The following is a 57671-nucleotide window of genomic DNA, read 5'->3' as shown; positions in this document are numbered from 1 at the left end:
AATCGTGGATCACTGGCCAGCTTTTCACTGAAGGTTTCCGTGAATGCTTTTTCTTGGACGTAGTCGCATTCGCGCACCAGCATGTCACGAAGCTCGTGAAACACCGGCGTAAGGTCCAATGCCTTGGGCGCCATGCGGGTGGCGGAGATTAGACGAGACAGCGTGCGGATGTCTGTGTCAATTGCATCGGCCACACCGGGATACTGGATTTTAACAACCACGGTTTCGCCGGTTGCCTTGATGGTGGCTTTGTGGGCCTGTCCCAGCGATGCAGCAGCAATCGGCTTGCGTTCAATGTGAAGTTTTTGGATGGCACCATGGCCCAACGCCTGAATCAGTTGAGGCTCCACAAAAGACCAAGACACAGCGGGCGTGTTGTCTTGCAGCGATGCCAACACTTCCACCGCTTCTTCTGGCAAAAAATACTGGCCATACAGGGACAACATTTGCCCTGCTTTCATCACGCTGCCTTTCAAGCGCCCCAATTCGTCAGCCAATTCGCGGGCTTGTTGACGGTAAAAGTCCCGGTTGGCCTGGTCTTTGGATTCGCCGCGGCGAAACAGGTTGCGCACGGTGTGCGATGCAATTTTGGCACCTGCACCCACACCCATTTTCGTCAATGCCACATTGCGCTCAAACGCGCCCGTCTTGATGCGGTCGAGTTCGGAATCTGAAGCGTCGGGTTTGGGGGGCTTGGCCATGGAATGTCGGGTACAGGTTCAATGAAATCCGGGGCTATTGTAGTGCCCTGCCCCGGTTGCGTCGTGAAAATCTCTTCTAAACTGCCAGCCCGGTGCGTTTTAGCGCATCAGTTTTCGCAAGGCTGTGGGGGTAAAGTCGCCTGGTTTCACAGGCACATTGAACTCGGTCGGCGGCTCTTCGTTTTGGAAACCAGAGAAAGCGGACTTCCGCGCGTTGAAATCGTGCTGAACCTCGCCGGCACTGTACATGCCCGGTGCGTCATAGGCTTGCATCAAGTACAACATTTTGACGCGCCACAAGTCCCCCTTGTTGTCGTACTGGTCCATCAGGGCAACATACCAACTGTCTTCATCAATGTACAAAGTCCGCTTGGAGTAGACATGCTCAGCACCTGCTTTCAAGGTACCCTCCACCACCCACACGCGGTGAAGCTCAAAACGGGTCAATTCGGGTTTCAGGAACGCATCACTCAACATGGCCTCGTATTTCAGGGCTTTGTCGGTGAGGCGGTAATTGTTGTATGGAATCAGCAACTCCCGTTTGCCCAGCAGTTTCCAGTCAAAACGCTCAGGGGAGCCATTGAACCCATAGATATCGTCCACCGTGCGCAAACCGTCTGAATTGCCAGCCGGTGCAGCATGCGACAACTCGGGCGCACGAATGATGCGCCGTTGCCCTGAGTTGACAACCCAGGCCGCACGCTGCTCATCTTTGAAATTCAGCGTGTCGAGCACCAACACCGCTTCGCCAGCCTGCGCAGAGGGCCGTGTGGTTTCACCAATCAGGCCAAACAGCGTGTTGCTGCCCGCTTTGTCGATGGCCGGCGCAAATGCAATGGTGGCGCTGCTGGACACCGGGTTGGGCTTTACCCCGGCACCACCGACAAAACTGGCAGTGTGCACCCGCAACGTTTGCACAGGCCGGCGCAGCAGGGTGTTCCAGATGGCCTCCAGACCATTTTTGGGCTGTGGAAATGGCACGCTGCTGCTGAGCAGGCCCTGCAAGGCCAGCCCGTCGGCCGACAAGCGGATTTGTTTGGCTTCCGCAGACACAGCATTCATCATGTCACTGCTGAACACTGCAGTCCGCTGGCTTTTGTAAACCGGAATGGCGTAGTTGGGGTAACGCTTCAACAGGGCTTGTTGACCGGGGCTCAACAGGCTCATGTATTGAGCCTGGTTGGACTGGTTGATGATGTACAGCGGTTTTTCCCCGGCAAAGGGATCCAGATAACCCTTTTTCGGATCGAATCCAGCCGGTGGTTTGGCCAGACCACCCGTCCAATCCGGAATGGTGCCTGCGGCGTTGCCTTTGAGCTCTGCACCCATGGGGGTGGTTTGCGCATGCAGTGGGCCACCAATAACCACCAACACCGAGACCAACACCACCCGGCTCAACGCTGTTTTAACACGGTGATGAATGGGCATGTGGGCTTCCCTTTGTGAACGTTGAATCAATAGGTCATGGCAGTGGCCGACAACACGCGGGTCAGCCCTGCACCAGCAGTGGCGCAGGCGGGTAAATCACCGGCAAAGTCTTCGGGGTTCAACACCTCGCAAGCCAACCCCCGTTGCTGCATCAACTGCTGGACTTCGCCGGAGCTTGAAAAATGCAGGTGAATTTTTCCACGCACAAAAGCACCCAGGGCAGCGGCAAATACACGGCTTAACACATCGTCGTTGTGGGACGAAAAGTGCAAGTCGCTCAAGTAAAAGCCATGCTGAAAGCCTGACAAGGTTTGGCCGATGCGGGACCACAAGTCCAACACGCTGGCGCGGTCGAAGTAATTCAGCAAGCCCTCGGTGATGATGACCAAGCCGCGCTCAGGGTCCAGTTGTTCCACCAACCCGGTCAGGCTGTGTACGCCCTCTTTTGCAAACGCATCAATCACTTCAATGTGGTGGTAAGGGCACACGGCCAGCCGCTGCTCCAGCAACTTTCGCTTTTGGGCGACCATGCCAGGCAGGTCTGCTTCAATGTAGGTGATGTCATCCCCATACTGCTGCACAAAGCGGCTGCCCCTTGGCGACAAACCTGCTGCAATTTCCAGCACCTGGGTGGCTTTGCCACTGGTGATGGCCTCATGCAATTGCCGGTCGATCAAGTCGTGGCGGGCCAACAAAAAGTCTTGCAGCGTGGGGCCACCCAGCTTTCGAGACACTGCCATCGCTGGGCTTAACGCGGTGTACAGGGCCTTGGCTGGCAAAGAGGCCAACTCAGGCACCGACCGACCGTTTTCCTGCCACACCTGTGCGGTGTACAGGGCTGTGGGGCTGATGCGTGCAGCGGACATGAATTGCCGGGCAAGATTGGGAAATAAGCGAGGCAACGTCACAGGGCAAGTTCCTTCAAATAATCCAGAGGGACCAAGCGCAAAGCCGCTTCGTGCGTGGCTTCCAGCAACACGGGCGGTGCAACACCCGCCTTGTAAGCCTCCAGCCAGCGCAAAGCGCACACACACCAGCGGTCACCGGGTTTTAATCCCGGAAAGCGGTACTCGGGCCTGGGGGTGGACAGGTCGTTGCCCACACTCAGCGAAAACGCCAGAAACTCTTCAGTCACCTTGGCACACACCACGTGCCGCCCCGTGTCCAGAGTGCCTGTGGAACAACAACCATCCCGAAAAAAACCGGTCAGCGGCGCATAGGAACACGCCATCAAGGTGCCACCCAGCACATTGCGATCCTCGGCTTCAGGCAATTCACTCATGCATCAACCCCGGGCTGTTTTCGGAATAGGCACCACGGCCATGGTCAAGCGTGAAATGCAGCTCAGCTTGCCCGAGTCATCCCGCAATTCAATGCTCCACACCTGGGATGTGCGGCCCGCATGCAACAAAGTGGCTGTGCCGGTGACTGTGCCCGAACGGACGCCCCGCAGGTGGTTGGCGTTGACCTCTTGGCCAACACAGTAATATTGGCTGTTGTCCACCACCAGGTTGGCACCCACGCTGCCCAATGTTTCGGCCAGCACCACATTGCAGCCACCGTGAACCAGCCCGAAGGGCTGGAATGTGCGCGGCTCGGCTGGCATGGTGCCGCGAATGTAGTCGGGTCCAATCTCGGTGATTTCAATGCCCAAGGCTTCCAAAGCGGTGTTTTTGCCACCGGCATTCATGGCGGCCAGGTCAGGGGTTGCAAACCAGATGGACTGCTTTTCAGGATTTGATTGAGTGGTCATGCTCAGGCTCTTGTGTGTGGATATTGAGGGCTAGGCCGTCAAATTTCACTTTACTGTAACGGAATTTCACAACCTGAGAAGCGATTTGAGCTTGGAAGCGGTGGGTTTCAGGTTCAAACCGGTGGCCAGTTTAATGTTGTCGACCCGTTGGGCAAGCAAATCTGCCGTGGTGTCAAACCCCGCGCCGGCATGGGCCAAGGCCACCACATTGCCGCTGGCGCAGGGCGGCAGTATCAATGCTTGGCCATCAAAGGCTTGAACAAAGCGGGTTTGCCCAGCCAGGGTGTCTTTCTGTTTGCTCAGCACGTTGACCACGCAATAGCCATTGGGGCTGAGGTGGTTTTTACACTGCGCATAGAATGCGCTTGAATTGAGTGGTCCCACCTTCGCTTTGTGATCAAAACCATCCACCAGAATCAGGTCAAACTGTTCAGTAGACCGGGCCAGAACATCCGCACCACATCCAATCTCGATGCGGAAGGTGGGCGACTGCGGGGGCAATTTGAAATGCAGTTGTGCGACCCCCAACACGGCGGGCTCAATTTCCACTGTGGTGACCGTGCATGCTGGCCAGTTGCGGTGCAAAAACTTGGACAAAGCGCCCACACCCAAGCCGATCACCAAGGCGTTTCTAGGCCAATGTGCGTCGGCCTGAAACAGCAATGGCGCCATCATTTCCCGGGTGTATTCCAGTTCCAGGGCATAGGGCCTGGCAATGCGCATGGCACCCTGCACCCACTCGGAGCCAAAGTGCAGGTTGCGCACACCCTTGTCTTCACTAATCAGAATATCCACGTGCCAGTTCGCTGAAAACAGATCAGCGCACAGCATACCGCAGGCTGGTGAACAAACGGGTCAAGCAGTCTTCACCCACAGACACTGGCCCATGCGAACACCACTGCCCTGCGCAATTGAGGGGTGCAACTGCCATGCAGCCGGCACCAACAGAAGGATGGTGGACCCGTGTTCAAACCAACCCAATTCCTCGCCCCGTTGCACGGGCTGGTTCAAAGGCAAACGGGCTTGCCCAGCGTAACTTTGATCAAACAACAAACCCGTGGCGTGTAGCCGAATACCTGCCACCAATATTGCAGCCACAGCCACCATGGCCACAGGCTCACCCTGTGAGCCTTTCAAGTGAAGAACCGCCCTTTCGTTTCGGCAATACAGTTTTTCAAGTCGCCTCACGGTGGGTGGGTTGACATTGAAGGTATCACCGTGAATATAGTCCACCCCGGTCAGTTGCGCCGTCAATGGTGCATGCAAGCGGTGGTACTGGCTGGCCCGAATTCGCAGGGTGATGAATTGGTGGTTGGTGTAGCGCGCCGCTGTGTCGGGGTGAATCAGCAATTCCTGCAAGCTGTAGTCCAGGCCTTTAACCTGAAACAACTGGCCCTGTTGAATCAGCCCATGCGACACCACTTCGCCATCGCATGGCGACACCGCTTGGCCAAAGGGGTCGATGGGTCGTTGTCCAGGCTTTAGGGCTCGGGTAAAGCAGTCGTGAATGGATTGAAATTGCTGTTGCTCAGCTTCATGCAACTGCAAGGGCGTGAAGCGGTTCCAGGCCCACAGGGCAGGCTTCACCAAGAAGGGTTGCCGAACCCGGCTCATGCGGCCCATCCAGTGACTGGCTGCCAGGCGGGGTATTCGGTTGGTCATCCAGAAATTCAGGACGTCCAACCAGGTGTCGGGCTGATTGTGTTGCATGGGTTCAGCAGGCCGCTTTCATCGGCCTGTCATTCACAAAGGGTACAAACATACCGATGCATTTTGACAAGACGGTGTATGGACTTCGACCTTTTGATATGGGTGGCTGGTGCTGGCTCGGCCGGCTATTTGATGAACCTCGGGCATGCACGCCTGCAATTGTCCCGGGCCAAGCACCCGGGCCTGGCTGGGCACGTGCGCATGGCCAAACGCTTAAGCCGCTTAATGCCCTATTACGAACTGAAAGACCAAGCGTTTTTTGATTGTGACGGGGCCAGTGCCGCACTGGTGAACCAACGCAAGGCTGGTTTTTTCAGCCTGTCCGAACGCTTGGCCCAACGCGCCCCCGTGGGCGCCGTGCTGATGCGCGAGGCGGTTCAAACCCTGTCGGACGCACAATTCACCTACAAGTACCGTGTGCCATTTCAGTTTCGACAGATGGTGAACGAGCACCTGCAGCCTGTGCTGTTTTTGTCGAAAAGCGAAGGCGTGCGTGTGTGGGACGTCGACAACCATGACTACATCGACTTAACGGGTGCCTACGGCACCAACCTGCTGGGCTACGACCACTACAAACTGTTCATAGAAGAAGCAGCCAGCGAGATGCACCCACTGGGCCCAGTGCTGGGCCCCTATCATCCGGTGGTGCTGGACAATGCGCGCCGCATATTGAGCATTGCCGGGCAGGATGAAATTTCATTCCACATGTCGGGCACAGAGGCGGTGATGCAAGCCGTTCGGCTGGCGCAATACCACACCGGCAAAGAGCGATTGGTGCGCTTCGCCGGGGCCTACCACGGCTGGTGGGGCGATGTTCAACCCGGCGTGGGCAACCCGGTGAGTGCTGACCGCACGCTAACCCTGCAAGACCTGAGTGAACGCACCCTGAAAGTGCTGGCCACACGGCGCGACATTGCCTGCGTGCTGGTCAACCCCTTGCAGGCGCTTCACCCCAACAGCAATGCGCCGGGCGACAGCGCACTGCTGAACAGTGCACGCAAAGCGGGTTATGACAAGGCCGCTTACACCGCGTGGTTACAAGCCCTTCGACGGGTGTGCACAGAGCGCGGCATTGTGCTGATTTTCGATGAGGTTTTTTTGGGCTTCCGGCTGGCCAAGGGCGGTGCGCAAGACTACTTCGGCGTGCGTGCCGACCTGGTGACCTATGGCAAAACCTTGGGTGGCGGTTTGCCAGTGGGCGTGTTGTGTGGCAAGGCGGAATTGATGCGCCGCTATTCCAACCGCAAACCAGCGGACATCTGCTTTGCAAGGGGCACATTCAATTCGCACCCGTATGTGATGCACACCATGAACGCGTTTTTGCGGCACCTGGACACGCCCGAGGCAGACCGACTGTACGAGAATCTAGACGCTGTGTGGGATGGCCGGTGCGCACAACTCAACCAGCGCCTGAAAGCCGCCCAGTTGCCAGTGGCGGTTCGCAACATGGCCTCGGTGTGGACCATTGTGTATGGCCGTGCATCCCGCTTTAACTGGATGTTTCAGTTTTACTTGCTGGATGCCGGCCTACTGCTGAGTTGGGTCGGTTCGGGCCGCATGATTTTCAGCCATCAATTCAGCGATGTTGAATTCGACGAGGTGTGTCAGCGTTTTGTGGAAGCAGCCCGCGCCATGCAGGCCGATGGTTGGTGGGAGGCTGGTGAAGCCTGCAACACCAACCAGAAAATTCAGCGCCGTGTGCTGCTGGAAAGCTGGCGGGCCTTGACATCGTCCATGGGGTCGATGAGCTGGCCCTTCAGCAGGTAGAACGGGGATTTGTAGTACAGCTTCACATCGTGGAACGGGTCGGTCATGATCTTGAGTGCCCAGACCAGGCCTGTTTCCACATCCCGAATAAAAAACAGGTGCAAGGTGCGGAATACCAACCCTGCAAAACCCAAATACAGCCAGCACTCGCCCACGGTGTGCACAAAGCTTTGAACGTCCGGCTGCGTGGGTGGCAACCCAAACGTGGACGGTGTGAACCAGATCAACGCTGGCAAAGCCACCCAAATGCTCAACAAAATGACTTTGCGCCGCAGGTTGTAACCCACCTTGATGTCTTCTTTGTAGTCGTGGGTGGCCTGGTTTACTTCATCGTAGCTTTTGGGCTCGAAGAAAAAATGGCCAATCTGGCGGCTGGTCATGGCCACCAGCCAGGCCACAAACGCCGCAGCAATGGGGTCGACAAACAGCAGCACATAGCCGAACAAAAACGACAAGGCGCTGAGCAGGTGGAGGCTTTGATTGATGCGGCTGTGGTGGTAATAGCGGTGGTCGTCCCACCGTTGTTCATGCAAGGTATTCAGAATGGATTTCATGCAGGCTAGCCCCAAGGGATCGGGTTGATCGGAGAGTTGAACTCAACTCCCCTTTATGCCAGCCGTATGTTGCGGGAATGTGATCAACGCCCCAGTTCTGAGCGGGCAATCATTTCCTTCATGATTTCAGACGTACCGGCATAAATGGTTTGCACACGCGCGTCTGCAAAAAAACGGGAAATGGGGTATTCCTCGGTGTAGCCGTAGCCACCAAACAACTGCAGACACTCGTGCGTTACTTTCACCTGCAGTTCAGTGGAGGTTAGTTTGAGGATGGAGGCTTCCTCCGTGCTCATCACACCCGCTTTGAAACGTTGCAGGCACTGTTTCCAGTACGCCTTGGTCAGCTCCAGTTGCGCTCGCAACTCCGCCATTTTGAAGCGCGTGTTTTGAAACTGCGACACCGACTGGCCAAAGGCCTTGCGCTGGGTGACATAGTCGGCCGTTGCAGCCATCGCGCCTTCACAGGCACCAATGGCCTGCGAGCCAATGCCCAACCGCTCACGGGGCAATTCCTGCATCAGGTGAATGAAACCCTGGTTCAGGCCGCCCAGCACCGCACTGGCGGGTACACGCAGATTGTCAAAAAACAATTCAGCCGTGTCGTTGCTGTGCTGGCCCATTTTTTTAATGCCCTTGCCCTTCTTGAAACCGGGCAGCGAACTGTCCACCAAAAACAGGGTGATGCCTTTGGCGCCTTTGCTGGGGTCTGTTTTGGCAGCCAACACCAGCAAACCGCAATGCAAGCCGTTGGTGATGAAGGTTTTGGAGCCATTGATGACAAATTCATCGCCATCACGAACCGCCGTGGTGCGCATGCCTGCCAGGTCGCTGCCTGCGCCCGGCTCGGTCATACCAATGGAGCCAACCACTTCACCGGTAATCATTTTGGGCAACCAACGCGCTTTCTGCTCGGGCGTGCCCAGGTTGTTCACATAGGGCGCCACAATGTTGGCGTGCACGTTCAACGCGGTGCTCAAAGCATGCAGGTTCAGGCGGCAGGTTTCTTCCAGAATCATCTGGTTGACTTCAAACGGCGCGCCAGCAGCCCCGTACTCCTCTGGCATGTCAGGCGCCAGCATGCCAGCGGCACCCAGCATCAGCCAGGCCTCCTTGGGCATCCAGCCGTCCTTCTCCCATTGGTCATAATAGGGAATCACCTCTTTCTCCAGACAGCGCAGCAGCATGTCCCGAAACAGGGTGATGTCTTCTCCGGCCGTATTGAATTGGTCCATGCCGCCCATGTGTGTCTCCTGACTTTGTCTTTACTTGGCTGCCATGCGAATGCCACCATCCAGACGAATGGTTTCTGCATTCAGGTAGTTGTTTTCTACCATGGTGACACACAGCTGACCGTATTCGGCTGGGTCGCCAAAACGCTTGGGGTTTTGAACCATGGCAATCAGCGGTTGACGGTATTCTTCGGACACACCCTTCATCATCGGGGTGTCGAAAATGCCGGGCGCAATGGTGTTGACACGGATGCCATAGCGGGACAGGTCCCGGGCCATGGGCAGGGTCATGCCAACCACGCCGCCTTTGCTGGCGGAGTAGGCGCACTGGCCGGTCTGTCCATCGAATGCAGCAACGGAGGCCGTGTTAATCAGCACACCGCGTTGGCCATCGGCATCGGGTGCATTTTTGGCCATTTCCTCGGCAGCCAGTCGGCAAATGTTGAAGGTGCCCACCAGGTTCACCTGAATGGTTTTGTTGAAGGCTTCCAGCGGCAGGGCTTTGCTGTCGCGGTCAAGAATTTTGGAGGCAGTGCCCACACCAGCGCAGTTCACTGCCACATGAATGGCGCCAAAGGCAGCCATGGTGGCTGCAATGCCTGCGGTTGCCGAATCGGCATCGGCCACATTCACTTTCTGGAAAATAACGCGACCGGGGTGGGCTGCGGCCACCGCTTGGCCTGCGGCCTCGTTCATGTCAAAAACAGCCACTTTGGCACCTTTGGCCAAAAACGCTTCAACCGTGGCCAAACCCAGGCCCGATGCACCGCCCGTGACCACCGCCACCGCATTGTCGAGTTTCATGAAATGTCTCCTGCACAGTGTTATGAATGCAGAAAGCGTACCGCAGAATTGGGGGTTGCGGCGTTACAAAAACAAACGAACGTTCGTTTTTTTGCGTTGTTTGAACACTTATGACGGCCGCTCGACACCGGGCAGTGCGCGAAGGCACAAATCCTGCACCAAATGGACAAAGTCGAGCACGTAGGCTTTGTTGGACAGGGCCTTGGGCACCGCGGCATACAGGGTGGACATCAAGCCGTGCTTGCCCAGCCGCACTTGCGCCACATAACCCCGCTCCACATAGCTTTGCACCGCCCAAGCAGGCAATGCAGACACTCCGCGGCGGCTGGCCACCAACTGCAACAAGGCCACCGTCAATTCGCTGGTGCGCCGTGCCGGCTCAACACCGGCGGGTTTCAAGAAATGCCGCACCACATCCAGCATGTCGTCCGGCACCGGGTAAGTGATCAAGGTCTGGTTTTTAAAATCCGATGGGCGCAAGTATGCACGCTCAGCCAATTTGGAATCGGCAGGCACAACGGCCACCATTTCAAACTTGAACAAGGGAAACAGCGTGACGCCCTCTTCCGCACCGTCTTCCGAGACGATGGCCAATTCGGCAGCCGATTGGTGTAGCAAACCCACCGGGTCTGCGTGAAAGCCCGACACAATGTCCAGCTCCACCTCAGGCCAACGGCTTCGGTACTGGTCCATGGCAGGCATCAACCAGTCAAAACAGGTGTGGCATTCCACGGCAACCCGCAATGGCCCACCAGCGCCCTCTTTCAATTGCCGAATGCCCAACTCGCAGCTGTCCACATCCGTCAACACTTTGTGCGCCAGGTTCAGCAGCGTTTGCCCCAGCACTGTGAACCGGGTTTGCCCGCCCTGTTTGTACAACAGCTCCTCGCCGACCCAATCTTCCAAGGCCTTCACTTGGTGCGACACCGCCGACTGCGTGATGCACAGCACATCGGCCGCGCGCGACAAGCTGCCGGTTTCTTCAATGGCTTTCAGTGTTCTGAGGTGGCGCAGTTCAAGCATGGTTTTAATCATGAATATTATTCATGTTTTTAGTGAATATTTATCGTTTGAATAATACAACGATTCAACTCACCATGCGGGTTCTGATTCCAATTCCCTTGAGCACACCATGATCAAATCCCATGTTTTAGGTTTTCCCCGTGTTGGAGAACACCGTGAGTTGAAATTTGCGCTGGAATCCTTCTGGAAAGGCGACAGCGATGAGCAAGCCTTGCAGGCCGTGGCCCGCAGCCTGCGCCAGCGGCACTGGCAAGCGCAAATCGCAGCCGGTTTGGACTTTATTACCGTGGGCGACTTTACCTTGTACGACCATGTGGCTGACCACATTCAACTGTTGGGTTGTGAACCCGCACGCTTTGGTTTTTCAGAACAACAACCCGCACTGGAACGCTATTTCGGCATGGTGCGCGGCAAGACAGGTCATGTGGACACACACGCACTGGAAATGACCAAGTGGTTTGACACCAACTACCACTACATGGTGCCCGAGTTTTCAGCAGCCACTCAATTTGCCTTGCAGCCCACGCGCTTGCTGGAGCAGATTGAAGAGGCCCGTTCACTGGCCCACCCCATCAAAGTCAGCCTGGTGGGACCACTCACCTTTCTGTGGCTGGGCAAATCAAAGTCAGCCGGGTTTGACCGACTGAACCTTCTGGACCAACTGGTGCCGGTGTATGCACAGCTGCTGAGCCAACTGGCCAAGGCCGGTGTGACCTGGGTACAACTGGACGAGCCCGTGCTGGGCCTGGACATCCCGTCCGATTGGTTGTCCCGCTGCGAGTCGGCTTACCAGCCTTTCAAATCCACCGGTGTAAAAGTGCTGTTGTCCACCTACTTCTCAAGCACACAGGGCCACACCAGCCTGTTGTGCAAGCTGCCGGTGGATGGTCTGCATGTGGACTGCTGCCGTGCGCTGGAAGACCTGCCACTGGTGCTGGACTGGTTGCCCAACTACAAGGTGTTGTCTCTTGGCCTGGTGGATGGCCGAAACATTTGGGCAACCGACCTCGACCAGGCTCACAGCTTGATCCTGAATGCATTTGAAAGCGGCAAGGGCGAGGTGTGGATTGCACCCAGCTGCTCGCTGTTGCATGTGCCCTACCGCCTGAGCAGCGACACCAGCATTCGCGCTGAGGTGCGCCCCTGGTTGGCTGGCGTGCATGAAAAACTCGATGAACTGAAATTGCTGAAAACGCGCATTGAAGCCCACCTGGGCAAATCCAGTTGGAGCGGTGCGCAGGCGCAGCTTTGGCAAGCCCACCAAGCACGCATACAGGCACGCAAGCAAAGCCCGCTGACCAGCAACCCCGCCGTGCGTGCGCGCCTGGCGGCGTTGCCAGCCGATGCAGACCAGCGCAAAAGCCCGTTCAATGCCCGGCAGGCCAAACAGCAGGAGAAATTCAACCTGCCCATGTTGCCCACCACCACGATCGGATCGTTTCCACAAACCGCCAACATTCGCCAATTGCGCGCACGTTTTCGCAAAGGCGAACTGGATCGTCACCAATACTGGCAAGGCATTCAGCAGGAAATTCGCCAAGCGGTGGAGTTTCAGGAGCGCATTGGGCTGGATGTGCTGGTGCACGGCGAGGCCGAACGCAACGACATGGTCGAATACTTTGGTGAACAACTGGAGGGCTTCACCTTCAGCGCCAACGGTTGGGTGCAGTCGTATGGTTCACGCTGCGTGAAGCCCCCAATTTTGTTTGGCGATGTGAGCCGGCCGGTGCCCATGACGGTGGACGTGACCCGTTTTGCCCAAAGCCTGACCGACAAACCCATGAAAGGCATGCTGACTGGGCCCGTGACCATTTTGCAATGGAGTTTTGTACGGGATGACCAGCCCCGCAGCGACACAGCCTTGCAAATTGCACTGGCCGTGCGCGACGAAGTGTGCGACCTGGAAGCGGCAGGCATCGGCATGATTCAAATTGACGAGCCCGCCTTCCGGGAAGGTTTGCCATTGAGAACATCCCGCTGGAAAGACTACCTGCAGTGGGCGGCACGGGCCTTCCGCATCAGTGCAAGCGGCGTTGGTGATGAAACCCAAATCCACACCCACATGTGCTATTCGGAATTCAACGACATTCTGCCGGACATTGCAGCACTGGATGCGGATGTCATTACGATTGAAACCAGCCGGTCTGACATGGAACTGTTGCGGGGCTTCGGGGAGTTTGCCTACCCGAATGAAATTGGTCCGGGCGTGTATGACATCCATTCACCCCGGGTGCCCAAAAAGGCCGAGCTGATTCGCCTCATTCAAAAAGCGATTGAGGTGATTCCAGCCCGCAACCTGTGGATCAACCCGGACTGCGGACTGAAAACCCGCGCCTGGGCTGAAACCGAACAAGCCTTGAAAGTGATGGTGGAGGCCACGGCCGACACCCGGGCCATGCTCAACACCTGAAGTGCGTTCGGCGGGTCAGCAAAACAGGCGGGTTTCACGTTCATAGGGCTTTTGATCAGGATTTTGCGTGGACAATAATCCCCAAAAGCATTGAACTTGGAGCCCCACCATGTCTGTTGACCCGATTGTGATCGTTTCTGCCGCCCGTACACCCATGGGCGGTTTTCAGGGCAGCCTGTCCAGCCTGCCAGCCGCCGATTTGGGCGCACATGCCATTGCCGCCGCGCTGAAGCGCACCGGGCACCCCACCCTGTCGGAACGGGTGGATGAAGTCATCATGGGTTGTGTACTGCCCGCTGGGCAAGGCCAAGCCCCCGCACGCCAAGCGGCGTTGGGTGCAGGTTTGCCGCTGGACGCAGCATGCACCACCGTGAACAAAATGTGTGGCTCGGGCATGAAAGCCCTGATGCTGGCCCACGATGGCCTGATGGCTGGCAGCAGCACCGTGGCCGTGGCCGGTGGCATGGAAAGCATGAGCAATGCACCCTACCTGCTGCCCAAAGCCCGGGCTGGCTTGCGCATGGGGCATGGGCAGGTGATGGACCACATGTTTTTGGACGGTCTGGAAGACGCCTATGAGCGTGGCCGCCTGATGGGCACCTTTGCCGAAGAATGTGCAGACCAATATCAATTCACGCGGCAAGCCCAGGACGAGTTTGCGGTTCGCTCGCTGCAACGGGCCAAAGACGCCATTGAACAGGGCCACTTTGCCTGGGAAGTGGCACCGATTGAAGTGCCGGGCCGCAAAGGCACGGAGACGGTCACAGTAGACGAACAACCCCTGAAAGCCGACCCCGCCAAAATCAGCCAGCTCAAACCCGCCTTCCGGCGGGACAGCGGCACCGTGACAGCGGCCAACAGCTCATCCATATCAGACGGTGCAGCCGCCTTGGTCTTGATGCGGCACAGCACAGCCAAGTCCATGGGCCTGCAGCCTTTGGCGGAAATACTGGGCCATGCCAGTCATGCGCAAAAGCCCAGCTTGTTCACCACAGCCCCCGTGGGCGCCATTCAAAAATTGTTTGCAAAAACCGGTTTGCAGGCTCAACAGGTGGACCTGTACGAAATCAATGAAGCCTTTGCCGTGGTCACCATGGCCGCCATGCACGATTTGAACTTGCCGGCTGACAAAGTGAACATTCACGGCGGTGCCTGCGCATTGGGCCATCCAATTGGCGCCAGCGGTGCGCGCATTGTGTGCACCTTGCTGGGCGCATTGAAACGCACTGGCGGTAAAACAGGCGTGGCCAGCCTCTGCATTGGCGGTGGCGAAGCGACAGCCATGGCCATCCGCCTGCTGGATGCCTGATGCAAAGCGTTGTTTATTTCCTGCTGGCCGCGGCACTGGCCGTGCCGCTGTTCAAGCGGCTTGGCCTGGGTGCCATTTTGGGTTATCTCGTGGCCGGTGTGGTCATTGGGCCCCAGGTGCTGGGTTTGATTGTCGACCCTGAGAAAGTGCTGCACCTCTCCGAGATTGGCGTCATCCTGTTGCTGTTCGTGATTGGCCTTGAACTGGAACCCGCCAAGCTGTGGGCCATGCGCAGCCAGGTGTTGCTGTTGGGCACAGGCCAGTTGGCTGCCACTGCGGCGGTGGTGTACGCGGTGCTGGTGTATTTGTTCGAAATGAAATCCCACAGCGCCTTGGTGATTGCACTGGCGTTGGGCCTGTCATCCACCGCTTTTGCGGTTCAGTTGATGGCCGACAAAGGCATTCTGGGCAATGAAGATGGGCGTCGCGGCTTTTCCATTTTGCTGTTTCAAGATTTGGCCGTGGTGCCCATTCTGTTTGTGGTTCAGGCAGTGGCACCGGTCGAGTTGAACGACAAAGACCTGGCCTGGTGGATTGCGCCCACCACCATCCTGGGGTTGGTGGTGTTTGCGCGCTTTCTGATCAATCCGATATTGAATGTGCTCTCCCGCTACGGTGGCCGCGAAATCATGACCGTGGTGGCGCTGCTGATCGTTCTAGGTGCCGCCACCATCATGGAGAAAGTGCAGCTCTCGATGGGCTTGGGTGCATTCATGGCTGGGCTGATGTTGGCCAACTCGTCATTCCGCCATCAACTGGAAGCCGATGTGGAGCCCTTCAAGGGCTTAAGCCTCGGCCTGTTTTTCATTTCCATCGGCATGACCCTGGACTTGAAGCTTCTGGCCCATTCGCCCATCACGGTGGCCTTCGGCACTTTGGGGCTGATGGCACTCAAGACCACGGTCATTATTGGCTTGGTGACCTTGGCGCGAGTGCCGTTTCCGCGCGCACTCATGCTGGGCCTCATGTTGTGCCAAGGCGGCGAGTTTGGATTTGTCATCATGGCGCAGGCTTCTGCACAAAAACTGCTGCCCGCCTCCACCGCCGACATGGTCAACCTCATGGTGGGTTTGTCCATGGCACTCACAGCACCAGCAGTGTTGTGGTTTGATCGGTTCACCGACAAGCAAATTGCCAAAGACCCACAACAACAAGCCAAATTTGACTCTCAGGAATCCGAGGTGCTCATTCTGGGTTTTGGTCGATTTGGTCAAGTCACCGGCCGTATTCTGGCGGCCAACCAAATCCGCTTCACCGCGCTGGACAAAGACGCCGACCACATTGAGTTCGTGAAAAAATTCGGCAACCTGGTGTATTACGGCGATGCCGCACGCCGCGAGGTGGTCGAGGCTGCTGGAATATCGCGGGTTCGCGTCGTGGTGGTGGCCATTGACGACCCCCAAACCGCCAAAAACCTGGTGGCCTACATTTCAGCCAATTACCCCAAGCTGACCATCATTGCGCGGGCCCACAACCGGGTGGACTATGTCGCCCTGAAAAAGGCCGGGGCTCACCAAGTGATCCGCGAACTGTTTGGCGGTGCCCTGGAAGCGGCCACCAACACATTGAACGCCTTGGGATACAGCGATGGTGCGGCCATGCGCGCCGCCGAAGTGTTTCGCAAACACGACGAGGACATGCTGAACCGACTGGACAAAGTGCAAGGCGACCCGGACAAGCTGATTGAACTGGGCTTGAAAGGACGACAGGAACTCGAGGAGATTTTCCGGCAAGACCAAACCATCGGTGGTCGAAACTGAGCACACCATGAACGAACTATTACACCTGTATCGAGAAAGCCTGCCTGTGATTGAGGCGGTGTTTGATTTTCTGGAAAGCCGACTGGGCCGGGTCATTTTGACCGTGCTCATCCTCTTCATGGCCACCTTCATCAACCGCTTCATGCACTGGCGCCTGGCGGTGAAGAAAACAGCCGACCCTTCCGGCGACTTGCGGGCCACCTGGGTGCGCCGACGCAACCTGGTGTGGGTCACGGCTGTGCTGCTCATTCTGGCCTTGTGGTCCAACCAGATCACCGGCTTTTTGATTTCACTGGCAGCCATTGGTGGTGCGCTGCTGGTGGTCAGCAAGGAGTTCATTCTGTGCGTGTGGGGCGCCCTGATTATTTCGCTCAACAAAAGCCTGAAAATTGGCAGCACCATCGAAATTGGCCAATACACCGGCCAGTTGGTCAACACAGGCTTTGTCAGCTTTGAACTCGCTGAAATTGGCCCCTCCAAAAAGCAAACCGGGCGCCTGCTGCAACTGCCCAACAGCCTGATTTTTCAGTGGCCCTTAAAAAACCTGTCGGCTTATGGTGCCTATGGCATTCACTTGATTGACTTTCATTTTGACCGGCGCGTGAACATTCAACGCGCAGAAAACCTGGTGTTGAAATTGGCCAATGAGGCGGGCAAGCACTGGATTTTGGAGGCAGAGCGACATTTCACCCATTTGGAAAACAGCCATTTTGTGGATTTGCCCAAGGCACAACCCGAGGTGTTTTGGAACAGTGTGGATGAAAAATGTTTGCGCATGACGCTGCGCCTGGGTTGCCCACTGAACAAACGCGGCCAACTGGAAAAAGCGGTGGTGAAACGTTTTTGGGTGGAGTATTTAGAACACCCTGTGGATACCAACACACAGGCTCAAGATTAAAAACACTACGACTGAATCCACTCCACGGGCAATGAGCGGGACTGACACACCAACTCTTGCAAAGCGGCCCTGTGAAAAAACAGGGCTGGGTCCACCGGTTCAGACACCAAAAACCCCTGGATACAATCCACTGGCAAAGCGTTCAAGGCGCGCAGCGTGTCGAGGTCTTCCACCCATTCAGCCACGCACAAATAGCCCAAGCTGGCTGACAGTTGGCTGATGGCCGACACCACCGCACGACTGGCCCGGTTGTGGCACATGGTGCGCACAATCGAACCGTCAATTTTGATCATGTCCAACTGCAAGTCGATGACATAGCGCAGGTTGCTGTAGCCCGAACCAAAATCGTCCAGCGCAATACGAACACCCAACTGCCGACAACGCGACACAAAGCGCTGCACGGCATGCAAGTTGGACATTGCACCCAGCTCAGTGATTTCAAGACACAACTTGCTGGCCGCCTTGGGGTGAGCCCGAATCAATGCCAGTGAATCGTCCAGAAACGCCGCTTGGTTGAGCGAGTGTGGGGAGATGTTCACGCAGAGTGTTTTCAGGCCCTCCAATGCATCCGCATTCATATCCAGATATTCCAGACACCGCGTCATCACCCAATTGTCCAGAAACGCCATCTTCCCCAACTGCTGGCAAATTTGGAGCACGGCGTCTGCATTCGAAAAGCACCGGTTGCGACCATGCGTGGGCTCATCAAACCGCAACAAGGCCTCGGCATGCAGGCCATCGCGCGCGGCATGACGACACAGCAACGGTTGCCACGCGAGTGTTAAATCTGCCGGCATTTGATTTTGCAGCAAACCCCGCAGCAACTGCCATCGCAGATGCCCTTGGGTATGAGCGCTGTCGCGCGCTTGTTGTGATGTAAACGGGTGTGCCACTTGCTGCCCTCCTGCGTGGCCCGCCACTATTTCACACCCGCAATCAGATCGCTCGAACTCGGTAGGGTGACGGAAGACGAGTATCATCCCAACGGAGTAACCTCACTGCAAAACACCAGTAAAACAACCCCAATCGAATCAGACCAGGAGACCTCGGCATGACCAAGAAGACTTTTGACGTGGTGGTATTTGGCGCCACCAGCTTTGTGGGGCAGATATTGACCCGCTACCTCTGGAACCGTCACGGTGCAAACGGAGAAATCACCTGGGCCATTGCCGGACGGGATGCTGCCAAACTGGCCAGCCTGAAAGCGTCCCTCGGGGATGGCGCCGATGCCTTGCCGGTGATTTTGGCCAATGCATCCAACCCGACCGACCTGGAGACCATGGTGTCCCAAACCCGGGTTTTGGTGTCCACCGTGGGGCCGTATGCCCTGTATGGTTCGGAACTGGTGAGGGCCTGTGCTGAGGCCGGTGTGGACTACTGCGACCTGACCGGCGAAGTGCAATGGATTGCCCGCATGATTGCAGCCCATGAAGCGACAGCGAAGAAAACCGGCGCGCGCATTGTGCATTGCTGCGGCTTTGATTCCATTCCATCGGACATGGGGGTGTACTTTATCCAGCAAGCTGCCAAGAGCCAATTTGGTGAACCTTGTCAACAGGTGGCCATGCGGGTTGGTCGTTTCCGGGGCGAGTTTTCAGGCGGCACCGTGGCCAGCATGATCAACATCACCAAGGAAGTGACGAAAGACCCATCCCTGGCCAAAAAACTGGCCAACCCATTTTTGCTGGCGCCAGAAAAGCTGGCCGCCCGTCAACCCAATGTGAAATTTGCTGAGTTCGACAACACAGCCCAAAGCTGGGTGGCCCCGTTTGTCATGGGCGCGATCAACGTGCGCGTGATTCACCGCAGCAACGCCATGATGAACTACGCCTACGGCAAAGATTTCAAATACGACGAGGCCATGATGACCGGCAAAGGCCTGAAGGGTCGACTGACCGCTGCCTCTGTGGCCAGCGCGCTGACCGGCTTTTTTGTGGGTGCCGCCATTCCACCCAGCCGTTGGGTTCTGGAGCGCTTCGTGGTGCCCAAGCCCGGTGAAGGCCCCAGTGAAGAAGCACAACGCAAGGGCTTTTACGAGCTTCACTTCTTCGGTACAACCAGCCGGGGGCAAACCTTGCGGGCGCGTGTCAAAGGCGACATGGACCCTGGCTATGGCTCAACAGCCAAAATTTTGGGCGAAGCCGTTACCTGCCTGGCCCGGGATTTGCCAAAAAATGACGACGGTGGTTTCTGGACACCGTCGTCCTTGATGGGTGATGCCTTATTGGCGCGCCTGCAAAACCATGCAGGCTTGAGCTTTGACCTGATGGACCAGTGATCAGGCTGCTTCGAATCGGGCCAGCATTTGGCCCTTTTCATCGTACAGCTCCAGCCAGTTGCCCAGAATGTTCCAGGACCTGACTTCGGACAGGCTCTGGACAAAGGGCCCTTCAACATCGTTGGGTGACGTGCAGGCCATCCGGGTGGAGGCCACGGTTGATAAGCTCAAACGCTGGCCATCCAACTGGTAACTGCCCAAGATGGCATTGCACCCGCCTGAACCACTCAAGCGTTTGCTGTCCGCCTGCAACAGCAGCTGTGGTGCGCGGGGCAATTGTCCGGCGTCAATGTCCTGGTCGCCCAGTTTCACCAGGTTCCACACCTGGTTTTGTAATTGTGCGGGTGTTTTGGGCATTGCACATTTGGAACCGGCTTTCACATCGTCCAGGCGCAACACGGTCAATCCTGCGGGGTCGCTCTTGCCCTGCAGCGTTGCGGTCTGTGTCAGTTCACCGTACACGGTGGCCACCACCGTTTGAGCCCCCTGCGCGCGTGCATTGGCCCACGCTGCAGCCAGTTTGTCGCTTTCGCCAGCAGGGGTCACCGGGAACGTTTTGCCAGTCGCACATTCGGTGAACTGGGCTGCATCCGCAGTGGCGGTGAATTCACCTTGCAAGGGGTGCAACCGGACACTGACGCTTTCGGGCTGTGGCAAGCGTGTCAAGGTGTAGTTTTGCTGGGACAGGATATTGCGTCCTTCAATGTCTTGCAGACGCAGATTGCCATCGGCCTGCAGCGCAAAAAACACCGGGTTTTCGCCTTGCCCACGCAGGGCGATGACGGGCCCAAACGCCGCCTGGGACCAACGCCCAAGGTCGCTGCGCGTGTCTGGCCCTTGAACACCCCTGTAGCGGTACGTCAGCACGTAGGTGTGGTCAGGATTGAACGTGACCGTGTACTGGATGGCCTCGCAACTGGCACAGGGCAAATCGCCCTGAAATGTGGCGGGCAAAGCGCCCAAAGCCAACGGGTGAGCAGGTTGATCGCCGGGCAAAGCGGGTTGTGACCATACAGGGCTGGCAAAGGCCAGCACACCACAGCAGATTGCAGCATTCATCGTCTTCTTCATTGTTGTGAACTCCATTGAAGGGGTTGATCGATTATTGCCCACATCCAAGTCAACGCCTGACCAAGTAACACGGTGTACAACCACTGCAAACTCCACCATGCCAACCTCTCTGAAACCCGCTTGCACAGCCATTCTTGCAATATTCTGTTTGGGGCACCTAACCGCCTGCACATCGGAGTCTGCATCCACAACATCACAGTCTGGCCGCACCACCGCGGCCGAAGTGAGTACCTTGTGTTTTGAAAATGCCTGTGCCGATGCAGTGCCCCTACTGACGGTGCCCGATGCAGAAAACATGATTTTTTCCAACAGTGGTCGCCTGTTTGTGTCCGGCGGCACAGGTGTTTTTGAAGTGGTCAAGGCCGGTGCAAACAGTTTCAGCCTGACGGCGCTGAATGACACTGCATGCAACTTCACAGGCCTGGCCATTCAACGCAATGTGCTGTATGCCAATTGCGGCGACGGCACGCTGTGGGCAAGCCCCTTGGACAGCAAGCCCATGCGTCTGAGTAAAATATTCACCTACAGTGGAACGGCTTTGCCCAACGGGCTGGCGGACGGACCGGATGGACGCAGCCTGTATGCAGCGGACGGTCCCTTGTCGACCACGGCCCTGCCCTCGCCCAAATTGATCCGCCTGCAACTCGATGTTGCCAACCCTTTGGTGGTGACACAGCAATCCACATGGCTGGATTTGACTGGGCGCTTTCCAAACGGACTGCAGCGGCAAGGCAATATCCTGTATTTCACGGATTCGGCACCGCCCAGTCTGGGTCAATTGAATGGGGTTGCAGTGCGCGGCGATGGCAGCGCTGGCACCCCCTTCGTGATTGCCACCCTGCCCCAGTTGCCGGACGATTTTTCTATTCTGGCCGACGGCAGTTATGCGGTGACTTATTACCTCACCGGGCAAATTGCGCACATCAGCCCCACCGGCGCGGTGTTGGCATTCACCACCCCCCTGACATTTTCAACAGGCCCATCGCAGGTTCGTCAGGGCCGTGCGCCGCTGTTTTCACCCCAAGACTTGTTGGTGACCGAAAAAGGAATTATTGGTGACAACAGCTCGCCAGTGGGCAACACACTGACCTTGTTCAGAAAAAATAGGCAATAAAGACTGGATCAGCATCTATTGTAATGAGAATAGTTCTCATTTAATATAATCTCCATCAACCCCGACGGAGACTTGGATGCGCGCCATGGATTGCCCTCTGCGACAAATCGAACAACTCATGTTTGAAAACCAAGTACTGACCCGGCATTTGGCGGGGATTCAAGAACGTTGCGCAACACTGTTGACACAACGTGCGCAGGAAATTGATCAACTCAATCAAGTAATCGAGTTTTTAAGCGGAGAATTGCGACAGCGAGATCAACGAATCTGCTTTCTGGAAACCAAACTTGAGTCACTTCGGTTGGCGACCAGTCCAGCGCTGGAACCCAGCGTGGGCCATCAACGGCGTGAATGGTAACCAAATTCAAAGTGGTGGGTTTCGCCATCCACATTGACATCCAGGCTTAGGTACTGCACCGAGCCTGCGGGCAAGCGGCGGGCCAGGGTAATTTCGCCAGCCGCGGTTTCACCGGGTTTGACCACGCGGGGCTTCAATCCCAAACGCTTCAGCCGGTCCAGGTCGTTGTAGGCGCGCTGCACGTCCAGCCGGTCATTCATGCCATCGTCGAAACCGGCAAAGCCAAAACCAAAACGCCCACCAAAACCCACGCCTGACTGATAGTACGGCGCCACGTACCCTGGTCCGGGAAGCACTGACAGTCGATACCCGTAGTAGCTCAAGCGGTTTTCAATGTCTTGCAGTTGTGCCTCGTAGCTCAACACCGGAACTGCTTGCCCGTTGAGGGTGGCGGCCACATTGGCCGGAGAAAACTCCACTGGATTTTTGCCGTGGTTGGTGAAACTCACCATGAACCGCAAGTCATCAAACTGGACCATTTGCGGTGCGCTGGCGCCCACCTCCACCTCATGGACTTTTTTGGAACGCAGCGACTCAACCCCATTGTTGAACACAGACACCTGTGTATTCACCGGCTGGGGGCGCACATCGTACACCGAGGCACAGGCGCTCAATGCCGAAACCAACACCAAGGCCACCACGGGCTTGACCCACTTCACCAACTTCATGTCATGCACTCCACACAGCGTACGCAGGCACCCAGTTTATCGGGGTTTGACCACCGCCGCCATGGGTGCCAAAGCCGCACGCCGTGCGCTTTGAGTGGGTACCATGCCGAGGCCATGCACACCCACGGTGTCGATTTGATTCTTAAAACGCGGCACGGGCAATTGGGTGGACGCATTGCCTGAAAAACTGATCAACTGCGCACCCAGCACATCGGGCGAATTGTCTTCCAGCTTGTTTTGCCACCAACATTCAAACACAGCCTTGTCGGCATCCAGTTGCACGATGCCATACCCATGCTCGACCCATTCCATGAACTGCACATGCCGATTGCCCAACAGGGTGGCTGTCTCAATGGCGCGCGTGGCCGCCACCTGCAATGGGAATGGCAAACCAGGCGCGGCATTGGCCACCAGCTCATCGGCCCCGCCGCGGCCCATGGACGATGGTGCAAACTCCACAGCCACCGAAGCGGCCCGAAGATTGACACCCGGCAAATTCGCGGTGGACAAGCGCTGCGTGCCCGCAGCTGGGTTGGACGGCATGGCCCCTGGCCGTGTGGAAGGCACCGGCGGGGCCACCTGGTAAGCATTCAGGTAAGCAGTGGTGGCATCCTCCACCACATCGCTGGCCCAGTTGCCATGCATGTCGCCCGACACAATCACGCAACCATCCACAGGAGCTTGACCGCCCTCACCCCGCAGGGCTTGAACCAGTGCGGTGCGCTCGCCCGGATAATCGCTCCAGCGCGTGGGCAAGGGAAACACCGGTGCGCCTTGCACATTGGGCACCACCCAGGGTGCAAACCAGGTCTGGTTGTTCAGCACCTTCCACACCACGCCATTGGTTTGGTCCTGTCGTACCCCCTCCACCAACCATTCAAACTGCCGTCGCCCCATCAGGCTGGGGGTGTTGGCGGGCAAGTGGCTGGCGTCCACAGTCTGCTTGTAACCGGGCAAGCCAATCTGCGTGTCCAGCGCGCGGAAACTGGCCAACGGCCCATATGGCAGGTGGCGGTACACCAGTTTCGTGTTGGTGGGCAGCGGGTATTCAGTATCGGGATAGAGCAAAAACTCACCGCTGCCGTCTGCTTTCACGGGGCGCGAGGGTGTCCATTCCCAAAAGGCCCGCGTGGTGTCGTCCAGGGTGCAGGTGGACTTCACACCGTCTGGCAGCGTGGTGGGCAGTTCATTGCCAAAGCCAGGGTCAATGTCATGGTTGTCCCAGGTGATAAACCACGGGTGTTGCTGGTGGGCCGCCATCAGGTTGGGGTCAGACCGGTACAGGGCATAGCGGCGCCGGCATTCTTCCAGGTTCAGCCAATCCCGGTAGTCCACATGGTCTGTGGTGGCTTTTCCATTGCGCGCGCGGACCCGTTCATCCTGGTCCACAAAATCGTAAATATAGTCACCGCAGTGCACCACCAGGTCCAGGTCGTCCCGACGGGCCATTGCAGCAAAACCGCTCCAGGTGCTGGACCAGTAACTGGAGCACGACAACACGGCAAAGCGAATGGCCTCCACTTGGGTTGCGGGCGCGGTACGGGTGCGCCCCACAATGCTGGTGTAGGGTCCGGTTGCAAACTGGTAGTAGTACGTGGTGGCGGGTTCAAGGCCCGACACATCGACTTTCAGGGTCCAGTCCCTGTCGGCGATCACCCGTTGCTTGCCCTGTTTCACCGTGTCAGACATATCCGGGCGAGTGCTCACAGCCCATCGAACCATCACGCCGCTGCTGGGTGGGTTAATAAAGGTCAGGCGTGTCCACAACATGACACGGTCAGCCAGTGGGTCTCCGCTGGCCACGCCATGCGCAAAGGGCAAAGCCAGCAACAGCGGGAAATCAAATGAGGCGGGTTCTTGACCGGGCTCAGGCAATGCGCCTGTGAATTCAAGGTTCACCGGGTTTTCGGTGGGCGTGGTGGGGGTTCCACCATCGCCTGACACACCACCAACAGCGTTGATTAAATCATTGTTGCCGCCGCAAGCGGTGAGTGTGCTGGCCGCAAGCACTTTCAAAACATCCCTGCGCTTCATGAGGCATCCATGTCATGGGTTTTGATTGATACCGCAACATGGACAAATCGGATTGACGAGATTTCGTAGGCATACTCCACATGACAAGTCAAACCAGCGACATAAAAATTACACAATGTTGCATTTTTGTCTGATTTCCTTATTGACGCCGGTCATGGCCCCGTGACACCTTTAGCCGGATAACAAAAAAGCTTCACCCACAACGATAAAAACCTGACAGGAACACCCCGTGTTGAAATCCACCACCCGAAAAAAACGTGTCGAACCCAAGCCGGTGTCCGAAGGTGCACGTCTGGTTGACCAGTACTTTGACACCGTGGGTGAATCCTTTCTTCGCCACAGCAAAGCGCCTGACCTGGAGGCACTGGACAACTGGCGACCCAAGATATTCAGCCTGACCCGCCTGAACCCCTGGTACGGCGGTTTGGTGGGCGTGCACCGCCGACGCATCGGTGTGGGCAAAGACAAACTGGTGTGGCTGGAAGTTGGCCAAGCCAGTCAACCCACCCTGTTGCTGCTGCACGGTTTTGCAGCGGCCAAAGAGCACTGGTTGCCCATCGTGCCTTTTTTGGCGGGTTATTTCCGCATCCTGATGCCCGACCTTCCGGGTTGGGGAGAAAGTGGCTTCAACCCCCACAAACAATACGGCCTTGAAGACCAAACCGACCGACTGGCCCATTGGCTGGGGGAGATTGGTGTTCACAAGGTGAATGTGGTGGGCAACTCGATGGGCGGCGCGCTGGCCGGTTTGCTGACTGCACGGCATCCGCATTTGGTGACCAGCTCGGTGCTGATGGATGCGCTGGGTTTGCCCGGCGACACCCACACCGAGTTTGTGGATGAATTACTGCGCGGAAAAAACAAACTGGTGCCCCGCGACCCGGTGGATGTCATGAAGTTGACCGACCTCGTGTTCCACAACCGGGCACTGGCAGCTTCGGCAGCTTTTTTCTCGGCCACCGAATTGGTCCACCGCCGCGATGTGAACACCTTCCTGTTTCGCGAAATGTTGAGCCGTCGACCAGACTACACCAAGGCCACGTTTGAAGACATCGGCACACCAACCCTGGTGATGTGGGGCACAGAAGACAAAGTGCTACACCCCAGTTGCGCCCACACCTTTGAACGGCTCATCAAGCGTTCAGAGCTGTGCCTGTTCGACAATGTGGGCCACCTGCCCATGATTGAAACGCCCTACATGTGCGCACAAGCCATCAAGACCTTTGTGCGCAAACACCTGTAAGGCGTTCAATCGCGCACAAACTCGGCGATTTCGTACAGGGCTTTGTCGGCTGATCCAATCAAGGCGTTGAACATCTGGAAGTTGTGCCACATGCGCGGATAAACCGTGCAGTGGACCGACACACCTGCAGCTTTGGCGCGGCTTTCCAGCAACAGGGTATCGTCCAGCAAAATTTCGTCGGTGCCGCACTGGATCAACATCTTCGGAAGTCCGGTCAAATCGCCAAACACAGGCGACACCCGTGGGTCCGCAGCATCAATCTCGCCACGGTAAGCATCACCACCCCGACGCAAGGGCGCCTCGCTCAGCATGGGGTCGTCGTTTCGCCGCGTCTGGATGGAATGGGAAGAGAGGGTCAAATCCACGAATGGCGAAATCAGGATGAGGCCTGCTGGCAAGTCTTCACCCCTATCACGCAGCACTTGGACCATGTGCAACACCATGCCACCACCGGCTGAATCGCCGGCCAAATACAGGTCAGCCGGGTTGGTGTACTGGTCCATCAGTGCGTCGTACACCGCAAGGCCATCGTCGGTCGCAGCCGGGTAAGCATGCTCGGGCGCCAATCGATAATCCACCAACACCACACGCGCCTCGCAACGCACGGCCATTTCACTGGCCATGGCCATGTGGGTTCGCAACGAACCCGCAAAAAAAGCACCGCCGTGCATGTGCACAATGGTTTTGGTGGACGGCACATTCTTGGGGGTGACCACCGCCACACTCACGCCACCGAGTTGCTGATGTTCCACCGTGCAATCAGACCGAGTCCAAAACAGGAAGGCACCGGCATCCATGGTTTTGCGCAGCAGCGGCAGGGGCAAGGGGAACTGGGTGGAGCCTTTAAAAGACACGCGCAGGGCACCGCGCACCAGTTTCTCGGACAGTCGTTCAACAGCCACCATGGCTGCGTTCAATCGAGCGTTCATCGTGCGTGTTTGGAAAGAGCGTGGATTCGCGCATCGTAGGCTGCATGCGCACCTTTGTCGAGCTTGTCGAGAATGCGGGTGTCGCCGGCCAGTTTCCGGGCGGCCTGTGCCAGGCGTGTGGGCACCAAGGTGTACACCGCATGGGCCCATTGAAGGTAGTCAGGCACGGCCACCAACAAACGCGGCTGGATGATGACATCTGAAATGGCTTTGGCCACATCCTGAGGCTCTACAGACGGAATACCCTTCACAGCACCATCCAGCCCCGAGGCCAGTTCGGTGCTCACTTTGGAGGGCATGACCGCTGTAAAGTGCACCCCCTGCCCTCGAAACTCACCGGCCACCGACTCGGTCAAGCCCACCACACCGTATTTGGTGGCGCAGTAAACCGCAGCCCCCGGAATGGCAAAGCGCCCAGCCAGTGAGGCCACGTTGATGATGTGGCCTTGTTGACGCTTCAACATGGAAGGCAATGCGGCCCGCATGCCGTGAATGACGCCACGCAAGTTGATGTCAATCTGGGTATCGGTCAGCTTGGGGTCTTCGTCCAGAAACCCGCCCATGGGCATGATGCCGGCATTGTTCACCATCACATCCAGGTCACCCAAGGCCTGTTCGGCTTTCTGAACAAACAGGCTCATCGAGCGAGCCTGGCGCACATCCACCTTAAACGCCATGGCCCCAATTTTATCGGCTTCGGCTTTCACCAAGGCCTCATCAATATCGCCCATGGCCACCTGCGCACCCTGCTCGCGCAGCAACCGGGCGGTTGTCAGGCCAATGCCACGCGCCGCGCCCGTGATGGCAATCACTTTGCCAAACAGTGGCGAAGGTCGTTTGCGTTTGAACATCGAGTTTCTCCTCAAGCGTGTGTAATGTATTCGTGGACGTTGAACCGGCTCAGCCGACGCTTCATGTCCAGCGTGGTCCAGGGCCACACAGTGCTGTTGCGCCCGTTGCGGTCGATGAAATAACTCTGGCATCCACCTGCGTTCCAGACGGTGTTTTCCAACGCGGCTTGAACGGCCGCGTTGTAGCGAGCGGTGAGGTCAGGGCGAGGCTCCACGGTTTTCAAACCTTTGGCCCGAATCTGTTCCATGGCATCCACAATGTAATCCAGCTGGGCTTCAATGATGATGAACGCTGACGAGCTCACCGCAATGTTGGGACCAAACATCAGAAACCCATTGGGACACCCCTCCACCAAGGTGCCCATGTAGCCCTCGGGGCTGCCCTGCCACACGTCGGCCATGCTTCGGCCATCGCGGCCATGCACACGCTGCGCAATTGGTGGTTCTGCAATCTCGAACCCGGTGCCCAGAATGATGACATCCACCTCCACCTGCTCGCCGTTGTCAGCAATCAGCGTGTGCCCATCGACCTGTGCCAAGGCGCTGGTGCACACCCGCACATTGGGCTGCACCAGCGCCGGGTACCACTGGTTGGACTGCAACACGCGCTTGCAACCCAACACATAGTCGGGCGTGAGTTGGGCCCGCAATGCAGGGTCCTTCACCGTGCGTTCCAGGTTCCACTGCGCAACTTTTTGAATTTGCTGCATCGCTTTGAGGCTTTGCATGCTGCCATTCAGTGTTTCGAAAATGCCATACGTGGCACCCCGCAACGCTTGCTGGGTGGTCGGCAGCGCCTTGAACAGCAATTGCACCCAACGGGGCAGCGACTGGTCCAGCTTGGGCAACACCCATTGCGGCGTGCGCTGAAACACGGTCAGCTCCGCCACCTTGGGCTGAATGGCTGGCACAAACTGAATGGCCGACGCACCCGTGCCAATCACCGCCACCCGCTTGCCGGTCAAATCCACTGCATGGTTCCAGCGAGAGGAATGAAACACCTCGCCTTTGAATTCCGGCAAACCGGGAATGTTGGGCAACACCGGCTCATGCATGGGCCCGCAAGCCAACACCATGAATTGGCTGCGCAAGGTGTGGGTGGGTGTTTGAATTTCCCACAGGTTTGCATCGTTTTGCCAGGCCATGCGCAGCGCTTCCTGCCCACAGTGAACATGGGGCATGACCTTGAAGCGGGCGGCAGTGTCCTGAAGGTATTGCTTGATTTCAGCTTGGCCCGCAAACAAGCGGCTCCAACGCGGGTTGGGCGCAAATGAGTATGAATACAAAGCCGATGGCACGTCGCATGCGCAACCCGGGTAGGTGTTTTCTCGCCAAACACCCCCCAGCTCGCTGGCCTTTTCCAGCAACACAAAATCATCAAAACCGGCTTGCAGCAGTCGAATGGCGGCACCCACGCCGGCAAACCCACCGCCAACAATCACCGTGTGGTAGACCCGCTCGTTCGTTAGCGGCTTGGTATGGGACGATGTGCCCGCATCATTGGCAGGCGCACTTGTTCGGCGTTTCAACACAGTAGATCCGTAGAAAAATATCAAACGATTGGTGGAATAGAATACAGGCAGATGCTGTCATTACCCGGTTGGTCTGTCAAACCCCCGAACCTTGCCCGCTGTCGACAGGTCAAATCAGTACAATGAATTGATGCAACACACCAACAACAAACCTACAACAGCATTACGGGCAACACCATGACACCACCTTCCACGGCCGCTGCGCCACCCCGGCAGTACAAGTATTACGATTTCATCCTCGTTGCCTTCGTGGTGGTGTTGCTGTGCTCAAACCTCATTGGCCCGGCCAAAATTGCGCAGGTGAACTTGCCTTGGGTGGGCACCGTCACCTTTGGGGCCGGAGTTCTGTTCTTTCCAATTTCATATCTGTTCAGCGACATCCTGACCGAGGTGTATGGCTACAGTCGGGACCGCCGTGCTGTGTGGAGTGGTTTTGGCGCGCTGGTTTTTGCGTCGGCCATGGCCTTTGTGGTGGTGAACCTGCCGCCGGCACCCTTCTGGGCTGACCGGCAACCCGCCATTGAAACCGTATTTGGCAACACATGGCGCATTGTGTTGGCCTCGCTAATTGCTTTCTGGAGCGGCAGTTTTGCCAACAGCTTTGTGTTGGCCAAAATGAAGTTGCTGACGCAGGGCCGCTGGTTGTGGACGCGCACCATCGGCTCAACCCTGGTGGGCGAGCTCATCGATTCGGCTTTGTTTTACACCATTGCGTTTTGGGGAATTATGACCACGGACCAACTCATCACGGTCACGTTGACGCAGTACGTGGTGAAAACTGGCTGGGAGGTGGTGGCCACACCACTCACCTACTGGGTGGTGAGCAGCCTCAAAAAAGCCGAGAACGAGGATTACTACGACCGCAACACCCGGTTCACACCGTTCAGCCTGAAGGTTTAAAGCACACTCAACAAACGTTGGGTGATGACGGCAGCCGACTCCTCCGTGGTGGTGGCCAAGTGCTGCCCCACCCACAAGGGCGAGAAATCACCGTGCCCGGCCTTTTCGGCAGCCGCACGCAGCGGTGCCATGGCGGCTGTGGCCAGGGGAAAGGCTGGCACATCCCCACGAAGGGGCCCCAACTCACGCATCACCCGGTTCACCATGCCGCGTGCTGGCCGACCGGAAAACAGGTTGGTCAGGGCCGTGTGCAAACGCGCATCCGTCTTTAGTGCAGCCCGGTGCACAGCCGACGTGGTGGCCTCATGGGCCAACAAATAGGCAGACCCCACCTGCACCGCGCTGGCACCCAGGGCCAAGGCAGCCTGCACAGCCTGCGGCGTGGCAATGCCACCCGCCGCAATCACGGGGATGTCCAGCGCTTTCACCAACTGCGGCACCAAGGCGAAGGTGCCCATCTGCTCAGTAAGGGCCGGGCTTAAAAAATGCCCTCGGTGACCACCCGCCTCCAGCCCCTGCGCAATCACGGCATCGGCCCCATGGGCCTGCAACCACAGGCCTTCGGCCACGGTGGTCGCCGTGCTCCACACCTGTGAACCCATCGCCTTGACGCGGCGGAGCAAATCGGTACTGGGCAAACCAAAGTGAAAGCTCACCACTGCGGGCTTGTACGCTTCCAGCACTTCCGCCTGTGCCGCAGAAAAAGGCTGTCGGCCTGGGCCAGACACGACCTGCGATGGATTCAACCCCCATTCTTCAAAGTAGGGTTTCAAACAGTCCAGCCACGCCTTTTCCTGAGCCGGGTCAGGCTGCGGTGTGCTGTGTGCAAAAAAATTGATGTTGTAGGCTGGCAAACCGGCAGCGGCCAAATGACCAAGCTCGTGGTGCAATTGCTCCAGGCTCAGCATGGCACACGGCAATGAGCCCAAGCCACCCGACTGGCCGACGGCAATCGCCAAGGCACTGCCCTGCGAGCCCGCCATGGGCGCCTGAACAAGGCGCGGAAAACTATCGTAAACCCTAGTCATCTTGAAAATTGGCTGAAATTTGTCTGTAATGCCCAAGGAGCAGTGTAATCCCCCACCCCACCTCTTTGGAGATGACACCATGAAGAAACTGATTCCCGCCCTGCTGGTTTGCATGTTTGCCCTGCCGGCTTACGCCGACCCAGCCGCCGAGCAGGCCTGCGAGGCCAAAGCGGTGAGCAAGGACGGCAAACCACTGGCAGGCGCGGCCAAAGCATCGTCCATGAAGAAGTGCATGGCGGGGAGCAAACAAGCCAGTTGCGAAGAAAAAGCCGTGGACAAAAATGGCAAGAAACTGGCTGGTGCAGCCAAGAATTCGTTCATGAAGAAGTGCCAAGCGTCCTGAACGGGCTCGGGGAGTGAGCCTCCCTGATTGGACGCTGTTTGATTGATTTGTAGGAGACATGCATGAAATCCCTGAAAACCCTCAGTTCCATCACCCTGGCTTGTACAGCGTTGTTGATGGCCCACTCGGCACAGGCTGAAACCAAAGCCGCAGCCGCAGCACCGGCTGCCACCGCTGCACCGGCGGCCGCCCCTGCTGCGGCACCAACCGAAGCAGCCAAGCCTGCCAAGCCGGTTAACGTCAAGGCCAACAATGCCAAGGCCAAGGTGGCGGCCATCAACATCTTGATTGCCGACAAAAAGAAAGAACTGACAGCGGCCGGGGAAGACAAGGAAAAAGTGGCCAAAATCAACAAGGACCTGGCCGCCTTGGACAAGCGGTTGGCCGCAGCCAATGCGCAGGTCAAAGCGGCTGGCGGCTGAACCACCGCGTTTATTCCGTGCACCGCAAAGCCCGGCCATGGCCGGGCTTTTTTCATATTGGAAACCCAAACAGGTGTAAGCCCCTATTCCAGCTCAATAAATCAAGCTCAATTCATGAGCCTGTGGTATTGTGTTCATCATTCGTTTGGCTCCACGGGAGAAGACCACATGATCAACAACGACCGACTGTTTCAAATTGACCAGCTGATCCAGGCCCATGGCGTGGTCAGCAAGGAAGCACTGATGAAGCGTTTGGGTGTGTCCTGGGCCACCTTGAAACGCGACCTGTCCCACCTTCGGGATGACCTTCACGCCCCCATTGTGTTTGACCGTGCGGCTGGGGGTTACCGTTTTGAAGCGGCCAAAGGTGGAAAGTCGGCGAAATACCAGGCCAAACACCCGTGGTTCAACGCACAGGAAACCCATGCGGTGCTGGCGGCCTACCAGCTGTTTGCAGCATTGGACAAGAAAGGAAACCTGGGTCCACACATTCAGCCCGTCATGGCTCGACTGGCCGGCACCCTGGAAGGCGACGGCTTTGCCGCGGATGAAGCCATCAAACGCATACAAGTGGACCCCAACCACGCCCCCACCGGCGATGTGTCCCACTTCGAACTGATTGCACTGGCCTTGCTCAAGCGCCAACGTCTCAGCTTGCAGGTCAAGGAAAAAGGCAGCAAAACCGCCAATGCGGTTGAGGTGTCTCCGCAGCGTCTGGTGCAACAGCGCAACCAATGGACCCTGGAAGCCCAACAGCACCCCAAGGGCAACCTGGTGGGCATTGCCCTGTCCACAGTCACAGGTGCAGAAATGCTCGAGACCAAGGCAAAAAACGTTGCACAAAAAGCATTGGATGATGCATTTGCCAAATAACGCTGACTGCTGACGTCATGACTTCGCTGGATGTACTTCGACCACTCGGCATCATGGGTGCTGGCCTTGGGGGCTCGGGCCCCCAAGGCAACGCCTTTGAAGACGAATTCCTGAAATGGCTGGCCCTTCACCTGATCGAGGGCAAGTTTCAGCTTTTTCCTGGCCTGACCTTGGTGTATGTGCCCGAGCGTTTTGAATTGCAGGCCTATGGCCTGAATATCCCGCTGGACACGTCCGAAAACCCACTGCTGAGCACCACCGGCGTGAAGTTTATGGCATCGAGCAGTGCGCGGCTGACTGAAAGCTATTTGCGCTTGGGCAATATCCACCTGGCTTTCACGCCCCGCTTTGACTTTCCCAACCTCACGAGCTTCATCCGCAGTTTCACCATCGAGATGCAAGGCTTGGCACAACAGGCGCTGCAAGACCGTCTTGAACTGCTGCAAAAAAAGCAGGCTCAACTGCTGGAGCGTTCGCCAACCTTGGCTTGGTCCAACTGGCATGCCATTGAACTGTGCAAAGCGGCTTTGAAAAGCACGCAAACCTCCATCGATTCAATTTAAAAAAATTCACCATTTTGGTGCATTATGGGTTGGCATTGTGTTTGCTCTATAGGGGCCCACAACCTGTCAACACTCAAAAATTCACCAAAATGGAACAAATTCAAACCTCCCTGGACACTCTTTTTGTGCTTCTAGGCGCCATCATGGTGCTTGCCATGCACGCCGGCTTCGCTTTTCTGGAAGTGGGCACGGTGCGCAACAAGAACCAGGTCAATGCCTTGGTCAAAATCCTGGCCGACTTCGCCGTCAGCACGGTCGTTTACTTTTTTGTGGGCTACTCGGTGGCATACGGGGTCAGTTTCTACAGCCCCGCCAGCACTCTGAACCTCAACAATGGCTACGAACTGGTGAAGTTTTTCTTTCTGCTCACCTTTGCAGCCGCCATTCCCGCCATCATCTCTGGTGGCATTGCCGAACGTGCCCGCTTTGGCACACAGCTCATTGCCACAGCAGTGCTGGTGGGTGTGGTTTACCCGTTTTTTGAAGGCTTGGTATGGAACAACAACCACGGCTTTCAACAATGGCTACAAACTGCGTTTGGTGCCCCTTTCCATGACTTTGCCGGCAGTGTGGTGGTGCACGCGGTGGGCGGCTGGGTGGCACTTGGGGCCGTGGTGATGCTGGGTGCCCGGCGCGGCCGCTACCGCAGCGATGGGCGCGTCTCCAGCCATCCACCCTCGTCCATTCCATTCCTGGCACTGGGCAGCTGGATTCTGGCCGTGGGCTGGTTTGGCTTTAACGTGGTCAGCGCACAAAAAATCGCCGGTATTTCAGGGCTGGTCGCGGTGAACAGCCTGATGGCCATGGTGGGCGGCACATTGACCGCCCTGCTGATGGGCCGCAACGACCCGGGCTTTGTGTACAACGGCCCACTGGCAGGCTTGGTGGCCGTGTGTGCCGGCAGCGACCTCATGCACCCATTGGGCGCCTTGGCCGTGGGTGGCGGTGCGGGCGTGTTGTTCGTGTTCATGTTCACCCTCACCCAAAATCGCCTGAAAATTGATGATGTGCTGGGCGTGTGGCCCCTGCACGGCCTGTGCGGTGCCTTCGGTGGCATTGCGGCGGGCATTGTTGGCCAGCAAAGCCTGGGCGGCATTGGTGGAGTCAACTTCATGAGCCAGTTGGTGGGCACACTCACGGGTGTGGTGTTTGCAGCCGTGGCCGGCTTTGCTGTGTATGGTGTGCTGAAGGCGACCTTGGGCATTCGCCTGAGCGAAGAAGAAGAATACACCGGTGCCGACCTGACCATTCACAAGGTGAGTGCAAGCCCCGAACGCGAGACCAGCTGGTAAGGCACCGATGCGCTTTTATTGTGCGGGAATGGTGATGACCGGCGCATAGGAAGGCCGGTCCACCGATTTGATGAACAACAGCATGCGCAACAGCGACAGCGTCAGTTTGGAATTCAGATCGGTGTCATCAATCCAGAACCAGTGCCCCCGCACATTGACTTTCACCTGCGCGGTGTCGGGTTCTTTGTCGCCACTTTGAACCCGCAACAATTGGCTGGTCAACAGGCGGGAATCCACTTCAACGCCGTCGCTGTTGATGAGTTGCACCACCTTGTTGGTGTCGCCAGGCGGCACCTCCACGGCATAGCCCAAACCATGAAACACGGCCAGCACCGAGCGGCCTTGCATGGCAATGGAATGCGGGGTGTGCTGCACACCGTCCACCAGGTCAAAACGCTCTTCATTGGGGTCCAGCCCCAGCATATGGCGCAACTCAACCGCCATGGGGTTCATGGATCGAATCGTCAGGACAATGCGCCGGTCGGCTGTGCTGTTGATGCGCAGCAAGCGGGCTGTTTGCAATTCGCCCATCAGGTCGGCCACACGGCCAAACCGGTCCCGGTCGGGTACATCATTGTCAATCCCGTTCACCGTCTCGATACAACACAACAGCAGCCGTTCGGCTGACCAACCAGACCGGGTCAGTGGCTCAATAATGGACGGGGTTAAAGGCGTGAGCACGTGCTTGGCAAACGCCTCGCCTTGCAGGTAGTTGTAGCTGATCACGGGGGCGTCGCGCACTTCGACACCCACTGAATTGATGCGCTCGCGCGAGCCATTGTCAATGAAGTTCAAACCCACACCGGCGTTGGCACTGGCGGCCATGCTGGCATTGATGGCGGTGATGTCCACAAACAAAGGGCTTTCGCCATACCGCACCCGCACCAGGTTCAACAACAACTGCTCGTCCCAGGATTTTGAAATGGCGTCGTTGTAGTTCATGCGGGACGGGGAAATACTGCGCGGGCCAACACCCGGCAGAGCACAGGCAGTGAGCACAGACGACAAGACAAGCGCAGTGCCGCAGCGGGCAGCGGCTTTCAGAGACAACATCATGGGCTTTTCAAGAAACGATCCAACAGCCCCAAGACTAGCACTTTGTTTGCAGGTGCAGCATGTTGCAGTGCCCGGTGGCGCGGTATCCTTCTGGTGTTGCACCCAGTCAGCCATGCCATGCGCACCAAAGCTTCTCCAAAACAACTCATTCTTGGCCTCATGCTGGCCGCCAAAGGCAAACCCGTCAAAGCAGCCCACATGGTATTGGCTGGCCAACTGTTCGGCGTGTCTGAAAACCATGTCCGCGTGGCCCTGACCCGCCTCACCGGCGAGGGGTTTTTAAGGTCTGTCAGCCGTGGCGTGTATGCACTGGGTGCCAAGGCTGTACCCACCGGGGACGACGTGAAGGACTGGACCTCACGATTGACAGCCCCTGCCAACTGGACCGGGCGTTTTTTGGCGGCTTACACCGCGCATTTGGGCCGGAAGGATCGACAACAGGTTCAATTGCGAGAGCGTGCTTTGGCGCTGTACGGCTTTCGGGAATTTCACCCAGGCCTTTATGTGCGCCCCGACAACCTGCAATGGGGCATCGACGGTGTCGAAACCCGTTTGCATGACAAAGGCCTGGACCCCGAGGCCACGCTGTTCTTGATGCTACCCAGGGACGCGCGGCAGGTACAAACCATCCAGAAACTGTGGGATGTCAAAAAACTGGAGCGCTTCTACAAAACCCATGCCGACAAAATGAACCAGTGGTTGGGCAGCTACGGCAAAATGCCGCTGGAACGGGCGGCCAAGGAAGCCTACCTGCTGGGCAGTGAAGGCATTTACCAGGTTCGGCACGACCCTTTGCTGCCGGCAGAATGGCTGGACACCACACTGCGCAGGGCATTTTTCAATTGCGTGCAGCAATTTGACCATGCGGGCCATGTGATTTGGCACACACTCCAGCAGCGCATTCTGAAAGACGAAACACCACTGTACTGAATGCCAAGACTGGCGGGACAAAACAGACCGAGATGCCCGCTTCCAGTCGCAGAACTCGCAGCCTCTATCATTACAAGTGTTTACATTTAATTAATCACTTGTAACATTACATTATTCAATGTTAACGTTAGTACTGTAATGATTCATCACGCGCTCACGCTGACCCAGAAGGAGCCTGCACCATGAAACCCACGAACCCCGACATTCAACACCCGCCAGTGTCTGTCCACCAAAAAGGCTCCAGCTTTCCGGTACGACGCATGGATTTTGATTTCACCGGGTTTGACAAACATTTCGTAGACCACGACCCGGCCTGCTCTCATGTGTGGACAGCCTTTCAATCCATGTTTCCGGAAGGCGAACAATTTTTTGTCGATGCTGTGCGCAGTGCCAAACCCAGGGTGAAAGATGAGGCCCTGCTGCGCGAAATCAGCGCTTTCATTGGTCAGGAAGCCATGCACGGGAAGGAACATTTGGCTGCCAACGCCGCCTTGAAAGCCCAAGGTGTGTCGGTGGATGCCTGGGATGCCCGCATTGGCAGTTTGCGGAGGTTTTTGAACAAGCGGTTGGGCGTGCGATCACGGCTGGCTGGAACTGCAGCGGTTGAACATTACACCGCCGTGTTCGCCGAACATATTTTGAAGCGGGACGACTTCACAGACCGCATCAACGACCCCACCATCAAAGCCTTGATTGTGTGGCATGCCATGGAAGAGGCCGAACACCGCGCAGTGGCCTTTGACACCCATGTGGCCATCGGTGGAAAACACCGGGAACGGGTGATTGCCATGACAGTGGTCAGCCTCGGGATTGTTCCACTGGTGGGTGCAGCCATGCTCAGTTGCATGCGGCAAGACAGGCAACTGCTCAACCTGCGCTCTTGGGCGCGTTTTGCGCGCCTGTATTTTGGCCCAAGTGGTTTGTTCACCAGGGCCATTCCAGACCTGCTGCGCTTTTACCGCAAGGACTTTCACCCCAAGCAGGCACAGTTGGAAAACGACATGCAGCGATGGGCAAAGCGTCTTGGATTCAACCCGGTTTAGTCGGACCGTCTGACATGCACGAATTGCGAAAATGGGTCATACGACCCATTTTTTGTCATTTGCATTTCATGCATCCAATTTTTCAGTTATAAAGTACCAATTCAAACAATCGTTCGAGGTTGGGAGTACTCACGAATTTACTAAATCATCAGTCATTTAAATACACGTAGCACAAACACTTTATTCGAACACAAGGGCCGGGCAATAGACCACGGCTCAAAACGAGAGGCAGGAGACAAGCCCATGAGTGTGTTGCAGCAAGGCCTTCAAAGGCAGGCCGCAGTATTGGCTTTTGGTTTGAGCATGGTTGCATGTTCAATTCAGACAGCGTGGGCGGGTGGTACCGCCAACGACAACCAAAGCGCCGCTGGCATTGCCACGGTTGGTGCCGGGCAGGCGGCGGAGGCAGGCGATGCTTCCGTGATTTTTTTCAACCCAGCCGCATTAACACGCTTCAAGCGGGTCGAGGTTCTGAACAGTGCCGCAGTGGCGTTGTTCTACAACGACTACACCTCCACCAGGAACCAGGACGGTGCTGTCACCAACCAGGGCACCCAAGGCTCGGCCGGGCAAAAGTTCGAACGCCGAGACGGCTACGATGCGGCTGAATTGATTCCCGCCTTGTTCATCGTTGCCCCCATCAATGAAAAACTGGTGATGGGTTTCAGTGCATCCGGTTCGCATGGCTTGATGGCCCGTTACGACGAGAACTTCCCGGGCCGTGGACAAGGCCGGGATGTGGACTTGAAGGTCACCCGCTTGAACTTGGGTTTCGGCTACAAACTGAGCCCCACATTGTCGCTGGGCGCCAATGGCTCTTATGAGCGGTATTTCCAGTCCATCAAGATCCGGTTGAATTTCCGCGACGCCGTCAGCAAACTGGGCCCACCCGGAACCACGACTGCACTGGACACCACGGCTGCGTTGGGCGCGACGCCACCCATTCCAGACGAAACAGATGCCAAACTGAGAATGTTTGGTTGGGCCTTCAATGCACAAGGCGGGGTGCTGTGGGAGCCCACTGAAATCACACGGGTGGGTTTGTCGTATCGCCCCAAGACCAAATTCCGAAGCAACACCGGTACTTTGCAAATCAATGAGACATCTCAAACCGCCGCATTTCGCGACTTTCTGCAGGGTGGTTTGATTGGCGCAACAGGTCCGGCACTGGGCATCAATGGTCCACAGGCCGCTGGCGATTTGGCCCCCTACCAACGCGCAAAACAGGACATTACCTTCCCGGATGAATTGCGTCTGTCGGTGTTTCACCATGCAACGCCCAAGCTGGACTTGATGTTCACCTATGGCCGCCAGGACTACCGTGACACCAAGCTTCGCTACACCCGCGAAAGCAACGGTCGTGTGATTGAGGATGTGCCGCAAGACTTCAAGGTTGCGCAAACCTACCGCGTGGGCTTGAACTACAAGATGTACCGCAGACTGACCTTGCATGCAGGTTACGCCACCGAGAACGGTGTAGTTGGCGACGCCCTACGTATTCCAATCTTGCCGGACAACGACCGCAAGTTTTACGGTCTGGGTGCCAGTGTGGACGTGAACCGTGACATTCGCCTGACCTTTGCATACCAGTTGCTGGATATAAAAGCCGGTGCAGTGGGTAACAACAACCAGATTACTCCGGTGGAAGTGTCTGGTGCGCCTTACAACGGTATTGCCAACCTGGACGTTCGCTTCTTCTCCGTGGGCTATACCGAACGGTTCTAAAACAATCCACCCTCAAGCAACAAAAAAGCCACCGCAAGGTGACTTTTTTGTTGAACTCAATCAAGCTCAACAGGTGAGCCTGGTCGACGTTCATGATTAGAAATCGTCAAACTGATCCATCCCGGCTGACGCATGAACTTTGCGTGAACTGGATGCACTCTTCGCGCTGGACGAACCACCCATCACGAATTCAGAGATGCCGCGTTCCTGCCCCACAGTGAAGAAGGCCATCATGTCGAGCAAGGCGCGGGCCTGTGCATTCATTTCTTCGGCTGTGGCTGCCAACTCTTCCGATGCCGCTGCGTTGTGCTGGGTTTGCTGGTTCAGGTTGCCCATCGCCTCGTTGATTTGAGACACACCATTGCTTTGCTCAGAGGATGCAGCAGTGATTTCCTGCACCAGGTCCGAGGTTCGGTTGATCGCGGGCACCATTTCATCCAGCAAGGTACCGGCTTTTTCAGCCATGCGCACACTGCTTTCGGCCAGCGAGCCAATTTCCTGGGCAGCCAGTTGCGAACGTTCGGCCAGTTTTCGAACTTCCGTGGCCACCACCGCAAAACCCTTGCCGTGGTCACCAGCTCGGGCCGCCTCAATGGCTGCGTTCAAAGCCAGCAAGTTGGTTTGGTAGGCAATGTCATCCACAATGCTGATCTTGTTGGCAATTTCGCGCATGGCCTGCATGGTTTCCTGCACTGCACGGCCACCCTCTTTGGCTTCCGTTGCGGCTTTGCCGGCAATTTGGTCGGTCACGCGGCTGTTGTCGCTGTTTTGGCGAATCGAGCCTGCAATTTCCTCGATGGAGGCTGTCACCTCTTCCACACTGGCGGCTTGTGCGCTGGCACTGGACGACAGCGACGTGGAGGTTTTGGTGATTTCCTGCACCGCATGGTTCAGTTGATGCGCATTGCGACGCACATCGGAAATCACTTCGGCCAAACGGTCCACGGTGGTATTCACGTTTTTCTGTACATTGGCCAGCAGGCCAGTGTATTGGCCTTCAACCTTCTGTGTAATGTCGCCCTTGGCAATGGCCTCAAACACTTCCGTGACTTTCTTCAGGCTTTCATGGGACTGTTCCATGATTTGCTTGGCGGTTTGGACGGCATTGGACACCACGCGCTTTTCGCCTTTCAGGGTTTCCATGTCCTGGCTGAAGTTTGAGTTGGCATATTCAGTGATCAACTCAACCATCCGCATTTTCACATTGATGTGCGCCTGAACCATGTCGTTCACACCCTTGGCCATGTCACGAAAATGACCGGTGAATGCATGCTCATCAATTTTGTGGGAAATGATGCCAAACTCATTGTGCTGAACCGACATTTCGGTTTGGGCTTTCACAAACTTGTCGAGTTCGTTGTAGTTGGTTTCCATGATGCGTTTGGCTTCCTGCACCGCATCGGACACCACTTTCTTTTCGCCCGGCAATGTGTCCATCGACTGGGAAAAATCATTTTTGGAGTATTTGGTGATCAAGTCCACCATGCGCATTTTGACGTTGATGTGGGCCTGCACCATGGTGTTGACGTTGTTGGCCATGGTTTTAAACACACCCTGGAAAGCCGCCTCGTCGATGTTTTTGGAGATGAGACCCTGCTCATTGTGATAGCGGGCCATCTCAGCCTGAGCCTGAACAAATCGGTCCAGGGTTGAGGATTGCTCGGCATGGTCTGCCTCCAGTTGGGCAACACGGCTCTGCAGCCTGCCCACCAAGGCATTGAGTTGCTTGGCCAATGCGTGCGCCGATACCGGCAGCGCACCAACATCAAACAAGCCGGACTGCAAACGTTGGGGTGAAGGGGAGTCACCCAAGACCTGCAATTGCCCCTGCAGTTGTTCGATGGATTTCGAACCAAACCAAGCTAAGCCGCTCATGTTATTCCTCGTGATTGAAATGTTAAACAATCAGGCCGCTTTGGCTTGACGTTAATTTGATTATCCGAGGGCAAACCCCAAGCCCATACCCAAAAAAGACTACCCTAAGCGGGTCAATTCTCGGGATTGCTGTAAGCAACTCGAAAGCCGATGTGGGACGTGGCGGCGGTGCCTTGCACACCAATTCGGGCAGCTGGCCGATAGCGCAGGCAATATTCAGCCGCACACAGGTGTGAGCCCCCTTTGAGGGTCCAAAGCTGCTGGGCGTCTTGCGTGGGGTGGCAACTGCAGCAAGCGGGTTTGTCGGTTTGGGCATAACTGGAGGTTGTCCATTCCCACACATTGCCGATCATGTCCAGCAAACCATAGCCATTGGCTGCAAATTGGCCCACTGGGCATGGGCCTGGTGTTCCACCCGGCGCGTAGTACCACGGAAATGACCCACGCCACACATGGGCCATGCGCTGCCCGTTGGGCGCAAACTCGTGGCCCCAGGCATACGGTTGATCATCAACCCCGCCACGGGCTGCACGCTCCCACTCAGCCTCGGTGGGTAGTCGGCCACCCGCCCAAGCCGCATAGGCTTTTGCATCGGCCAATGCAATGTGGGTGACGGGCGTTTGTGGGTCGAGCCGTGTTTGGCCGGCGGCAGGCCCTCTGGGGGTGTGCCAACAAGCACCGGCTGTGGGCAACCACCACAAGGCGGGGTTGTTCAAATCCACCGACCCGGCTGTGGGCACAAACACATGCGACGAGCCTTGCTGCTCTGCCTGTGTAACCCAGCCTGTGGCCCGCACAAACTCTGCAAACTGCCCCACGGTGACCGGTGTTTGTTCCAGCCAAAATGGCTCAACACTGACCGAGCGAACCGGGCGCTCTTCCGGATAGTGATCATTGGACCCCATCCGGAAGGTACCGCCGGGAATGAAGACCCGCGTCAAACGTTCAGCCCCATGGCGTTGATGAAGCGCAGCATTTCAACCGGGGTGGATTTGCTGATGTCCACCCGGATGTTGACCACACCCAACTTGCCCTGAAAAGGGAACGGCCCTTTGTAACGTGTGGACACCTGGTTGCCCAGGTCGCTGCCCAAAGTAAAGCCATCGTAAGACGTGGAAAACAGCACCCGCTTGAAGGTGTGTTGCGCCACTTTCTTGCCATTCACAAACAAGGCCCCTTCCCCATCAAAAGGCCGTGCAGTCATGGTCTGCTGGTAACGAATGTTCAGCTTGCCCTCGGGCAAAGCCTCGGCCACTTCGATGCGCTCCACCCAGGGGATCAAGCTTTGCTCGTAGACCAGCTTGCCGTTTTGGATGTAGAGCACCCAACCGGCGTATTTGGCCCCTTGGGCCACCAGCACACCATCACCCTTGCCGGGCAGGCGTTCGCATTCAATGTCGACTGTGTGCGAAAACCCGCAAACAATGGGCGCCACATCCCGCGCCAAGCGCTCCACCGGTGGGTGAAATGTCCAGGCCTCGCGCAGGCTTTTTTGCTGTCGGTCCTGCGCCAAGCGAATCACAAAATTGCGGTCGTCCAGCGGCAACACCTGGTACAGCTGTGCAGCCTGCAGCCATTTGTCCATCAGCCGCTTCACAATGTCCGGGTGGACATCGGCCACATCGTTCAGTTCATTGGGGTCTTTCGACAAGTCGTACAGTTCCCAGGGGTCTTTTTCAAAATCCTTGCCCTTGGTATGGCGGGCCACCAGTCGCCAATTACCCTCTTGGTAGGCCCGGTTGCCGCCCAACTCAAAATATTGTTCGGTCCGCGTGGGCGCATCGGCCTTGCTGAAGGTGGGCAACACACTTTGGCCCTCCACCGGCTTTTGCACCTGGCCTTTGTAGGTTTTGGGGCGCTCAACACCGGTGGCTTCCAGCAGTGTTGGGAACAGGTCAATCACGTGCACAAAGTTGTGCCGTATTTCACCTTTGGCGGTTATGCCCTTGGGCCAGCTCACAATCAAAGGGTCGGCCACGCCACCCAGGTGGGTGTATTGCTTGTATTGGCGGTAGGGCGTGTTGGAGCAGGCTGCCCAGCCCATGGGGTAATGCGGGAATGTGCCCTCCTCGCCCATCACGTCATACAACTTCGCGGCTTCCTCTACGGGCACTGGCCGACCAAATGCAGGGGCAAATACGTTGGGCGTGCCGGTGGGGCTGCCTTCCGGCGAGCCACCATTGTCCGAGAACAGCACCACAATCGTGTTGTCGCGCTCGCCAATCTCTTCAAGGCTTGCCATCAAGCGGCCAATGTTCATGTCCAGATTGCTGATCAGGCCGGCATACACCTCCATGTACCGGGACATGATTTTGCGGTGCTCTGCGGGCACCTTGCTCCATTCCGTTGCGCCCAGGCTCAGCGGAGGCAGTTCCACCGTGTCGGGCATCAGGCCCAATTTCTTTTGGCGTTCCAGCCGCTTGGCGCGCACCGCATCCCACCCCTCGTCATACTGGCCTTTGTAGGCATCGCGGTCTTGCGGCTTGGCCTGCAAGGGGGAGTGAGGCCCCGGGTAGGCCACATGCAAATAAAAAGGTTTGTGGGGTTCCAGAGCTTTTTGTGTGCGCACATACGCAATGGCACGGTCGGTCAGGTCATCGCACACGTAGTAGTTTGGGTCATCCGGCGGTTCAACAGGCGCCACGCCGTCAAACAACTCAGACGGTTTGAAATAATCGGTGGAGTGTCCCTGAAACCAATACGCCCGGTCAAAGCCGCGTTGCGTGGGCCAGTTGTCGTACGGGCCGTTGGCACCCGTGGTGTTGGCATTGTTCACATGCCATTTGCCCACCAAAAATGTGGACCAGCCCGCATCGCGCAGCACCTCGGCCAGTGTGGCGGCTTCGTGCGTGAGGTCCCCCCGATAGCCTGGGTAACCGGCATCAATGTCGGCCAACCAGCCCACCCCGGCGGAGTGGTGATTGAGGCCCGTGAGGAATGAGGCGCGCGTGGGTGAACACATGGCTGTGGTGCGGAAGTTGGTGTACTGCAAACCCTGTTTGGCCAGGCCGTCCACGGCGGGCGTTTTGATTTCACTGCCATAGCAACCCAGGTCAGCAATGCCGCAGTCATCCAGAATAATGGCCACCACATTGGGAGAGCCCGCCTTGGCCTTTTTCCGCTCGGTGTTGGCTGGCCTGGAATCTGCGAAGGACAGCCCAACTTGGGCAGCCTGCCCGGGCTCCAGTGCTTTGGGTGTCATCAAGGTTTTGGCTTTGGAGGCGGCCACGTAGGCTCCACTGCCCACCACTCCTGCCCCAGCAGCACCCGCTGCCATGCCGGCCAGGAAGGCACGGCGCTTTTGTCGTTTTGTATTGTCCTGCTCGGCCATGTTGTCTCCCCGGTCGATGTTGGAAATTTCTTGGAATAGTGGCACGCTTTGTGTCACTATATTCAAATCCTGGACGAATCACAAGAACAACATGAACCACCCCACACCATTGAAAGTGCATGGCCTGGACCTCTCGTATTTCACCGGCAAACTGGAGGCCTACCTTCGCGGGAAAGGCATTGCCTACGAACTGATTGAAATGGACACGCGGGATTTCAAGACCTGCGGCAAGGCCACGGGCGTGGCCCAAATGCCGCAAGTGGAATGGAACCAGGGTGAATGGCTAAGCGACACCACGTTGATTCTGCCGTTCATGGAAGGCGTTCACCCAGAGACATCGATCACCCCCTCAGACCCGGCAGCATGGTTCACCAGCCGGGTTCTGGAAGACTTTGCCGATGAATGGCTGTGGCGCCCTGCCCTGGCGCACCGCTGGGCCAACCCACACGATGCCCGCTTGATGGGGCAACGCCTGGCCGAGGGCATGATGCGCGATGTGCCGCTGCCCACCACGCTGCGCCGATGGGTGATTACCAAACGCCAGCAACTGCATTTTTTGTGGATGGACGGGTATCGACCTTCAACGGGCCATCGCATCAAGGCGCATTACATCGAGTGTTTGGCTGCGCTGGAGGCGGTTCTTCAGCACCAACCGTATGTGATGGGGCAGCGGCCCACCTTGGCCGACTACGGTTTTTTCGGCTCCATGTTCAGGCACTTTTTTTCTGACCCCACGCCCGCTGGCATCATGCGGCGGCAAGCGCCCAATGTGATGGAATGGGTGGCGCGGCTGTGGAATACACGGCTGGATCGCCTTGAACAACAACCCATGCCCGCCGGGGCACTGCCCGTGCTCAACCCTGTCATGACTTTGGTGGTGAAGGAATTCTTGCCCTATGCACAGGCCAATGAACACGCCGTGTTGAACGGAATAAAGCGCTTCACATTCCACAGCGCTGGTGTTGACCTCACCGTGCCGGTGCAACGCTACAGGGCCTGGCGCTTTCAGCGTTTGCGCGGTCAGTTTCAGGCTTTGCCTGCAGAGGCACAGCAAACACTTCAAGGCTGGCAGCCTGCATTGTGCAATGCCCTTGCAGCACCGGTGACCAACGCGATTGAAGCGCAAATACAAAGTCTGCCCATACAGCCCAAGCAGGGTCGCCACATGGTTGCACGCACATGGTAAAAACCACAACCCACGACACCGAGCCAAGCACCGACGGACGCCGCACCCGGGGACTGAACAATCGAAAACAGATTGTTCAAGCGCTCATTGATTTGACCTGTGAAGGCGTGATGTCACCCACAGCCGAACAGGTCAGTGAGCGCGCAGGGGTGGCATTGCGCACGGTGTTTCGTCACTTTGATGACATGGAAACCCTGTACCGGGAAATCAGCGCGGCGATGGACCAAAAGGTGTTGGAGACCCTAAAGAAGCCCGTTCAAGGTGACACGGTTGAAGCGCGTTTGCTGCACGCGATCGACAGACGGTCCCACATGTTTGAACAACTCATGCCCATGCAATTGTCCAGCCTGGTTCATCTGCATGAATCCGCTTACCTGCGGGAACAGCAGGCCAGAAATGTGGAAATGCAGCGTTTTCTGCTGAAGCTGTTTTTACCCGAGCAGATGGTGAATGACAACACCCTGTTTGAGGCGCTGGACCTGTGTTTGAGCATCGAAACCTGGATACGGCTTAGACGGGACCAAGGCTTGTCGGTGCGCAGCGCCAAGCAGGTGATGCGGCGTTGCGCACTGCAGTTGATCAAGCCTTGATCAAGCGGTCACCGCCTGTTGGGACTTGGGCAAAATGCGGTCCAGCACCCGGTCCATTTCGATCAGGCCTTCATCACGGGTGATCAAGCCATCCCGAATCATTTGGCGAACACCCCAGAAGGCCATCACCAGCATCCAGGCCAGCGTGCGACCCTGCTTTTCATCGCCATCGCGAAGTTGCTTCAGCATGGGTGCCCACAATTGAAGAATGGTTTCGCGAATACCAATGCGGATGCTTTCCAACTCGGGCGAACCCAGGGTGGTGCCAGACACCAGTTGCCACAGGGCATCACCGCGGCCGCGAGGCAAATCCAGCGACACCAAAGCGGCCGTGCGAATGGCCATTTTGATGTCACCCGCGTGCTGGGCAATCGCTTTGCCGGTGCCTTCTGCGGTGGACATGTAAATGTTCATGGCGGTTGCTGCCAGCAAACTTTCCAGGTTCGGAAAGTGCTGGTACACCAGTTGGCGAGAAACACCTGCCTTGTCGGCAAGTGCACTCATGGTGAGCACCGCCCAGCCTTGGCTTTCCACCAGGTCAGCCGCTGTTTTCAGCAATGACTTGCGGCGTTCTTCTTTGCCCAGGTAGGGGCGCTTTTCGCGAGTTTTTTCTTGAATCATCCCTTGCAATCCTTCCATCATGGCAGTCATTGTGTCACAATCCACCCAAAATAGACACTATGTAAATCTTAGAGTTTGAGTAAAGCTGCCCGAACGGGCATTTACCCCTAACGCACAACCCCACCAGAAGGGCTACGATGAGACAACAATACACCCTCTTTGGCTGGCACCTGTCCTATTTCACAGGAAAAGCGCTGTGCTACCTGCGTTATAAGCAGGTGGACTTTCGCCTGAAACCCGTCAATCTGTTCACCCTGACCTGGACCATCAAGAAAAAAACAGGCGCCGCAGTCCTGCCGGTGCTCCTCTCACCCCAAGGCGAATGGATTCAGGACACCAGCGTGATCATCGATCACATCGAGTCGCTGTTTCCAGAAAACCCGGTGATGCCCGCCACACCGGTGCAAACCTTTGCATCACTGTTGCTGGAGGCCTGGGGCGATGAATGGTGGGTACCCATTGCCATGCACACCCGCTGGAATTACCCGGAGAACTACGCCTTGTTTGAACACGATGCTGGCAAAGCGCTGTTGCCCTGGGCTCCGTGGTTTCTGCAAAAAAGGGTCGCTGCAAAGCCAGCCCGGTTTTTGCGAGGCATGTTGCCCTACGTTGGGATTGTGCCGGAGCAGTACGATGCCATGAACCGCTGGACAACGAAGATGCTGGATGCGTTGGATGCGCATTTTTCCGCCACCCCCTTCCTTTTGGGGGATAGGCCAAGCCTGGGCGATTTCAGCCTGGTGGGCACCATGTACGGGCATTTGGGGCGTGACCCCTGGCCCAAGCGTGAACTGGTTGCCCCCCGAAAACACTTGAGTGTATGGCTGGAGCGGATGAAAAACCCCGCGCCCTACAGCAAAGGCGTATTGCTGCCCGATGACGGCATTCCACGTTCGCTGGATGCAGTGTTTTACTCGGTATTCCACGAGTTTGTACCCATGGTAGAGGCTGTGGCTGAAAACACCGCACGATATGCAGCCAAGCACGGTTTGAACAAAAAGCTGCCGCGCCGGGTGGGGCAAGTCACCACCACCATGGCAGGCGAGCCATTCACACGGGGTGCGCTGCCTTACATGGTTTGGATGCTGCAGCGTGCACTGGACGCTTACCGGGCCATGAACCCATCGGAGCAGGCGCAGGTGCGCCAATGGCTGGGCAATTATGGCGCAGCGCATCTACTGGACCTGGACCTGCCACGGGTCAGTCGTGCAGCCTTGAACGTCAGCGTCGAACAACTGCCATCGAATTTTCTGGAGCAAGCAGCATGAGCAACACCACCACCATCATCACCGGTGCATCGTCTGGCATTGGCAAAGCATTGGCGCTGGAACTGGCCAGGCGCGGGCACCACCTGGGCCTGACCGCCCGCCGAATCGACCGACTGGAGGCCTTGAAAGCGGACATTCATGCGCAACATCCAAATTTGCATGTTGAATTGTTGAGCCTGGACGTGAACAACTGTGAAGCAATTGCGCCGGCCATGCAGACCTTGATTGAGCGACTGGGCACCGTCAACACCGTGGTGGCGAACGCGGGTGTGAATGAACTCACGGCCGTGGGCAAAGGCCAACTGGCCGAACAGCTCGCGATTGTTCAAACCAACCTGATGGGTGCCATTGCCACCGTGGATGCAGCGGCAAGCTATTTCCGCACCCAAAAAGGGGGGCATGTGGTGGGTATTTCGTCGCTGGCCTCGCTCACCCCCATCCCCAAACAGGCCGCTTACTGTGCAACCAAATCGGCGTTTTCGATGTATATGGATTGTGCGGCCATTGAACTGAAGAAACACAACATTCACTTCACCAAGATTTTGCCCGGTTTTGTGAAAACAGAAATTGTCGACAACATGGAGCAATTCCCCTTCCTGGTGTCTGCTGAGCAAGCTGCGAGGGAAACGGCCGATCACATTGAGAAAAAGCACGCCGTGGGCGTAGTACCCGGCTACCCCTGGAAATTCATCAAGCCGTTGATGAGCAGCATCCCCACCGGCCTGTGGAAATACATGAAGGTTTGACCTGTTTCGATGAAACCCAACCACACCCTGATTGGCTTTGTTTTGGTGGCCTGTGGCATCGGTATCGCTGAATGGCTTGCGCCAAAAACGGCACCCACCGATGTGATAGAGATCACCCCGGCCTACCGCCAGTTTGTGCTGGACCAGGTGCAACAGCCCGCAGGTGCATTGCCACAGGACTTGAAGCCTGAGGAAGCACTGAACAAAGCCATTGAAGAAGAGGTGTTGTATCGCGAAGGCCTCAAATTGGGGTTGGAAAAAGACGACCTCATTGTGAAGCGTCGCGTGGTTCAAAAAATGCGTTTCATGCTGGAAGACATGACACCCATTGCCGAGCCCACCGACGCGCAGTTGCAAGCCTGGTTGGACAAACACCCGGAGCTATACCAAACCGGGCACCGCCTGACACTGACCCACCTGTTTTTCAGCCGGGGAAAACGCGGGGACCAGGCCATTTACGATGCGCAGCAACTGCGCAAAGAATTGGAGCAAGGCAAAACCCTGCTGACCATGGATGTATTCCCGCTGGACACCACCCACGGCCCAGTGGACGAGAGCACATTGCTCCGTGAGCTGGGTGGCACAGTCACGCAAGCCATTCTGGAATTGCCTGTCGGTGTTTGGTCCGAACCAATGAATTCGGCCATGGGCGTGCACCTGGTTCGCGTGGAGGCCAACGACGGTGGGCACACCATGGCGCTGAAAGAAGCCCGCGAGCGGGTTCGAGTGGACCTGATGGCGGCTCAGCGCGAGGCTGTCAACGCCGCCAGTGTGGCAGCCTTGAAATCGAAATACAGCATTCACGAGGTTAAGCAGTGATGGTGGGCCTGCTGCGCCGCCTGATGTTTGGCCTGCCCCTGCTGTTGGCATGTGCACCAGTGTATGCACATGAAATGGGCACGGCAGCGCTCATCATTCATGAATTGGGGCCCGGGCAGGCTCAGGTTGTTTTCAAGCGCAGCAAAAGCGCAGACGGCACAGTGCCACCCATGGAGTTTTCGCTGTCGCCCAACTGTGCATTGGCCGACGTGGTCACCACCTGGGAAGAAGACCGGGAGGTGATACAACGGGCGCGATTGATCTGCGATGGACCGTTGCGAACACACACCCTGCAAGCGTCCGGATTCACACGGCTGGCACCCGACTTGATCGTCTCTGGTCAATTGCTGGATGGCCAGTCTTTGACCGGCGTTCTAACGCCAAAAAAACCAACCATGCCCCTGGGGCCGAGCAAGGCAAGCGAAGGGCCTTTGTTGGACTACCTGCTGATTGGTTTGGAACACATTCTGTTTGGCATGGACCATGTGTTGTTTGTGGCGGGCCTTTACCTGTTGTGGCGCAAACGGCAGCAAAGCCTGCCACAACTGCTGGGCTTGTTCACTACATTCACCGTGGGCCACAGCCTGACGCTGGCCATGCTGGTGTTGGGCTGGATTGTGGTGCCCACACGCGCCATCGAAGCCTGGATTGCCTTGAGCGTCTTGTGGGTGGCGGTGCAATTGGCGCTACATAACCCCAAGCAGGTGCAACAAGGCATGGCCCGATCGCAATTGCTGGTGGTGCTGATGTTTGGCTTGCTGCACGGCTCGGGCTTTGCCCTGTCGATGGAAGACCGTGGATTTCCGGCTGACCAGTTGATGTCGGCTTTGCTGCTGTTCAACCTGGGTATTGAACTGGGTCAATTGCTCATCGTAACCGCCATGGCCGCACTGTTTGCGCTGTTCACCCACATTTCAAACCGGCATGACGCCCGGCTGATGCCCTGGGGTGAGCAGGCGATCATTATTCTCACGGGCGGTTTCGCCCTGTTCTGGACTGTCGAAAGGATTGCCACCTATGCGTAGCCTTGCACTCAAACTCACCCTCAGCCTGAGTGGACTCATGCTGTTGGCCGGTTGTATGGGCTCAGGCGATGAGCCTGCTTCAACGACGGGACAGGGCACCAACGTGACCCCTGCTGAGGTGCCCAAGGACGTGGAGTGCGCCAAAACCACCAGCAACCGCAAGCAGGCCTTTTTCGGCGACTTGCACATTCACACCAAGCTGTCGTTTGATGCGTACTTTTTCAATTCACTGAACGGGCCCCGTGAGGCATATCGATTTGCCAAGGGTGCTGACGGCTTTTTGCCATCGGGCGACGACCCCGACACTGCCAAACGAAAGGTCAACATTGGCCGTCCGCTGGACTTTGCAGCGGTGACTGAACACGCAGAACAACTGGGCACCTTCTACAACATTTGCCAGGCACAAGGCAACATACCCGCTGGCACCAACCCGGCTTGCGATGTGTTGGGTGGCTTTATTCGCGACAACGTGTCGGTGTTCATCACCGGCGATGTGCCGCTGTACCTGCAGCTGGTGACGAGCGCAGGCAGCCGTGTGCCCAGCACCCGCACCTGGCAGGACATTCAAGCCATTGCGGAAGAGGAGAATGAGCCCTGCAAATTCACCACCTTCAAAGGTTACGAATTCTCGTCCAACAAGGGCGGGCAAGTGCTGCACCGAAATGTGATCTTTGCAGGCAGCACAGTGCCTGCGGATGTGGTGAGCTCGATCGCCCCGTTGCCAACCAATGACAACACCAACGACGAGTGGGGCTTGTTCGACAAGCTGAAAACCGAGTGTCTGGATAAAAATGGCTGCGATGTGGTGACCATTCCGCACAGCATGAACCAAAGCGATGGGCGATTTGCCCGCCCTCGCGAAGTCAACACCGGTTTGCCATTGGCCCGCAACAACGCCACACTAACCAAAGAAGACGCCACCCTGCGCAATCGGCTCGACCGCTTGATGGAAATTGCGCAGCACAAGGGGGTTAGCGAATGCCTGACCGGTTTTAACAAAGGCCTGGTGGGCGGCGAGGAATCAGGCTGCGGATTTGAAGAATGGAAAACCCTGTGCAGGGGCCTGCCCGATGACCCGGCCGAGTGTGCGCGGGTGTGCAAGGGCAAAGCGTCCGACCCCCTCTTCTGCCAGGTCAATCGACTTCAAGGCAGCAAGCAGTCCCTTCATGCATCGCAACCCTGTACCAGCAGCGGCGCGGGTGCATCGTCTCCGAATGACTGTACAGCCCCGCTGGACTATGCACGCAATGTCATTCCAGAAGGCATGGCACTGAAACGCAAATTGGGCATCAACCCCTACCAGTACGGTTTTATTGGTTCCAGTGACACCCACAACGGCTTGGCGGGCAGAACCGACAAAACCAATTTTGCCCAAAACCCGGGCCACGGTGGCGTGCTCGACGATGAACCCGCCGAGGTGCTGGGCCGCTGGGAATGTCGCCCACCGGCATTGCCCACCGACTCGGTCACCGGGTTCAAGCCACCTGTGGGCACAGGCTCACCCGATGATCCCAACAATTGCCAGGACCGTTACTTTGCAGCGGTTGCCTCCAACTTCACACCCGGCGGTTTGGCCGGTGTGTGGGCTCGGGAAAACACCCGAAAGGAAATTTTTGCAGCCCTGAAACGTCGGGAAACCTTCGCCACATCGGGTTCGCGGATGCGCATTCGCACCTTGGCGTCCAACAAGCCCTTCCCCGCCGACATTTGTGAACGCTTGGGCCGCGGCGAGAGCCCCATTGAAGATGGCTTGGTGAACGGTGTTCCCATGGGTGGCACGCTGGACGCTGGCAAAGGTGGACCCTATGTGGTGGCCTACGCCATTCAGGACCCGGGCGGCGACGAGCCGGGCATTCCCCTACAAAAACTGGAGTTGGTAAAGGTGTGGGCCAACGGACAGCAAGCCATTCAGCAGCAGCTGTTTACTTTGCAGGAAAACCGCAATGCGCCCACACCAGGCAACCGCTGTGAAATGGAGTACAAAGGCCCAGAGCAAATGTGTGCGGTGTTTCAGGACAAAAACTTTGACCCCAAACTGGGTGCGTCGTATTACGCACGCGCTCTGGAGAACAGCTCGTGCCGCTGGACCACCCGGATGTGTGCAGCCAAACAAGTGAAATGCGAAGCGCTGGACAAATCCAACGGTGCATTCCCGGCCAGCAGCGGTTTTGCGGGGTATGAAGGGTGCTGCCGCATCAGCGGAGAACCCGGAAACTTCAAGGGTGAATTCCGCTTCATTACCCAGCAAGAGCGGGCATGGACTTCTCCAATTTGGGTTGAATAAAACAACAGGAGTATGACCCCTCATGATTAAAAAAATAGCGGTTGGTGTATTGGGTGTTTTACTGGTGGGCGGCGCAGTGGTGTATTCCCAGCGCGAGGCCATCACGGGCAAGATTGTGGAACGCATGGTCGGCGAACGCATGGGCAACCCACTGGCAGGCCTGGTGGATGGTTTGCATGTGGGCCTGTGCGGAACAGGCTCCCCTTTTCCCGACCCTCAACGGGGTGCGCCGTGCACCTTGGTGATTGCCGGAAAACGGGTGTTTCTGTTTGACGCCGGCAGCGGGTCTGCCAAGCAAATTTCGCGCATGAAGTTCAGTACGGGGCAAATCCAGTCGGTGTTTCTCACGCATTTTCATTCAGACCACATCGATGGACTGGGTGAAATCATGATGACCCGCTGGGCCCAAACCACGGGCGATGAGCGACTGAAAGTGGTGGGACCCACGGGTGTGGACCAAGTGGTCAAAGGCTTTGAAGAAGCCTATGCACACGACACCCAATACCGAATCGCTCACCACGGCAAGACCACCATGGTCCCCAACCTCTCCGGTGCTGAAGTGCAATCCTTTGATGCGCCCGCACAAGGCCTCATCCCGGTTTATCAAGACGAAAACACCGCCATTGAGGCTTTCCGGGTAGACCATGGACCCGTGGAACCCGCAGTGGGTTACCGCATACGCTACAAAGACCGCACCGTGGTCATCAGCGGCGATACAAAAGCCAACGCCAACCTGGCGATGGCCGCCAAAGATGCAAACCTGCTGGTGCATGAGGCCCTTAGCCCTGAACTGGTGGGGCGCCTGCAAGCCATCGCCGGCGAGCACCACCGCGAAAAGCTGCAGAAAATTTTTCATGACATTCCCAATTACCACACCGCACCCGACGAGATTGCGAAGCTGGCCAAGCAGGCGGGCGTACAAAATGTGGTGCTGAGCCACATTGTGCCGCCCCTGCCTTTGCCACCCATGAAAGAGATGTTTTTGGGCAATGCGCCCCAGGTCTTTGGTGGTCCTTTCCGAATTGGAGAGGACGGTGATTTGATCCACTTGCCGACAGGCAGCAGTCAGGTTGAATTCGATCGACGCTGGCAATAAAGAGATGTGCCGTTTTGGCGAACTCGTTTTGGCGAATCCGTTTGCCGCGAACCGATGTATCAATGGCAGAGGCCCGGTGACTTAACACCGCGCCCCATGCCCCAACCATTCACTGTTTGAGATCACCATGGCCACGAACCAAAACGACACCAACTCAGTTCAGACTGCTGCAGACATCTTGGCAATGCCGGCCGATGCCGCTCCATCCATGCCTGCAGTGGTTGACCAAGCGCCGGCAAACACGCCTGCAGACGCACCGGTGACCGAATTGGCAGTACCCGTTGTCGAACAAGCGCCCATGGCCAACACCGACCAGCCCATGCCAGTGCAAGCCGAAGCGCTGCCAGCCGATGCACCCGTGCAGGATGCAGCCACTGCTGCCGTGGACAATCCGGAGGACACCGAGTCGGCATCCATGGGTTTGTTTGGTGGCATTTTGGGCGGCGGCTTTGCGGGCCTGACGCCGGCAACAGCGGCAGCGGGTGCCCTGGGCGTGGCTTTTGTGGCCAACAACAACAGCAGCGACGACAGCGCCGCAGCCCCAGCCAGCAGCAGCGGTGGCGCCTTGGGCGGTGTGACCAGCCAGCTGCCTGCCGAGGTGACAGGCCCCATTGCCGATTCACCCTTGGGTGACCCTTTGAACATGGTGGTGTCGGGCGTGGACAACGGCAGCAGTGCATTGCCGATCAGCAGCTTGCCCACCGACGCACTGCCAACCAGCAGCTTACCGCTGCCTGTGTGAGGTGTTGATGGGTATCCCTGCCCCGTGGACTTTGCGCGGCAATGGCGCGATTGTTGTTCTTAAACCCCGACACAGCGACCTTCGCCACGACGGGGCCATTCCGGAAGACATTCGCACCACATTGAAAAGCCCCCTGTCCGTGCTGATGGTCGTGAACTACACCGAATCCAATGCAGGCCCCTATCAGGAACTGTTGTTCATTCCGGGCACCTGCGAATTCTCGGGGAAACGGCTGGGCACGATCAGCAACATTTACGTCACCACGCAGACCAGCGTGGACAACGGTCGAGCCAACTGGGGCATTCCCAAGCAGTTGTGCGAATTCACCCAAACACAACCGGAAGCAGGCCATGTGCGCACCATTGCCAGTGTCGATGGTGTTCCGTTTTTTGACATGCAAACCAGCAGCATCGGTCCCCGTTTACCAGTCAATACGGCATGGATTCCGGCGTTTTTTAAAACCTTGGGCCAGCGCATGGGTGGCCGGGAATTTGTTTACAGTCCACAAGCCAAAGGCAGATCACGATTGGCCCGGGTGCACAAGCTGCAAACCATGGGCCACCATTTTCCGCACTTGAGCAGTGCGGATGTGTTGGCCGCGTTTGAAATCACGGATTTTGAGATGGTGTTCCCGATTCCCAAAATCCGCGATCTGGCGCATTAAGCCACCGGTGCTGCAGCCATAAGCTGTGCATGGGCGGAGGGTAGCACCTCAGGCTCATCGACTGAGCCCACGCGAGAATGGCCACGCATGAGGTCGACCGCTTTTTCCGCCATCATGACCACTGGCGCATTGGTGTTGCCGCCCACCAGGCTGGGCATGGCCGACGCATCCACCACCCGCAGGCCCTGTACACCACGAACCCGCAATTCGGTGTCCAACACCGCTTTGTCATCGCTGCCCATTCTGCAGGTACCGGTTGGGTGGTAAACCGTGTCCACGCGGTTGCGCAACACCTCGCGAATGTCGTCATCGGTCTTCACATGGGCGGTGAACTTGTCCTTCACCACCCATTTGGCCAGCGCGGGTGCATTCATGATGCGCTGGGTCATCTTGAAGCCCTTCACCAAATCCTCCAGGTCATCCGGATGATTCAAGAAGCCGATGTCAATCAATGGCGCATCGGCCATCGAATTGCTTTGAATGGTCAGGCTGCCACGGCTACGGGGGCGCAACAGGCACACATGGCAGGAAAACCCATGGCCCAAGTGGAACTTGCGTGCATGGTCGTCCACCATGGCGATCACAAAGTGCAATTGAATGTCGGGGGCCGACAAGGACGGGTCCGTTTTCAGAAAGGCGCCACCCTCCGCAAAATTGCTGGTCAGCATGCCACGGCGCTCACGGCGGAACCGCAAAATTTCCTTGAACATGCGCCAACCGCCGCGCAATGACACGCCAAGGTTGTCGGTACTTTTGGTTTGATAACCAAAAATGAAATCTGGGTGGTCCTGCAGGTTTTTTCCAACCTCGGGCGAATGGACCACCACAGGGATGCCATGCGCCTGAAGTTCGGTGGCATCGCCCACACCGGACACCATCAGCAACTGCGGTGTTTGTAACGCACCGGCGGCGAGGATGATTTCCTTGCGAGCAGCAATGCGCTGCACCTGTCCACCCACATTCACCTCAACAGCCACCGCCCGCGTGCCTTCAAACACAATTTTTTGAACCAGTGCATGGGTGTGGACCGTGAGGTTTTTTCGATGCAGGTTGGGCAGCAAATAACCCCGGGCAACGCTCCAGCGCTCGCCATTTTTTTGGGTCACCTGGTAAATGCCAACACCTTCCTGGTCCTCACCGTTGAAGTCATCGGTGATCTTGAAGCCAGCCTGGCGAGCCGCGTTCAAGTAATGTTGTTGAAAGGGGTTGTCGGACCGCAGGTCACTCACGTTGAGTGGACCCTGATTGCCATGGTAGGCATTGCGAATGCGCTCATTGCCTTCAGACAACTTGAAGTAAGGCAGCACGTCCTTGTACGACCAACCCGGACACCCCTCTTGATTGGCCCAACGGTCATAGTCCTCCTGATGACCACGCACATACACCATTGCGTTGATGGCTGATGACCCGCCCAAGGTTTTACCCCGTGGCTGGTAGCCGCGCCGACCATTCAACCCCGGCTGCGGAGTGGTTTCAAATGCCCAGTTGTTGATTTTGGTGGGCAACATCGCCACAGCACCACTGGGAATGTTGATGAGTGCACCGGTGCCATCGCCCCCTGCTTCCAGCAGGCACACGGTGGTGTTGGGGTCTTCACTCAAGCGGGCTGCCACGACGCAGCCACCCGAACCACCGCCCACCACCACGTAATCGTGTGTTGTCTCCATTGTCTCGCTCCAGTTGATTGCCTTGGGATGCGCTGGTTGTTTGCCAGAATCGGCGCCCAGCTTTGACAACCATCATAGAGGAAGCGGTGGACATTCAACAGGGCCACAGCCCTGAGATCATTGATATTTTCGGTCAGACATGCGCCGTTAATTGG

At 57.1% G+C, this 57671-nt stretch carries 54 protein-coding genes (2 of these 54 cut by a window edge); 28 read left to right on the top strand and 26 right to left on the bottom strand.

The genetic code is table 11. From position 1 onward, the window contains the following. The 7 genes from VGE55_RS07620 to asd form a co-directional block, all read right to left on the bottom strand. Positions 1–701 carry the 5' portion of an AarF/ABC1/UbiB kinase family protein gene (locus VGE55_RS07620; RefSeq protein WP_331131111.1) on the bottom strand. 703 nt of this gene lie to the left of the window's left edge, so the window shows 701 of its 1404 coding nt (coding positions 1–701); the start codon lies at positions 699–701; the stop codon falls past the left edge of the window. 99 nt (positions 702–800) lie between these two features. Next, positions 801–2129, bottom strand: a complete 1329-nt coding sequence (locus VGE55_RS07615) for a DUF1329 domain-containing protein (RefSeq protein WP_331131110.1) — start codon at positions 2127–2129, stop codon at positions 801–803. 26 nt (positions 2130–2155) lie between these two features. Next, a complete protein-coding gene (locus tag VGE55_RS07610; RefSeq protein WP_331131109.1) occupies positions 2156–2995 on the bottom strand; it encodes a class I SAM-dependent methyltransferase in 840 nt (279 codons plus the stop codon). A 38-nt stretch (positions 2996–3033) separates the two neighbouring features. Then, a complete protein-coding gene (locus VGE55_RS07605) occupies positions 3034–3411 on the bottom strand; it encodes a DUF2237 domain-containing protein (protein ID WP_331131108.1) in 378 nt (125 codons plus the stop codon). Positions 3412–3414: 3 nt separating this feature from the next. Further along, complete coding sequence (locus tag VGE55_RS07600; RefSeq protein ID WP_331131107.1) at positions 3415–3882, bottom strand: hotdog fold thioesterase; 468 nt, start codon at positions 3880–3882, stop codon at positions 3415–3417. Positions 3883–3948: 66 nt separating this feature from the next. After that, positions 3949–4677: a fused MFS/spermidine synthase gene (locus tag VGE55_RS07595; RefSeq protein ID WP_331131106.1), complete on the bottom strand. Its 729-nt coding sequence runs from the start codon at positions 4675–4677 to the stop codon at positions 3949–3951. Positions 4678–4737: 60 nt separating this feature from the next. Beyond that, entirely contained in the window at positions 4738–5592 is an 855-nt protein-coding gene (gene asd / locus VGE55_RS07590) for an archaetidylserine decarboxylase (RefSeq protein WP_331131105.1), read from the bottom strand. A gap of 78 nt (positions 5593–5670) precedes the next feature. Between asd and VGE55_RS07585 the strand changes: the two genes are divergently transcribed. Then, positions 5671–7359 (top strand): aminotransferase class III-fold pyridoxal phosphate-dependent enzyme, encoded by a 1689-nt coding sequence (locus VGE55_RS07585; RefSeq protein WP_331131104.1) that lies wholly within the window; start codon positions 5671–5673, stop codon positions 7357–7359. Here VGE55_RS07585 and VGE55_RS07580 read toward each other — a convergent pair. The 4 genes from VGE55_RS07580 to VGE55_RS07565 all read right to left on the bottom strand — a co-directional run bounded on the left by VGE55_RS07580 (position 7281) and on the right by VGE55_RS07565 (position 10984). After that, a complete protein-coding gene (locus VGE55_RS07580) occupies positions 7281–7913 on the bottom strand; it encodes a hypothetical protein (protein ID WP_331131103.1) in 633 nt (210 codons plus the stop codon). The two genes, VGE55_RS07585 and VGE55_RS07580, sit on opposite strands and share 79 nt — an antisense overlap. Before the next feature lie 83 nt (positions 7914–7996). After that, on the bottom strand, positions 7997–9157 hold the full coding sequence (locus VGE55_RS07575; protein WP_331131102.1) for an acyl-CoA dehydrogenase family protein: 1161 nt from the start codon (positions 9155–9157) through the stop codon (positions 7997–7999). A gap of 21 nt (positions 9158–9178) precedes the next feature. Then, a complete protein-coding gene (locus VGE55_RS07570; protein ID WP_331131101.1) occupies positions 9179–9949 on the bottom strand; it encodes an SDR family NAD(P)-dependent oxidoreductase in 771 nt (256 codons plus the stop codon). 108 nt (positions 9950–10057) lie between these two features. Beyond that, entirely contained in the window at positions 10058–10984 is a 927-nt protein-coding gene (locus tag VGE55_RS07565; RefSeq protein ID WP_331131100.1) for a LysR family transcriptional regulator, read from the bottom strand. 97 nt (positions 10985–11081) lie between these two features. On the opposite strand from VGE55_RS07565, the gene metE reads away from it, so the two are divergent. From metE to VGE55_RS07545, 4 genes are all read left to right on the top strand, one after another. After that, complete coding sequence (metE, locus tag VGE55_RS07560; RefSeq protein ID WP_331131099.1) at positions 11082–13382, top strand: 5-methyltetrahydropteroyltriglutamate--homocysteine S-methyltransferase; 2301 nt, start codon at positions 11082–11084, stop codon at positions 13380–13382. A gap of 109 nt (positions 13383–13491) precedes the next feature. Next, positions 13492–14691, top strand: a complete 1200-nt coding sequence (locus tag VGE55_RS07555) for an acetyl-CoA C-acyltransferase (RefSeq protein WP_331131098.1) — start codon at positions 13492–13494, stop codon at positions 14689–14691. Beyond that, positions 14691–16451 (top strand): cation:proton antiporter, encoded by a 1761-nt coding sequence (locus tag VGE55_RS07550; protein WP_331131097.1) that lies wholly within the window; start codon positions 14691–14693, stop codon positions 16449–16451. The genes VGE55_RS07555 and VGE55_RS07550 overlap by 1 nt, the downstream gene beginning before the upstream one ends. A 7-nt stretch (positions 16452–16458) precedes the next feature. Beyond that, positions 16459–17349, top strand: a complete 891-nt coding sequence (locus VGE55_RS07545) for a mechanosensitive ion channel family protein (RefSeq protein WP_331131096.1) — start codon at positions 16459–16461, stop codon at positions 17347–17349. A 5-nt stretch (positions 17350–17354) separates the two neighbouring features. On the opposite strand, the gene VGE55_RS07540 is transcribed toward VGE55_RS07545, so the two are convergent. Continuing rightward, the gene (locus VGE55_RS07540) at positions 17355–18146 is read right to left on the bottom strand and encodes an EAL domain-containing protein (protein ID WP_331131095.1); all 792 of its coding nucleotides are present in this window, start codon (positions 18144–18146) and stop codon (positions 17355–17357) included. A gap of 254 nt (positions 18147–18400) precedes the next feature. Here VGE55_RS07540 and VGE55_RS07535 point away from each other — a divergent pair, with 254 nt between their 5' ends. Next, a complete protein-coding gene (locus VGE55_RS07535) occupies positions 18401–19627 on the top strand; it encodes a saccharopine dehydrogenase family protein (protein WP_331131094.1) in 1227 nt (408 codons plus the stop codon). Here VGE55_RS07535 and VGE55_RS07530 read toward each other — a convergent pair whose 3' ends face one another. After that, entirely contained in the window at positions 19628–20698 is a 1071-nt protein-coding gene (locus VGE55_RS07530; protein WP_331131093.1) for an META domain-containing protein, read from the bottom strand. A 97-nt stretch (positions 20699–20795) separates the two neighbouring features. Here VGE55_RS07530 and VGE55_RS07525 point away from each other — a divergent pair, with 97 nt between their 5' ends. Together VGE55_RS07525 and VGE55_RS07520 are read left to right on the top strand one after the other, a co-directional pair. Beyond that, complete coding sequence (locus VGE55_RS07525) at positions 20796–21812, top strand: hypothetical protein (RefSeq protein ID WP_331131092.1); 1017 nt, start codon at positions 20796–20798, stop codon at positions 21810–21812. 85 nt (positions 21813–21897) lie between these two features. Further along, entirely contained in the window at positions 21898–22170 is a 273-nt protein-coding gene (locus tag VGE55_RS07520; RefSeq protein ID WP_331131091.1) for a hypothetical protein, read from the top strand. Here VGE55_RS07520 and VGE55_RS07515 read toward each other — a convergent pair. Further along, positions 22152–22838, bottom strand: a complete 687-nt coding sequence (locus tag VGE55_RS07515) for a hypothetical protein (RefSeq protein WP_331131090.1) — start codon at positions 22836–22838, stop codon at positions 22152–22154. The two genes, VGE55_RS07520 and VGE55_RS07515, sit on opposite strands and share 19 nt — an antisense overlap. A 36-nt stretch (positions 22839–22874) precedes the next feature. Then, positions 22875–24872, bottom strand: coding sequence for an alkaline phosphatase D family protein (locus VGE55_RS07510; RefSeq protein ID WP_331131089.1), 1998 nt, complete (start codon positions 24870–24872; stop codon positions 22875–22877). Between the two features lie 229 nt (positions 24873–25101). Between VGE55_RS07510 and VGE55_RS07505 the strand changes: the two genes are divergently transcribed. Beyond that, a complete protein-coding gene (locus tag VGE55_RS07505; protein ID WP_331131088.1) occupies positions 25102–26115 on the top strand; it encodes an alpha/beta hydrolase in 1014 nt (337 codons plus the stop codon). A 5-nt stretch (positions 26116–26120) separates the two neighbouring features. Here VGE55_RS07505 and VGE55_RS07500 read toward each other — a convergent pair whose 3' ends face one another. The 3 genes from VGE55_RS07500 to VGE55_RS07490 are packed head-to-tail and all read right to left on the bottom strand — an operon-like array spanning position 26121 to position 29424. Continuing rightward, a complete protein-coding gene (locus VGE55_RS07500; RefSeq protein WP_331131087.1) occupies positions 26121–27044 on the bottom strand; it encodes an alpha/beta hydrolase in 924 nt (307 codons plus the stop codon). Beyond that, positions 27041–27895: an SDR family oxidoreductase gene (locus VGE55_RS07495; protein ID WP_331131086.1), complete on the bottom strand. Its 855-nt coding sequence runs from the start codon at positions 27893–27895 to the stop codon at positions 27041–27043. Before VGE55_RS07495 ends, VGE55_RS07500 begins: the two co-directional genes overlap by 4 nt. 11 nt (positions 27896–27906) lie before the next feature. After that, complete coding sequence (locus VGE55_RS07490; RefSeq protein ID WP_331131085.1) at positions 27907–29424, bottom strand: NAD(P)/FAD-dependent oxidoreductase; 1518 nt, start codon at positions 29422–29424, stop codon at positions 27907–27909. A gap of 180 nt (positions 29425–29604) precedes the next feature. Here VGE55_RS07490 and VGE55_RS07485 point away from each other — a divergent pair, with 180 nt between their 5' ends. Beyond that, the gene (locus VGE55_RS07485; RefSeq protein WP_331131084.1) at positions 29605–30327 is read left to right on the top strand and encodes a queuosine precursor transporter; all 723 of its coding nucleotides are present in this window, start codon (positions 29605–29607) and stop codon (positions 30325–30327) included. Here VGE55_RS07485 and VGE55_RS07480 read toward each other — a convergent pair. Beyond that, complete coding sequence (locus tag VGE55_RS07480; protein WP_331131083.1) at positions 30324–31355, bottom strand: nitronate monooxygenase; 1032 nt, start codon at positions 31353–31355, stop codon at positions 30324–30326. The two genes, VGE55_RS07485 and VGE55_RS07480, sit on opposite strands and share 4 nt — an antisense overlap. A gap of 79 nt (positions 31356–31434) precedes the next feature. On the opposite strand from VGE55_RS07480, the gene VGE55_RS07475 reads away from it, so the two are divergent. The 5 genes from VGE55_RS07475 (at position 31435) to VGE55_RS07455 (ending at position 34848) form a co-directional block, all read left to right on the top strand. Next, positions 31435–31698, top strand: coding sequence for a hypothetical protein (locus VGE55_RS07475; protein WP_331131082.1), 264 nt, complete (start codon positions 31435–31437; stop codon positions 31696–31698). Positions 31699–31760: 62 nt separating this feature from the next. Further along, positions 31761–32120: a hypothetical protein gene (locus VGE55_RS07470; RefSeq protein WP_331131081.1), complete on the top strand. Its 360-nt coding sequence runs from the start codon at positions 31761–31763 to the stop codon at positions 32118–32120. Positions 32121–32288: 168 nt separating this feature from the next. Next, entirely contained in the window at positions 32289–32993 is a 705-nt protein-coding gene (locus tag VGE55_RS07465) for a helix-turn-helix transcriptional regulator (protein WP_331131080.1), read from the top strand. Between the two features lie 17 nt (positions 32994–33010). Further along, the gene (locus tag VGE55_RS07460) at positions 33011–33556 is read left to right on the top strand and encodes a hypothetical protein (RefSeq protein ID WP_331131079.1); all 546 of its coding nucleotides are present in this window, start codon (positions 33011–33013) and stop codon (positions 33554–33556) included. An 89-nt stretch (positions 33557–33645) separates the two neighbouring features. After that, a complete protein-coding gene (locus tag VGE55_RS07455; RefSeq protein ID WP_331131078.1) occupies positions 33646–34848 on the top strand; it encodes an ammonium transporter in 1203 nt (400 codons plus the stop codon). A 15-nt stretch (positions 34849–34863) separates the two neighbouring features. On the opposite strand, the gene VGE55_RS07450 is transcribed toward VGE55_RS07455, so the two are convergent. Beyond that, positions 34864–35904 (bottom strand): hypothetical protein, encoded by a 1041-nt coding sequence (locus tag VGE55_RS07450; protein WP_331131077.1) that lies wholly within the window; start codon positions 35902–35904, stop codon positions 34864–34866. A 117-nt stretch (positions 35905–36021) separates the two neighbouring features. On the opposite strand from VGE55_RS07450, the gene VGE55_RS07445 reads away from it, so the two are divergent. The 3 genes from VGE55_RS07445 to VGE55_RS07435 all read left to right on the top strand — a co-directional run bounded on the left by VGE55_RS07445 (position 36022) and on the right by VGE55_RS07435 (position 39602). Further along, positions 36022–36834 carry a hypothetical protein gene (locus tag VGE55_RS07445; RefSeq protein WP_331131076.1) on the top strand — a complete coding sequence of 271 codons (813 nt, stop codon included), beginning with the start codon at positions 36022–36024 and terminating at the stop codon, positions 36832–36834. 182 nt (positions 36835–37016) lie between these two features. Then, on the top strand, positions 37017–37877 hold the full coding sequence (locus VGE55_RS07440; RefSeq protein WP_331131075.1) for a metal-dependent hydrolase: 861 nt from the start codon (positions 37017–37019) through the stop codon (positions 37875–37877). Between the two features lie 243 nt (positions 37878–38120). Further along, complete coding sequence (locus tag VGE55_RS07435) at positions 38121–39602, top strand: OmpP1/FadL family transporter (RefSeq protein ID WP_331131074.1); 1482 nt, start codon at positions 38121–38123, stop codon at positions 39600–39602. A gap of 96 nt (positions 39603–39698) precedes the next feature. Here the strand turns inward: VGE55_RS07435 and VGE55_RS07430 are convergent, their stop codons facing one another. The 3 genes from VGE55_RS07430 to VGE55_RS07420 all read right to left on the bottom strand — a co-directional run bounded on the left by VGE55_RS07430 (position 39699) and on the right by VGE55_RS07420 (position 44853). Further along, complete coding sequence (locus tag VGE55_RS07430; protein ID WP_331131073.1) at positions 39699–41477, bottom strand: methyl-accepting chemotaxis protein; 1779 nt, start codon at positions 41475–41477, stop codon at positions 39699–39701. A gap of 113 nt (positions 41478–41590) precedes the next feature. Continuing rightward, positions 41591–42418 (bottom strand): SUMF1/EgtB/PvdO family nonheme iron enzyme, encoded by an 828-nt coding sequence (locus VGE55_RS07425; protein WP_331131072.1) that lies wholly within the window; start codon positions 42416–42418, stop codon positions 41591–41593. Next, a complete protein-coding gene (locus tag VGE55_RS07420; RefSeq protein WP_331131071.1) occupies positions 42415–44853 on the bottom strand; it encodes an arylsulfatase in 2439 nt (812 codons plus the stop codon). The genes VGE55_RS07425 and VGE55_RS07420 overlap by 4 nt, the downstream gene beginning before the upstream one ends. A gap of 46 nt (positions 44854–44899) precedes the next feature. On the opposite strand from VGE55_RS07420, the gene VGE55_RS07415 reads away from it, so the two are divergent. Then, entirely contained in the window at positions 44900–45994 is a 1095-nt protein-coding gene (locus tag VGE55_RS07415) for a glutathione S-transferase family protein (RefSeq protein ID WP_331131070.1), read from the top strand. Then, the gene (locus VGE55_RS07410) at positions 45988–46584 is read left to right on the top strand and encodes a TetR/AcrR family transcriptional regulator (RefSeq protein ID WP_331131069.1); all 597 of its coding nucleotides are present in this window, start codon (positions 45988–45990) and stop codon (positions 46582–46584) included. Before VGE55_RS07415 ends, VGE55_RS07410 begins: the two co-directional genes overlap by 7 nt. Here the strand turns inward: VGE55_RS07410 and VGE55_RS07405 are convergent, their stop codons facing one another. Then, on the bottom strand, positions 46585–47205 hold the full coding sequence (locus tag VGE55_RS07405; RefSeq protein ID WP_331131068.1) for a TetR/AcrR family transcriptional regulator: 621 nt from the start codon (positions 47203–47205) through the stop codon (positions 46585–46587). It lies immediately after the preceding gene. A gap of 137 nt (positions 47206–47342) precedes the next feature. Between VGE55_RS07405 and VGE55_RS07400 the strand changes: the two genes are divergently transcribed. The 8 genes from VGE55_RS07400 (at position 47343) to VGE55_RS07365 (ending at position 55849) form a co-directional block, all read left to right on the top strand. Next, the gene (locus tag VGE55_RS07400; protein ID WP_331131067.1) at positions 47343–48473 is read left to right on the top strand and encodes a glutathione S-transferase family protein; all 1131 of its coding nucleotides are present in this window, start codon (positions 47343–47345) and stop codon (positions 48471–48473) included. Then, entirely contained in the window at positions 48470–49219 is a 750-nt protein-coding gene (locus VGE55_RS07395) for an SDR family NAD(P)-dependent oxidoreductase (RefSeq protein ID WP_331131066.1), read from the top strand. The genes VGE55_RS07400 and VGE55_RS07395 overlap by 4 nt, the downstream gene beginning before the upstream one ends. 9 nt (positions 49220–49228) lie before the next feature. Continuing rightward, a complete protein-coding gene (locus tag VGE55_RS07390) occupies positions 49229–50038 on the top strand; it encodes a peptidylprolyl isomerase (RefSeq protein WP_331131065.1) in 810 nt (269 codons plus the stop codon). Beyond that, positions 50038–51063, top strand: a complete 1026-nt coding sequence (locus tag VGE55_RS07385) for a HupE/UreJ family protein (RefSeq protein ID WP_331131064.1) — start codon at positions 50038–50040, stop codon at positions 51061–51063. Before VGE55_RS07390 ends, VGE55_RS07385 begins: the two co-directional genes overlap by 1 nt. After that, entirely contained in the window at positions 51056–53347 is a 2292-nt protein-coding gene (locus VGE55_RS07380; RefSeq protein ID WP_331131063.1) for a DUF3604 domain-containing protein, read from the top strand. Before VGE55_RS07385 ends, VGE55_RS07380 begins: the two co-directional genes overlap by 8 nt. Positions 53348–53369: 22 nt before the next feature. Continuing rightward, the gene (locus tag VGE55_RS07375) at positions 53370–54443 is read left to right on the top strand and encodes an MBL fold metallo-hydrolase (protein WP_331131062.1); all 1074 of its coding nucleotides are present in this window, start codon (positions 53370–53372) and stop codon (positions 54441–54443) included. A 127-nt stretch (positions 54444–54570) separates the two neighbouring features. Next, positions 54571–55185, top strand: coding sequence for a hypothetical protein (locus VGE55_RS07370; protein WP_331131061.1), 615 nt, complete (start codon positions 54571–54573; stop codon positions 55183–55185). Between the two features lie 7 nt (positions 55186–55192). Further along, positions 55193–55849: an acetoacetate decarboxylase family protein gene (locus VGE55_RS07365; protein WP_331131060.1), complete on the top strand. Its 657-nt coding sequence runs from the start codon at positions 55193–55195 to the stop codon at positions 55847–55849. Here VGE55_RS07365 and VGE55_RS07360 read toward each other — a convergent pair. Beyond that, positions 55846–57516 (bottom strand): choline dehydrogenase, encoded by a 1671-nt coding sequence (locus tag VGE55_RS07360; RefSeq protein WP_331131059.1) that lies wholly within the window; start codon positions 57514–57516, stop codon positions 55846–55848. The genes VGE55_RS07365 and VGE55_RS07360 overlap by 4 nt on opposite strands. A 133-nt stretch (positions 57517–57649) precedes the next feature. Next, positions 57650–57671: the 3' end of an ATP-binding protein gene (locus VGE55_RS07355; RefSeq protein WP_331131058.1), read on the bottom strand. It continues 2057 nt past the right edge of the window; only the last 22 of its 2079 coding nucleotides appear in the window; its start codon lies off the right edge, out of view — the gene reads right to left on this strand; its stop codon occupies positions 57650–57652.

Source organism: Limnobacter sp. (genome assembly GCF_036405155.1).
Classification (GTDB): domain Bacteria; phylum Pseudomonadota; class Gammaproteobacteria; order Burkholderiales; family Burkholderiaceae_B; genus Limnobacter.
This window is presented reverse-complemented; position numbering and strand designations above follow the sequence as displayed.

Excerpts from the sequence above, each read along its gene's own strand:
- VGE55_RS07495 (WP_331131086.1), bottom strand. The coding sequence starts at position 27,895 with ATGTTCAAACGCAAACGACCTTCGCCACTGTTTGGCAAAGTGATTGCC.
- VGE55_RS07510 (WP_331131089.1), bottom strand. The coding sequence starts at position 24,872 with ATGAAGCGCAGGGATGTTTTGAAAGTGCTTGCGGCCAGCACACTCACC.
- VGE55_RS07365 (WP_331131060.1), top strand. The coding sequence starts at position 55,193 with ATGGGTATCCCTGCCCCGTGGACTTTGCGCGGCAATGGCGCGATTGTT.
- VGE55_RS07470 (WP_331131081.1), top strand. The coding sequence starts at position 31,761 with ATGAAATCCCTGAAAACCCTCAGTTCCATCACCCTGGCTTGTACAGCG.
- VGE55_RS07530 (WP_331131093.1), bottom strand. The coding sequence starts at position 20,698 with ATGAAGAAGACGATGAATGCTGCAATCTGCTGTGGTGTGCTGGCCTTT.
- VGE55_RS07440 (WP_331131075.1), top strand. The coding sequence starts at position 37,017 with ATGAAACCCACGAACCCCGACATTCAACACCCGCCAGTGTCTGTCCAC.
- VGE55_RS07535 (WP_331131094.1), top strand. The coding sequence starts at position 18,401 with ATGACCAAGAAGACTTTTGACGTGGTGGTATTTGGCGCCACCAGCTTT.
- VGE55_RS07415 (WP_331131070.1), top strand. The coding sequence starts at position 44,900 with ATGAACCACCCCACACCATTGAAAGTGCATGGCCTGGACCTCTCGTAT.
- VGE55_RS07485 (WP_331131084.1), top strand. The coding sequence starts at position 29,605 with ATGACACCACCTTCCACGGCCGCTGCGCCACCCCGGCAGTACAAGTAT.
- VGE55_RS07460 (WP_331131079.1), top strand. The coding sequence starts at position 33,011 with ATGACTTCGCTGGATGTACTTCGACCACTCGGCATCATGGGTGCTGGC.
- VGE55_RS07400 (WP_331131067.1), top strand. The coding sequence starts at position 47,343 with ATGAGACAACAATACACCCTCTTTGGCTGGCACCTGTCCTATTTCACA.
- VGE55_RS07550 (WP_331131097.1), top strand. The coding sequence starts at position 14,691 with ATGCAAAGCGTTGTTTATTTCCTGCTGGCCGCGGCACTGGCCGTGCCG.
- VGE55_RS07555 (WP_331131098.1), top strand. The coding sequence starts at position 13,492 with ATGTCTGTTGACCCGATTGTGATCGTTTCTGCCGCCCGTACACCCATG.
- VGE55_RS07515 (WP_331131090.1), bottom strand. The coding sequence starts at position 22,838 with ATGAAGTTGGTGAAGTGGGTCAAGCCCGTGGTGGCCTTGGTGTTGGTT.
- VGE55_RS07545 (WP_331131096.1), top strand. The coding sequence starts at position 16,459 with ATGAACGAACTATTACACCTGTATCGAGAAAGCCTGCCTGTGATTGAG.
- VGE55_RS07605 (WP_331131108.1), bottom strand. The coding sequence starts at position 3,411 with ATGAGTGAATTGCCTGAAGCCGAGGATCGCAATGTGCTGGGTGGCACC.
- VGE55_RS07570 (WP_331131101.1), bottom strand. The coding sequence starts at position 9,949 with ATGAAACTCGACAATGCGGTGGCGGTGGTCACGGGCGGTGCATCGGGC.
- VGE55_RS07565 (WP_331131100.1), bottom strand. The coding sequence starts at position 10,984 with ATGATTAAAACCATGCTTGAACTGCGCCACCTCAGAACACTGAAAGCC.
- VGE55_RS07525 (WP_331131092.1), top strand. The coding sequence starts at position 20,796 with ATGCCAACCTCTCTGAAACCCGCTTGCACAGCCATTCTTGCAATATTC.
- VGE55_RS07390 (WP_331131065.1), top strand. The coding sequence starts at position 49,229 with ATGAAACCCAACCACACCCTGATTGGCTTTGTTTTGGTGGCCTGTGGC.
- VGE55_RS07585 (WP_331131104.1), top strand. The coding sequence starts at position 5,671 with ATGGACTTCGACCTTTTGATATGGGTGGCTGGTGCTGGCTCGGCCGGC.
- VGE55_RS07520 (WP_331131091.1), top strand. The coding sequence starts at position 21,898 with ATGGATTGCCCTCTGCGACAAATCGAACAACTCATGTTTGAAAACCAA.
- VGE55_RS07465 (WP_331131080.1), top strand. The coding sequence starts at position 32,289 with ATGATCAACAACGACCGACTGTTTCAAATTGACCAGCTGATCCAGGCC.
- VGE55_RS07475 (WP_331131082.1), top strand. The coding sequence starts at position 31,435 with ATGAAGAAACTGATTCCCGCCCTGCTGGTTTGCATGTTTGCCCTGCCG.
- VGE55_RS07610 (WP_331131109.1), bottom strand. The coding sequence starts at position 2,995 with ATGTCCGCTGCACGCATCAGCCCCACAGCCCTGTACACCGCACAGGTG.
- VGE55_RS07385 (WP_331131064.1), top strand. The coding sequence starts at position 50,038 with ATGGTGGGCCTGCTGCGCCGCCTGATGTTTGGCCTGCCCCTGCTGTTG.
- VGE55_RS07435 (WP_331131074.1), top strand. The coding sequence starts at position 38,121 with ATGAGTGTGTTGCAGCAAGGCCTTCAAAGGCAGGCCGCAGTATTGGCT.
- VGE55_RS07600 (WP_331131107.1), bottom strand. The coding sequence starts at position 3,882 with ATGACCACTCAATCAAATCCTGAAAAGCAGTCCATCTGGTTTGCAACC.
- VGE55_RS07480 (WP_331131083.1), bottom strand. The coding sequence starts at position 31,355 with ATGACTAGGGTTTACGATAGTTTTCCGCGCCTTGTTCAGGCGCCCATG.
- VGE55_RS07580 (WP_331131103.1), bottom strand. The coding sequence starts at position 7,913 with ATGAAATCCATTCTGAATACCTTGCATGAACAACGGTGGGACGACCAC.
- VGE55_RS07575 (WP_331131102.1), bottom strand. The coding sequence starts at position 9,157 with ATGGGCGGCATGGACCAATTCAATACGGCCGGAGAAGACATCACCCTG.
- VGE55_RS07375 (WP_331131062.1), top strand. The coding sequence starts at position 53,370 with ATGATTAAAAAAATAGCGGTTGGTGTATTGGGTGTTTTACTGGTGGGC.
- VGE55_RS07455 (WP_331131078.1), top strand. The coding sequence starts at position 33,646 with ATGGAACAAATTCAAACCTCCCTGGACACTCTTTTTGTGCTTCTAGGC.
- VGE55_RS07450 (WP_331131077.1), bottom strand. The coding sequence starts at position 35,904 with ATGATGTTGTCTCTGAAAGCCGCTGCCCGCTGCGGCACTGCGCTTGTC.
- VGE55_RS07405 (WP_331131068.1), bottom strand. The coding sequence starts at position 47,205 with ATGATTCAAGAAAAAACTCGCGAAAAGCGCCCCTACCTGGGCAAAGAA.
- VGE55_RS07500 (WP_331131087.1), bottom strand. The coding sequence starts at position 27,044 with ATGAACGCTCGATTGAACGCAGCCATGGTGGCTGTTGAACGACTGTCC.
- VGE55_RS07370 (WP_331131061.1), top strand. The coding sequence starts at position 54,571 with ATGGCCACGAACCAAAACGACACCAACTCAGTTCAGACTGCTGCAGAC.
- VGE55_RS07430 (WP_331131073.1), bottom strand. The coding sequence starts at position 41,477 with ATGAGCGGCTTAGCTTGGTTTGGTTCGAAATCCATCGAACAACTGCAG.
- VGE55_RS07445 (WP_331131076.1), top strand. The coding sequence starts at position 36,022 with ATGCGCACCAAAGCTTCTCCAAAACAACTCATTCTTGGCCTCATGCTG.
- VGE55_RS07615 (WP_331131110.1), bottom strand. The coding sequence starts at position 2,129 with ATGCCCATTCATCACCGTGTTAAAACAGCGTTGAGCCGGGTGGTGTTG.
- VGE55_RS07395 (WP_331131066.1), top strand. The coding sequence starts at position 48,470 with ATGAGCAACACCACCACCATCATCACCGGTGCATCGTCTGGCATTGGC.
- asd (WP_331131105.1), bottom strand. The coding sequence starts at position 5,592 with ATGCAACACAATCAGCCCGACACCTGGTTGGACGTCCTGAATTTCTGG.
- VGE55_RS07540 (WP_331131095.1), bottom strand. The coding sequence starts at position 18,146 with ATGCCGGCAGATTTAACACTCGCGTGGCAACCGTTGCTGTGTCGTCAT.
- VGE55_RS07410 (WP_331131069.1), top strand. The coding sequence starts at position 45,988 with ATGGTAAAAACCACAACCCACGACACCGAGCCAAGCACCGACGGACGC.
- metE (WP_331131099.1), top strand. The coding sequence starts at position 11,082 with ATGATCAAATCCCATGTTTTAGGTTTTCCCCGTGTTGGAGAACACCGT.
- VGE55_RS07380 (WP_331131063.1), top strand. The coding sequence starts at position 51,056 with ATGCGTAGCCTTGCACTCAAACTCACCCTCAGCCTGAGTGGACTCATG.
- VGE55_RS07360 (WP_331131059.1), bottom strand. The coding sequence starts at position 57,516 with ATGGAGACAACACACGATTACGTGGTGGTGGGCGGTGGTTCGGGTGGC.